This is a genomic window from Acidisoma sp. L85 (assembly GCF_009765865.1).
In the GTDB taxonomy this organism is placed as follows: domain Bacteria; phylum Pseudomonadota; class Alphaproteobacteria; order Acetobacterales; family Acetobacteraceae; genus Acidisoma.
In genome coordinates, this window is record NZ_LMUQ01000037.1 from 31,759 (window position 1) to 74,602 (window position 42,844).

Below are 42,844 nucleotides of genomic sequence, written 5' to 3' on the forward strand. Positions count from 1 at the left end.
GTGCAGCCAGGAGCGCGGCAGATACAGCATGCTATAGGCGAAGCCGCTGCCATTGCCGGCCTGCCCGTCATGAGCCTCCTGCGGCTCGATCAGGATGACACGGCCGGCGGTGCTGCGGCGACGGCTGCCACGGCAGAAAAAATCCTGCTGTCCGCATTCGGTGACGCCGACGAGCCAATCGTCGTGGCGATGCAAGTCGCAGGCGTGGCCGGAGAAGCACGCCCGGATTGCCTCGATTCCGCTCGCGCCATCGCGGACGAGCTGCATGTGGTCGGGCGGCGCCGCAACCGCTTTGGGCGGCACGCGCGTCATGCGAATGGATGTCGTCACTACCTCGTCAGGATAGCAGACTCCTGCTCATGCGTTGATCCTTTGGCGTGCGAGGATCCGCAAGCGGATTCAGCGGCCGAGCTAACTGCAAAGCAGGTTAACGCGGTTCTGATGGACTATGTTCCGGCATGCCCCCGCTGTCGGTCCCTGATGCGAGCGGTACGAAGGCGCGATCTTGGCGCGCGAGCTTCCCTGGCCGGGGCAGTTGCAGCGTCTAAATCAGGATGTTGGCAGCTTGAATATTAGAGTACGGCAAATCCTTCAGCCTGAATCTTCGCACGAAAACCGTCACAAATATCAGGCTCATAGCTTGCGGCTACGCCCACCATTAAGCTGATAGAGTTCGCAAAAAGAGTGGGACCAAGTTGACTCAGGATTGAGCGGGTATGGCGGCATACTGTTGACGAGGGCTTTCGTGTTGACGGCGGCTGCCCCATTTCTCCAACGTGTCTTCACGAACGTCGGTTTACTCATTCAAAGCTCCAACATATTGACACATTGGAGAGAAGAACCGCGAGCTATCACGCATACACCTCTCGTCGCACCGCATAGGCAACGATATAGGCGCGCCCCGTGCTTCACCCTCTTTGCGATGCCATCGTGAGCGCAGGAAACCTCTTGAGGTAGAATCACCAGCACTGCCCTCATGCCGGCAGCGGCCAGTCCGTGGCTTGGCCGTCGTCCTCGAGTTCGATTGTCAGGGCGATCCTAAGAGCGTCCCACGCCGCGCGTTTCGCCGCCTCCGCCGAGGCTGCGCTTCCGCCCGAAATCGGCGCGATGCGGCTGCCGTCGGCGACATAGAGGCGCCAGTAGCTGCCACCGAATTCGGCGCGCTCCACCTTAACGAGAGCCGTTGCGCCATTTTGCAGCGGCGCCTCGCATAACTCCGCGCGACGCCAATCCGGGAACACGGCCATCACAGCCTCCAGCATGACGCGTTACGGGAGTGGAAACGCCGCAGCAGCCCACGGCCTCCCCGCCGCAATCAATATACGAGGGCCGATCTTTCCGAGATACGAATGAAATGCTGCTTGTCGCTTAGCAGCGCGAAATCGCTTGCCGCCGGGATCTAACCGATGACGTCGGCGTCCGGCCGGTCATCGCCCGCTGAGATCTCCTCATGCCATTTGCCAGCTTCGTCCTGGAATTCGATATGCGTCGTGTTTCCTGGGATATGCTGCTCGATCGCCACGCGTTTGGCCGCGGCCAAGGCGGCCTGCCGGCTGGCAAACGGCTCCGAGAAGACATCGCCCAGCTTGTAAGCCCAGCCGCCATCATGCTCGACGACGCGATAATGTATTTTGGCCATGCCGCTTCCTTCGCTGCCGTCGGTTGATGTCTCAGACGACCGTATCATCCTTTGGGAACCGGCGCTTGTGGCGCGCCCCCGATCAAGGCTTGGGCTTCGGCGGGACCGGAGGAACATGGCCGGTGGCGATCGGGTCGCTCGCGGGAAAGGATTCTTCCAGGGCTTCCTCGAGGAAGCTTTCCTGCTCCTGCCACTGCTTCTCGGCGGCGGCCGCGTCCCGGTCCTTCTTCGGAGCAGGGGCGGCTGGGGGGTTCTTGTCGGACGGAGTATCGACGGTCATGCTTTCCTCACTGTTGGCGGGGTGCGGAGCGGGTCATCTCGTGTCTAGATGTCACCCGGAACCCGCCTCGCACAAACCAAGAATAGGGCCGCAAGCCATGTGTCGCTATCGCCGGGGATCAGAAGGAGGCAGCCATGCCGCGCTCCGCTAGAGACGTCATGTGGTCGGAGGCCCTGGCGATGCTGGCGCGGACCGATCGCTTGCACCGCGACGCCTTCCGGCCGACCGCGAGCGGCTGGGAACCTCCGGTCGATGTGTTGGAGACCGAGGCAGGGCTGCTCGTCGTCGTGGCACTACCCGGCGTCAAGGCTGACGATATCGAGGTCGTCATCGGCAGCGGCGAGGTGCTGGTGCGCGGAACCCGGCGCTGGCCGACGCTGCAGCGCCCGGCCCGCGTTCACCGCATCGAGCTGCCTCATGGCCGATTCGAACGGCGATTGCCGCTGCCGCCGGGGACATTCCAGCTCTCCGGCCAGGACCTTACGGATGGCTGCCTGCTTCTGACCCTGCGAAGGCTCGATTGATGGATTCGACCAGCGACGCCCCCGACGAGACGATCGTCCCCGCCGATACGCTGATCCTGGTGCCGATCACGGATACGGTTCTGCTGCCCGGCATGGTGATGCCCCTCGCGATCGGCCGCCCCACCGCGGCGGCCGCCCTGCAGGAAGCCGCGCGCACGGAGCAGCATCTCGCTGTCGTGCTTCAGCGCGAACCTTTCGCCGAGAATCCCAAGCTGGACGAGTTGCAATCCGTCGGCACGGAGGCCCGCCTGCTGCGCTATTTCACCGGGCGCGACGGATCGCATAACGCCATCGTGCAGGGTATCGGGCGGGTCCGCCTGCAAGCGGTGCTCAGCAATGCCACGCCGCAGCCGGTAGTGGCCGTCAGCCGTATCGACGAACCGACTGAGCGGAGTCCGGAGATCGATGCGCGATTCCATCAGCTACGCGAACGGGCCCTGGAGATACTGGGGCTGATCGAACAGGCGCCGCCCGAACTCGCGGCTACCGTGCGTTCGATCGAGCAGCCCGGCGCGCTCGCCGATTTCGTGACCGGCCTGCTGGATATGACTCCGGCCGAGAAGCAGGAGCTCCTCGAAACTGTCGAGCTGCTACCGCGCCTGGACCTTGTGATCACGCGGCTCGCCTATCGCCATGAGGTGCTCAAGCTCTCGCATGACATCGGGCAGCAAACCCGCACGGCGATGGAGGGGCGGCAGCGCGAATTCCTGCTGCGCGAGCAGCTCAAGGCGATCCAGAAGGAGCTCGGCGAATCCGATGACATCGCGCCCGAGCTTGAGGAGCTGAAGCGGAAACTAGACCAGATCGAGATGCCGGCAGATGTCGCGACCCAGGCGAAGCGGGAGCTACGGCGCCTCGAGAAGATGCCGGAAGGTGCCGCGGAAGCCGGGATGGTGCGGTCCTATCTGGAATGGCTGACGGAGCTGCCCTGGAGCATCGAGGCCGAGGCGCCGATCGACATCGCCGAGGCGCGGCGCGTGCTCGACGAGGACCATTTCGATCTGGAGAAGATCAAGCGGCGAATCCTCGAATTCCTGGCAGTGCGCAAGCTGAACCCGAACGGCAAGGGACCGCTGCTGTGCTTCGTGGGGCCACCGGGCGTGGGAAAGACCTCCCTCGGGCAGTCAATCGCCCGGGCGGTCGGGCGCAAGTTCATCCGGGTGAGCCTCGGCGGCGTGCATGACGAGGCGGAGATCCGGGGACACCGGCGCACTTATGTCGGTGCGATGCCCGGCAATATCATCCAGGCGATCCGCCGCGCGGGCGAGCGCAACTGCGTCGTGATGCTGGATGAAATCGACAAGCTAGGCGCGGGCGGTTTTCAGGGCGACCCGGCCTCCGCTTTGCTCGAAGTACTGGACCCCGAGCAGAACGGCACCTTTCGGGATGCGTATCTCGGCGTGCCCTTCGATCTAAGCCGGGTGCTGTTCATCGCGACCGCCAATGTGCTGGACACGATCCCCGGCCCGCTGCGCGACCGCATGGAGGTGGTGCGGCTCTCCGGCTATACCGCCGAGGAGAAGGTGGCCATCGCGCGCGGCCATCTGATCCCTCGGCAGCTCAAGCAAAACGGACTCTCGGAGAGCAAGGTCGGGCTGGACGATGCGGCCCTCAACCTCATCATCGACGGCTATACGCGGGAAGCCGGGGTGCGCAACCTGGAGCGCGAGATCGGCGCGGTCTTCCGCAACGTCGCGGTTCGGGTGGCCGAGGGCAGCGAGGCGCATGTGCTGATCGATACGGACGAGGTCTCCGGCATTCTCGGAGCGCGTCACTTCGACGCGGATGTGGCGCAGCATGCGTCCATCCCAGGCGTCGCCACGGGCCTGGCCTGGACCCCGGTCGGCGGCGATATCCTGTTCATCGAGGCGAGCCGCAATGCCGGCGGCGGCAGGCTGATCCTGACGGGGCAGCTTGGCGACGTGATGAAGGAGAGCGCTCAGGCTGCGCTTAGCCTGCTCCGGGCGCGGGCGCCGAGCATGGGAATCGATTCCGATCTCTTCACCAGCAACGACGTGCACGTCCATGTGCCTGCCGGGGCGACGCCGAAGGATGGACCATCGGCGGGCGTCGCGATGTTCGTGTCGCTCTCCTCGCTGATGACGGGCCGCCCAGTGCCGCCGACGATCGCGATGACGGGCGAGATCAGCCTGCGTGGCCTGGTGCTGCCGGTCGGCGGCATCCGCGAGAAGGTCATCGCGGCGGCGCGGGCCGGGATCGAAACCGTGATGCTGCCGGCCCGCAACCGGCGCGACTACGACGACATTCCGGTCAGTGCGCGCGAGCGGCTGCGATTCATCTGGCTGGAAACAGTGGATGACGCCGTGGCGGCGACGATCGGGGCGGCGTCGTTGCCGCTGGCGGTGCCGGTCTGACGTAGATGCTCGGCGAAGTCGGCGGCTCAAAGCCTTCTCGCGGGCTGAAGGCAAGCGGTGACTCGGTCCCTAGAGCGCGATGTCGTTGATCTGAACCCTGCCCATTCCACCACGTCATGCTCGGCGAAGGCCGAGCATCCACGCCTTCGCTTGCGTGACTAAGGCAAGGCGTGGATGGCACGCCTTCGCGTGCCATGACGAGTCTTTTGGTCGCAGATCGATGTTAGATCAGGTGTGACAACGTCATCCTCGGCAAAGAACGCCTCGACTGGGGCGGAGGATGGCGAGAGCAATTTCGTTTCGGGAAACACTTAGATCGAACTGACCCTGGCATCCCTCGGCCAACGGCGGTGCAGCCATAGCCAGCTCTCCGGCCTCTGGCGCACCCAGCGCTCCAGCGTCAGGTTGACGGCGCGGGTTAGCGCCAGAATGTCGGCGGCGCGGTCGCCACTGTCGGGCAGGGTCATCGGCGGCTCGACGATCAGCCGCAGCCGCGCCGGGCCCAGCCGCTGGATATAGCCGGGCACCACCGGACAGCGAAACCGCAGCGCGAGCGAGGCGAGTGCCGGCGCCGTCATCGCCGGGCGGCCGAAGAAATCCACCGGAATGCCATCGTTGAGCTTCTGGTCGATGAGGATGCCAAGGAAGCCGCCGCGTGCCAGGTGGAACGCGGCACTCCGCGCGCCATCGGCGCCTTTAGGAAACACCGGAACCGGCACGCCCATGGCGCGGGCCCGCATATCAACGAGAAGCTTCGCCGTCTGCTGGTTGTTCGGCGGGCGGTAGAAGCTCGCCATCGGGATGCCATGGGCGGCGACAATGCGCGGCAGCATCTCCCAGTTGCCGATATGGCCGGAAAACAGAATCGCCGGGCCGCCGCCCTCGGCGAGAACGCGCAGGTGTTCCGCGCCCTCGATCTCCCAGCCTGGGCCGGACAGCGTCCGTTCGAGTTTCGGCAGATGGGGCATTTCGGCAGCGGTGCGTCCGAGATTTTCCCAGACGCCCCGCACCACGGACTCGCGTTCCGCACCAAGTTCGGGGAGCGCCATCTCGAGATTGCGTCGGGCCACACGCGAGGGGGGGAGGAGCGGGCCGAGGCCGCGGAAGAGTTTGCCGCCGGCGTTAGAGGCCACGTCGGGGGGCAGGCTGCCTGCCAGGCCGAGAAGCCCACGCAGACCCGAATACTCCAAATGATGTGCAATGCTCATTCGTCGTTAGGTAAGTGGCTAACCGTGGAATTTTCAATAACCCAGCGGGCATCACGACCTCTACAAATCAAGAAGTGATGGCTGGAGTGCTTCAGCCGCCGCGCTTGATCTAATCCAGCGAGGCCTCGCCGGTCAGAACGGGCACGCATTCGCCACCTACGGTCGCGCGGATGCCGTCCGCCGTGCGACGGGCCGTCAGGCGGAGCAGGCTTGGCCGGCTGATCTCGACGCCCTGGGTAACCTCATAGCCTGCCTCGGCGTCTTCGGTAACAGAGAGCAGGAGTGCGGCGAGCGCGGCATTGGCGCTGCCCGTCGCGGGGTCCTCCATGATGCCGCCGAGCGGCGCGAACATGCGCGCACGCAACCGATCCCCGTCCCTAGCGTAGAGATGCAGGGCAAGGCGGCCCTCAAGAGCTGGGAAATCCGCTACGGCACGGCGGAAACCGGCGAGGTCTGGTGAGGCCCGGGTCAATGCCTCGGGCGTGACCTGCGCCATGAGGAAGCCGAGGCCGACAGAGGCCATGACCGGCTGATGGGCGTCGGTGATGACCTCGGATGCGGCGATGCCCGCACAGCCAGCGATCGCCTCGGGCGATAGCGTCGCGCCCAGGGATAGCGGCTGGGGTGCCGCGATTTCGGCGCCAGTCACCTCGCCTGCCCCGTCATACTGGATGCGCACCTCGACGAGACCCGCAAGTTCCTCGAAGCGCAGTGTGGCCGGACGGTTACCCGCCTGCCGTGCCAGCACGTAGCCGGTGCCGACATTGGGGTGGCCGGCGAAGGGGAGCTCGTATTGAGGGGTGAAGATGCGGACCCTCGCGGTATTGGCTGGGTTCTGGGGCGGCAGGACGAAGGTGGTTTCGCTGTAGCCGAATTCAGTGGCGAGGGACTGCATCTCCGCTGATGACAGACCCTGGGCGGCGGTGAAAACGGCGAGCTGGTTGCCGCCGAAACGGCGGGCGGTGAAGACATCGATAGTGACGAAGGGATAGGTCGGCATTGCGCCAGCCTCCGCGATTATCGGAGCGGAGACCAGTGAGGTTGAAGCGGGGCGCGCAAGCGGAACCGTCATGGCGCAACGCACCCTGCGCCATGAGGGAGTAGAAGGTTATGCCGCGACCGTGACGGAGTTTGCGTAGACCGGCCTGCCGTCGCCAGGGAGCCGGCGGGAGATGAACCAGGTCGGGTCGCGCCGCTGGCGGATGATGGCGGGGACGATCTCGCAATAGGCCGCGAAGAGGCCGCGATAGGGCGCCGGGCATTGGTCCTTGATCAGGGCGTGAAGTTTCGGCAGCGCGTAGAAGGGCACCATCGGAAACATGTGGTGCTCGATGTGGTAGTTCATGTTCGCGTACAGGAAGGCGAAGACCGGGTTCAGCAGCACCGTGCGGGTGTTGAGGCGATGGTCGTAAACATCCTCGTCCAGACCCGCATGCTGGGTGAAGTTGAAGACCTGCGATAGCGGGCCGCCATAAAAGCGCGGCAAGAGGATGAACATGGCCGGCAGAATGCTGTGCGCCGCGATACAGGCCGCGATGGTCGCCACGATGATCGCCAGATAGAGCCGGGACGACCAGATGACCTTGCCGCGCTCCATCTCGGGCACGAAATGCTGGCCGTTTTCCGTCAGGCTACCGGTGGCATTCCGCGTGATGCGGGAGATCTGCGTGAGGCCATCCTTCAGGAAGAAAATGTCGAGAACCGGACCCAGGACATCCGTTGGACGCGGCGCGCCGATCTCGGGGTCGCGCCCGACGATGATGGTATGCGTGTGGTGGCGGGAATGGCTCCAGCGATAGAAATAGGCCTCCCGCAGCGTCATGAAGGAGCAGAGCTGGAAGAAGGCGGTGTTCAGCCAGCGGGTCTTGAATGGCGTGCCATGGGAAAGCTCATGCGCGCGGTGGTCGGCGGCCGAGTAGAGGACGCCATAAACCGCGAAAGGCAGCACGCACCACCATGTGCCCCAGGTCAGAAAGCCGAGAACGCCGGAGACGACCAGAAGCCCGAGCCATAGGCCGAAAATCCGCAGCGGCTCGGCATCTGAGCGCTTGGTGAGTTGTTTCAGCGTTTTCCGGTCGAGCTTGCAGGAGAACCACTCCTCCTCCACCCGATGCTCGAAAGCCTCGGTGTCCATTTCCGAGGCACCCTCAGCGGTGCCGATGAGCGAGTAATTCTTCCAATTGGACTTCGCCATCGTTTCCCCCGTCGCGCGGGCGCTTAACGGCAGTCCGCCCTCATGGCGCTGTTGCCGACTGTCGCCTGCTTGCTGTGATCCTGGTGTGAAAGCACTATACATCGAGGCCACAACCTTTCAAATATCTGAGGTAATTATCTCTCAGCCCGTCAAAAGCCTTGGGGAATGAATGAAAGAATCTCTCAGGACTGGGCCATGAAGCGTCCGACCATCGTCGATCTTGCCAGTGCGGCCGGTGTCAGTGTTTCGACGGTCGACCGGGTGCTGAATGGGCGCGATCCTGTCACTCGCGCCAAGGCCGAGAAGGTCCTGGCGGCGGCGCAGGGGATTGGCTTCCACGCCACTGGCGCCATCCGGCGGCGCCTCGTCGAGGACCGGCCTGAGCGCGTTCTCGGCTTCGTCCTCCAACAGGGGAAAGGCACCTTCTATCGCATGGTCGCCGAGGCGCTGAAGATCGAGACCGAGCGTGCGCCATCCATCCGTGGCCGCTTCAAGGTCGATTTCCTCGAGGACCTCTCGCCCGCTTCCGTGGCCGAGCATATCGCCAGTCTCGCGAAGGTGGCCGACGCGGTGGCCGTGGTGGCGGCGGATCATCCGCGCGTCTCCCAGGTCATCGAGCAGGCGAGCGGGCGCGGTGTGCCGGTCTTCGCGCTGATCACGGATCTGACGGCTCAGGCGCGGGCCGGCTATGTCGGTTGCGACAACTGGAAGCTGGGGCGCACGGCGGGCTGGGCGATCTCGAATATGTGCCAGGGCGAGGCCAAGGTCGGCATCGCGGTCGGCAGCCATCGCTATCTTTGCCAGGACGTCTCGGAGATGAGCTTCCGCTCCTACCTGCGGGAGCATTCGCCGCAGTTCAATCTGCTCGAACCGCTGACGACGCTCGAGGATGTCGGCTTCGCCTACGAGAATGCGCTCGAACTGCTGAAGCGGCACCCGGACCTCACGGCGCTATTCGTCGCGGGCGGCGGGATCGAGGGGGTGATGCAGGCCATCGCCGATACCGGAGCGGCCGATCGCGTGGTGGTGGTCGGGCGAGACCTGACGGAGGACAACCGCACGGCGCTGATCGAGGGCAACCTCAAGCTGGTGCTGTCGCATCCGATCCAGGCCATGGCGGCGGCCGTGGTGAATGCGATGGTGGTGGCGCTGGGCGAGTCGCCGCCGGCCTTCCAGCAGGTGTTGCTGCCGTTCGATCTCTGGACGGCGGAGAATGTGTGAGGCGGCGCCGGCGCGACTTTGAGCCATATCCCTTGACGCCCCCGACACGGCGGGTGAAGTGGGCCGCCGCCTTGGCCTAAGGATCAGCTGCCGCATGGCTCTTCTCCGCCGCGTCGCGACTGTCGGCGGCTATACGATGATCAGCCGGGTGCTCGGCTTCGTGCGGGAGATCCTGACCGCCTCCGCGCTGGGTGCCGGCGCCACCTCGGACGCCTTCTTCGTGGCGCTCCGCCTCCCCAACCTGTTCCGCACCCTCTTCGCGGAAGGCGCCTTCAGCGCCGCCTTCGTGCCGCTGTTTTCCGGCATGGTGGCCAAGGAAGGCCATGGCCCGGCGATGCGCTTCGCCCAGGATACTTTCTCCTTCCTGCTGGTGGCGCTGACAGGTTTCCTGATCCTTGGTGAAATCTTTACCCCGGCGATCCTGCACGTGGTGGCGCCGGGCTTCGACGCCGATCCCGCGCATTTCCAACTGACGGTCGAACTGACGCGCATCACCTTCCCCTATCTCGCCTTCATTTCCCTCGCCTCCTTCCAGGGCGGCATGCTGAACGCGGTGGACCGCTTCGCGGCGACGGCGGCGACCTCGATCCTGCTCAACCTCTTTCTCATCGCCGCGCTGCTGCACCACCCGGTGACCGGGGAGACGCTGTCCTGGGCCGTCACCGTCTCGGGTGTCGCGCAATGCCTGTGGCTGGCCTTCTCCTGCCGCTGGGCGGGGATGAAGCTGGGGCTGCCGAGGCCCCGGATGACGCCGGAGCTGCGCCGGCTGCTGCGGATCATGCTGCCGGGCGTCTTCGGCGCGGGCGCGACACAGATCAACCTCATGGTCTCGACCGCCGTCGCCTCCTTCGCGCCGGTGGGATCTGTCTCCTACCTCGCCTATGCCGACCGGCTGAACCAGCTGCCACTGGGCGTGGTGGGTGTCGCGGTGGCGACCGCGATCCTGCCGACGCTCTCCCGCCATATCCGCAAACAGGAGGATAGCGCCGCGCTGCATATCCAGAATCGCGGTCTGGAGCTGGCGCTGCTGCTGACCCTGCCGGCGGCGGTGGCGCTGCTGCTCGAGAGCCATCCGCTCCTCGCCGTGTTGTTCGAGCGCGGGAAATTCGGCCCGCATCAGGTGGCCGAGGTGGCGCCGACCCTGGCCGCCTATGCGCTGGGCCTGCCGGCCTTCGTGCTGATCAAGGTGGTGGTGACGGGCTTCCTCGCGCGGCAGGACACGCTGACGCCGGTCAAGGTCGCGCTGGTGGCAATGGCGGTGAATATCGTGCTGACGGTATCGCTCGGCCTCTATTCGGGTCTGGCGCATGTGGGGATCGCGCTGGCGACCTCGATCGCCGGCTGGGTGAATGCTCTGGGTCTCATCGCGATCTCGCGCCACCGGCGGCAATTCGCGCTCGATGCGCGGGGGCGGCGCAGCCTGCCGCGCATCCTGGCCGCCGCCGTCGGCATGGGCGCCGTGTTGATCGGGCTGCACCAGTTGCTGCGGCCGGTCCTCGAAGCGCCGCATCTCAGCGAGCGCCTCGCGGCACTCACCTTGCTGGTCGGCGGAGGGATGGTGGCTTTCGCCATCCTCTGCCTCCTTCTGGGGGTGGCCCATCCTCGCGAGTTACGGCGTCTTAGGGTCGCTTAGGACCCTCCATCTCGGTGGGGCCGGGCCTCAGGCGCGCCCCGCATCACTGATACCGGGATCGTGCGCAATGCGAGGGTTGCGCCTTATGCTGCAACGCACCATTTTCCGTTGTAGCGAACAGCAAGCCCCATGGCGGGACGAGCGCGCCCACACCCGAAGGCAAGCCGATGACGATGACCGAGGCGAACGAAGCCCTCATGAGCCAGCTCATGAAACATCTCCCGACGATGGAGAGTTTCGGCCTGCATGCCGGTGGAGCGGCCAACGCGACCCAGCTTCGCGAGACCGCGCAATTCGGCGACGATCCCGGCCAGCTTCGCATGCTGAGCTTCGTGCCCGAGAATCTCGGACGCGGCGCCCCTCTGGTCGTGGCGCTGCATGGCTGCACCCAGACGGCGGCGGAGTATGATCGCGGCACGGGCTGGTCGAACCTCGCCGATCGCTACGGCTTCGCGGTGCTGCTGCCCGAGCAGCGGCGCGGCAATAACCCGAATGTCTGTTTCGACTGGTTCCAGCCGGAGGACATCAAGCGCGGCGAGGGCGAGGTCGCTTCCATCGCCGCCATGGTGCGGAACATGGTGGCCGAGCACGGGCTCGACCCGAAGCGGATTTTCGTCACGGGCCTCTCGGCCGGCGGCGCGATGACGGCGGCGCTGCTCGCCACCTACCCCGAGCTTTTCGCCGGCGGCGCGATCATCGCCGGCCTGCCCTATGGCAGCGCGCATAACGTGAAGGAGGCGCTGGGCACGATGTCCCATGCGCGCCTGCGCCAGCCGCGCGAATGGGGCGACCTGGTCCGCGCCGCCGCTCCCCGGCCACCCGGCGGGCGGTATCCGCGCGTCGCGATCTGGCAGGGCACGGCGGATCACACGGTGAGCCCGGCCAATGCGGGCCAGTTGCAGCGCCAATGGGGCGATGTGCACGGCATAGAGGGTCTCCCGGGCGTCGCCGACACGGTGGACGGCGTGCCGCACCACGCCTGGCGGGATGCCGAGGGGCGTGTGGTGCTGGAAACCTATTCGGTGCCCGGCCTCGGCCACGCGGTGCCGGTCAACCCCTCAGCCGCCGACCCCGACGCGCGCTGCGGCCAGGCGGGCGGCTATTTCTCGGCAAGCGGCATTTCCTCGTCCTGGCAGATCGCGAGTAGCTGGGGCCTGACCTCACAGCGGCGCGCGACCACGCAAGGCGCTCGCCCTGCGGCGGACACGGCCAGAGCGGAAGCTCCGCGTGGCGGAGCTGGCCAGTGGCAGGGAATGACGGCGAAGATCACCGACCCCGCCAGCGTCATCGGCCGCAGCCTGCGTGCGGCGGGGCTGCTCGGGGAGCGCTAACTCACAGGCGCCCGCTGATACGACACCGCAACGTCAATCGGAGTTTAATCATTTCGACCTAAGCAGGCTGCGAGGAATCCGCGCGGAACCCCGGCGTCTTCCTCCATCCGAACGGCCTCGCCTTCTCGGTTTCGGAGAACACGCGACGGACAGCGCGAGGCGACACCACCGACCTCCAATTGACCTTCGCCGGCACCACGGCCGGCCTCAATCCAGCGACGAGTAGCGCCGAACGTGCGCTGGGCAACCTCGGCGCATTCTTCCAGCAATGGCGGCACAACATCCCCGCGCACCTTGGCAAGGAAACCGCGGTCCACGAGGCCGCGGAAGACCTGTTGGGCGCGACGCAGGAGCAGATACGGCTTCAAGGAATGGCATTGCGACCACGCTACGGCAAAGTCACGCTGGTCGGCCATTCGCTAGGCGCCAACGCCGCCCTTCACGCCTCCGCGGTACGCGCCAGCCGTGATGGCATCACGCCCGTGATCGCCATCGATTCACCAGGGGTGCGATATTCGCCGCAGACTTTGGCGCATCTGACTACACTCGGACGAAAAACCGGCAGGACGGCCGAGCAGTTATTAACGGACGCCCATGTCCATATCTATGGCGAGGGTGACCCGGTCGTCGATACCGCCCATCTACCGCTGAGCGGCGCTGACGTGCACAAACCTATTGCCACGACCTTCGAATTGCCCGACACAGAGAACCGCAGCGCACTCGATAACCTTCACCAGCACAATATTTTCGACGACACGGTTTTCGACGCACCGTTTAATCCGGTCATTTCTTTGGCCATCGGCCGAACCCTGCAACCGAGACGCTTTCGCTAGACAAATCTTCGTAAATCAAGGCGCGCTGCGCGTTCTAGACGACACCCGAGCACGCTACTCCGTCTTCACCACCTTCGGCGGCAGCGCAATCGCCAGCGACAGCTCGCGCAGGCGCGCGGGCGTGACCTCGGCGGGGGCGCCCATCATCAGGTCCTCGCCGCCCTGGCTGAGGGGGAACAGAATAACCTCGCGGATATTCGGCTCGTCGGCCAGCAGCATGACCATGCGGTCGATGCCCGGCGCCGAACCGCCATGCGGCGGCGCGCCGTAGCGGAATGCCTGCAACATGCCGCCGAATCGCGCCTCGACCTCGGAGGCCGGGTAGCCCGCGATCTCGAAGGCGCGCAGCATGATGTCGGCGCGATGGTTGCGGATGGCGCCGGATGACAGCTCGATGCCGTTGCAGACGATGTCGTATTGGAAGGCGTTGATGGTCAGCGGATCCTGGCTGTTCAGCGCCTCCATCCCGCCCTGCGGCATCGAGAATGGGTTGTGGCTGAAATCGACCAGCCCGGTTTCCTCATTCAGTTCATACATCGGGAAATCGACGATCCAGCAGAAACGGAACGCATTCTCCTCGATCAGGCCAAGCTCCGTGCCGAGTTTCGTGCGCACGCTGCCGGCGAATTTCGGCGTGGTGTCCTTCGCCCCGGCGGCGAAGAAGACCGCATCGCCCGGCTTCAGCCCACAGGCGGCGGCGATGGCGGCGGCGCGGTCGGGCTCCAGGTTGCGGGCAATGGGACCCTTCGGCCCCTCCGCATCCCAGGTGATATAGCCGAGGCCGCCGGCGCCCTCGGCCCTCGCCCATTCGTTGAGCTTGTCGAAGAAGGAGCGCGGATTACCGCCCGCCCCCGGTGCCGGCACGGCGCGCACCACGCCGCCACCGGCCGCGATCTTGGCAAACAGGCCGAAGCCGGAACCGGCGAAATACTCCGTGACGTCGGTCACCTTGAGCGGGTTGCGGAGGTCCGGCTTGTCCGAGCCGTAATCCAGCAGCGCCTGGGCATAGGGAATGCGCGGGAAGGGCAAGGGCGTCACGGCGCGGCCATTGCCGAACTCCTCGAACAATCCAGCCATCACCGGCTCCAAGGTCGCGAAAACGTCTTCCTGGGTGACGAAGCTCATCTCGAAATCGAGCTGGTAGAACTCGCCGGGCGACCGGTCAGCGCGGGCGGCCTCGTCGCGGAAACAGGGCGCGATCTGGAAATAGCGGTCGAAGCCCGCGACCATGGCGAGCTGCTTGAACTGCTGCGGCGCCTGCGGCAGGGCGTAGAATTTGCCCGGATGGTTGCGCGCGGGCACCAGGAAGTCCCGCGCCCCCTCGGGGCTGGAAGCGGTCAGGATCGGCGTCTGGAACTCAGTGAAGCCCTGGCCGATCATGCGGTGGCGGATGGAGGCGATGACGGCCGCGCGCAGCATCATGTTGCGATGAACGCGATCCCGCCGCAGGTCGAGGAAGCGGTATTTGAGCCGCAGCTCATCCGGATAGGTCTGATCGCCCGCGACCTGGATGGGCAGCACCTCGGCGGCCGATTGCAGCTCCAGCTCGCGCACCTTGAGCTCGACCTCGCCGGTCGGTAGGCGGGGATTGATGGTCACACCCTCCCGCAGCACGACCTCGCCGGTGACCGTGATGACGCTTTCGACGCGATGCGCCTCGGCCGCCGCGAAGGCCGCGGAGCCGGCGGGGAAGACGCATTGCGTAAGGCCGAAATGGTCCCGCAGATCGATGAAGAGCAGGCCGCCATGGTCGCGCTTGCTGTGAACCCAACCCGAAAGCCGGACGGTCTTGCCGGCATCACTGGCGCGAAGCGCGCCGCAGGTATGGGAGCGGTAGGTGTGCATGGGGGTCGGTCCTGGCTCGGTCGCGGAGGGGCGGCACACAATGCCGGAGGTCCATGGATGTCAAGCGGCGGCCATGGGGGCGCCCTCTCACGGCGAACAAAAACTGGAACGTGACTGAGACGTGGAGGCGCGATACTTTTATTTGGCCTGCGTCTCAGGGGGGAAATCGATGCTTGTCCGGCGTGATTGGTGGGGATTTCGTACTGAGGCGATCGCGATTGCGGCGCTCTGCCTCCTCCTGGCGGGGTGCACCAACTGGGTGAAGCCGGGGGCGAACCCGGCCATGCTGGATACCGCCACGACGCGGTGCAAGGCGGCGTCCTTCGCGCAGCTTCCGAGCAACCCGGTCACGCAGAAGATGACGGGCTCGACCTATTCATCGCGCAAGAAATGCGAAAAGAACGAGACCAACTGCAAGAAGATCGACGGGCGCTATACCTCGGTGACCCATGTCACCTCGGACGCCAATGAGGACGGCCGCGACGCGATCTTCCGCGACTGCATGTACAGCGACGGCTGGCGGCCTGAGCAGTAGGTTTTAACCGGCTGACGCGGCCTCGGTGAGAGCGTCGCTGAACTCTACGCCCTCGTAGAACTCGGCGACCGGGACCTCGATGCCGATCTCCGGCATCTGCAGGATGTCCTCGCCGGTCATCAGGGAGGTTGCCCGCCAGGTCTCTTCGGCGGCCTGCCGTTCCATGACGGTGAGGCCGATGCTCATGGATTCGAGGATCACGTAGCGCCGGATCATCGGCACAGCGGCATATTCACGGAGCTTGACGATGCGGTCGGTGCGACCGGTGGTTGGGCTCAGCACCTCGAACACCACGACAACGCCAGGCACGGTGTTCGCGGTCCCGATGACCTTGGAGCAGGGTCACCAGAGCATCCGGATACCGGATGGCCCTGCCGGTCGTCGCCAGACCCGCGTCCGGACCGAGGGGACGGCACTCACTCCCCCGCAGACGGCCACGAAGGGAGCGAGAAGGTTTACCGTGATGGCGCTGTGGTTGACGCTATCGCCGGTCATGGCGACCGGCCGCTCGCCGTCGAACTCGTAACGCGCCTTGCCATGGCCGCTCCAAGCGAAGAAGCGTTCCTGCGTCCATGTCCCAGGAGGAGCGGCGTTCATGGCCTCATGATTAGCGCAACAGGCCGACCGTTTTCTCCTGTGTCGAACCCGGCGTGCAGAGCGACCCAAGGCAAGCGCCGCTGAACGCGGCCACACGACGCTCCTGGATCACAACCCGTGGGCGCGGAGCTTGCCGTCCAGGAACTTCTTCGCCCGGGGCACGTCCGACTCATCGAGATGCTCGATGATGATGGGGATGTTCGAGTGCTTTTCGGAAAGCCGCTTGAGATAGTAGTCGTAGTTCAGCGCCCCCAGGCCCGGGGCCGGCAGCTCAATGGAGCCGACGCCGCGGAAGGAATGGGCCTCCGAGGCGTCGATATCGGCGTGCTTCTCGCTCGCTTCCTCCGAGCGTTTCACATCCTTGGCATGGGCGATGCAGATGCGGTCCGACAGGGTGTCGAAGATCTGCTTCAGCACCTTGTCCATGTGATCGATGTTGTGGTCCTCGAAATAATTTGTCGGATCCATCAGCAGGCCGAGGCCGGGGTGGTTCACTTCCGCGAAGACCCGCACGGTTTCCTCGACTGAACCGACCACGTTGTTGACATAGGTTTCCAGCAGAAAAACGGCGCCGTGGTCATAGGCGACCTGGGCGAGTTCGGTGATGACCTTGCGGCAATCCTCGAAGCCTTCCTCGGTCTTGTTCTTCGGGTGGCTGACCCAATCCGAGTCCTCGTTGAAGGTGCCGGTTTCGGAAATCACGAAAGGCGAGCCGAAATTCCGCGCATTGCGGATGATCGCCTTGAGATAATCGAGCCGCCGCTTGCGCTCGGCCGGGTCGGGGTGGACGATGTTGGTGTAGCCGGAGATCGTGCTGATCGGCAGGTTATGGTCGCGAAAGGTTTCGCGAATCTTCTTGGCCTTCTCGGCGGTAATCGATTCGGGGGTCGAGAGGTCGATGTCCTTGAACGCGAGATCGAGCTGCACGGTGTTGAAGCCGATGGCCCTGATGCGCTTAGCCTGTTCGGCGAGATCGTAGGGGAAATATCCGGTGAAGATGCCGACTTGGAGCATGATGTTTCCTCTGGCGTTTATTGTGGTGATGTGGACGAATTGGCGCCGGTGGTCCGATTGCCTAAAACTCGACAACCTAATATCGAACCGCGACCAAAGTGCCCGTCATGGCACGCGAAGGCGTGCCATCCACGCCATGCCTTTGTCACGCTCGCAAAGGCATGGATGCCCGGCCTTCGCCGAGCATGACGTGGGGGCAACCGGAAACCTCCCGCCCTAATAGCCGAACTCGGCGAGCTTCACCGCGCGATGTTCCTCGACCGAGCGATAGGCCGCCTCGACCAAAGCCATGGTGCGGAGATTGTCGGTGCCGCTGAGCAAAGGCGCCGTGCCGCTTTCCAGCGCGTACTGCACTTGTTCCATGACCCCCGCAAAAGCATCCGGAAACCACGTCGTTGACCACCGAGGCTGCACCCAGTCACCGCCTGTCGCGATGGTGGAGGAATAGCGCAGGGTCGATGGCGAACCGTCCGGATAATCGGGCCAGCCGATGGTGCCCTGGGCGACGCCCTCGGTGCCTTCCACACGCCATTTGATGTAGATGTCGCCGGTATATCCGGGCGCGCGCGGGCCGCTCCACACATCCTCCAGCGACACCGCCATAACGCCGGAGCGGAAGGTCAGCGTGGAGGCGCAGATGCCGTCCTTATGCGCAAAGTCGGTGCGCGGATCAGCGTGGACGCCGGTGTAGATCTCCTCCACCTCACCGAACAGGAAGCGCAGGACATCGAGGTGGTGGATCGACATATTGAGCAGCGTCAGCCGACCGTAGTCGCGGAGGAACGGCTGCCAATGCGGAATGGCGCGCATCTCGATCGTCGCCAGGACCGGCGTGCCCAGCGAACCGCGATCCAGGATTTCCTTCAGCACGCGCATCGACTGGTCGAAGCGCATGTTCTGGTTGACCGACAGGATCTTGCCGGCGGCACGGCATTCCGCCTCCAGCGCCTCGGCGGTGGCGAGGTCGAGCGCCAGTGGCTTCTGCGCCAGGATCGCGCGAATATGCGGCTGACGCAACGCGAGGTGGATCAGCGCGGGCTGCTGGTCGGGCGGATAGGCGATGTCGAGGATCTGCACCCGCTCGTCCGCGATGAGCTGTTCCGGCGTGTCATGCACAACCGGGATGCCCCAGCGTTCCGCAACCGCGGCGGCCTTGTCGCGGCTGCGGGAGGCGATGGCGGCGACGGGGAATCCGGCCGAGTGATAGGCCGCGAGATGCACGTCGGCCATGATGAAGCCCGAGCCGACGCAGCCGATGCGAAAGGCGCGGCTGCGGATGGGCGCGTCGGGGGTGAAGTCCAGCGCTTCTGGCAGGTTAGCCTCCTGATCGGACGAGCGCGCGCTTACACCTCGGATGTGGCGCGTTTGCCGACGACGGTCTCGTCCTCTTCGTGGTTGAGAAAATCCAGATGCGCGACAACGCCGCTGCGTCCGACCTCGCGGATCCGCGCGTCCGGCACGATGTCGAGCTTAGTGTAACCCGGGTGATGGTGCTTCTTCACCGGATCGTTCGAGGCGGCGTTGTAGCAGCACAGCAGAACATTGCGCGATTTGTCGGAAGTGTTCGCAGCCGAGGCATGCAGCGTATTGGCGTGGAAGAACACCGCGTCGCCGGCCTGCATCTCGGCATAGACATGATCGAGCTTGGTCATTAGCGCATTGACGCGATCGATATCGGCGCCGGTCTGGCCACCGACGCGGCCATGCTCGATCCGCCCAGCCTTGTGGCTGCCACGAAGGAATTGCAGGCAGCCGTTTTGCTTCGTCGCGGGATCGACGGCGATGGCGACGCTCAGCATGTCCGGAAACAGGCAGCCGTTCATATACCAATAGCCGTAATCCTGGTGCCAGTCCCAGGCACCACCCTTGCGTGGCCGCTTCATCGTGAGCTTGGAATGGTAGTGGTAGACCTCGGCATCGAGCAGCTTCGCCGCACCACCCGCCACGCGCTCGCTGCGCGAGATCACGCCGAGCAGGTCGTCGCCGGGATGGTTCCACACCGCGAGTTCGGTCGAACCGCCCGCACTGTCGTCGAGCAGGACGGAATTCTTGCTGATCGAGGTGTCGCTGCGAATGAGGGTATCGACCATGGCGACCTCATCGCTCGCCAACAGGCCGCGCTTGAAGACGTAGCCGTCATTCCAGAACGTCTCGATGTCTTTCTGAGTCAGCTGCGCTGCGCTCATTTCCGTCTCCCTCCGCCAAGCGTCACCGGCTATTTGGTGCCGGCTTGATGTACGTTACCGTAGGGTGGCTGAAGTGCGACATCAAGGGAACGCGGGTACAGCGCGGTCGCCCTTATATTTGGGCTTGGTTCTGCAATCAGACGCGTCCCGCCGGCGCGGTAGAGCGACCCCGAATCGCGCGCGACAACGCGAGAACGATCCGGGACAGCTCCGCGCCATCACCAGCCGTGATGGGGATAGCCGTAACCACCATAGCCGTGGTGATAGCCCCAGCCCGGTGGCGGGTAGAAGCAGCCGCCCAAGGTTAGGGCCAGGCCGACCGCCACCAATAGGCGGAGCATCGCGGGCCTCGCGCGGTGTGGGGACGACCGGGCGGAATCGCGCGCCTCGGCGGGCAGGATAGTCTGGTGTTGGGAGAAGAACATTTGGAACTCCTTTCGCACGCTAGGCTGCACGCCTGATGTAACGGCGAGGCTTCGCAGCCATGGCGAAAGCAAGGTTTCATCGGGGAGAATAAGGCAACCGGACTTGGCCTTGAGCACGACTCGCCCTAGGAGCGACGCAACTTTATGCTCGGGGCGTCGACTACCCGCCGTGCCATCTGCGCCGGCGGCACCAAATAGCCTGGGTCAGCGGGAGTGCATGCCATGCCGAGCGTCGGAAGTCGTCTTCGGGAAGGTCTTCCCTATCCTCTTGGCGCCACCTGGACTGGTCTTGGCGTCAACTTCGCGCTGTTCTCGGCCAATGCCACGAAGGTCGAGCTCTGCCTGTTCGATGATTCCGGGGAGCGGGAAATCGAGCGCATTGCGCTGCCGGAATATACTGATGAGATCTTCCACGGCTTCCTGCCCTATGCGCGGCCCGGCACCGTCTATGGCTACAGGGTCCACGGCCCCTTCGCGCCGGAGGGCGGGCATCGCTTCAACCCCAACAAGCTGGTGCTGGACCCCTATGCGCGCTCGGTGGTGGGGCCGCTCACCTGGAACCCGGCGCTGTTCGGCTACACCCTGGGGCATCGCGACGCCGACCTCTCCTATGACGAGCGTGACAGCGCTCCCTTCATGCCGCGCTGCCGGGTCATCGACCCCGCCTTCACCTGGGGCCGAGACCGTCCGCCCGCGGTGCCGTGGGAGCGCACAGTCCTCTACGAGGCGCATGTCCGGGGACTGACCAAGCTCCATCCCGAATTGCTGCCCGAGGAGCGCGGAACCTATCGCGGCCTCGCCTCCGTCCCGATGATCCGGCACCTCAAGCGCATGGGCGTCACCACGGTCGAGGTACTGCCGATCCATCGTTTCGTGGATGATTCTTACCTCGTCGAGCAAGGGCTTGAGAATTACTGGGGCTACAGCACGCTCTGCTTCTTCGCCCCCGCCCGGCGCTACGCGCAATCCCAGGACGCCGCCTTCTTCGAGTTCAAGGAGATGGTGGCGCGGTTTCACGATGCGGGGATCGAGCTGGTGCTCGACGTCGTCTACAATCACACCGCCGAGGGGAATGAGCTGGGGCCGACCCTATCCTTCAAGGGCATCGACAACGCCAGCTACTACCGGCTGCTGCCCGACAAGCCGCGCTACTACATCAATGACACGGGCACGGGGAACACCGTCAACCTCAGCCATGCGCGTGTCATCCGCATGGTGATGGACAGCCTCCGCTATTGGACGACCGAGATGCATGTCGATGGTTTCCGTTTCGACCTCGGCACCATCCTGGCGCGTGAACCGCATGGCTTCGACGAGCAAAGCGGCTTCCTCAAGGCGGTCGAGCAGGACCCTGTTCTGGCCTCGGTCAAACTCATCGCCGAGCCTTGGGATTGCGGCCCCGGCGGCTACCAGGTCGGTGGCTTTCCGCCGGGCTGGGCCGAGTGGAACGATAAGTTCCGCGACACCACGCGCGGCTATTGGAAAGGCGACGAGGGCATGATGGCGGAGTTTGCCTCGCGCATCGTCGGTTCGGCCGATGTCTTCGACCGGCGGGGGCGCAAAAGCTGGGCCTCGGTCAACTTCATCACCGCGCATGACGGTTTCACGCTCAATGATCTCGTCACCTATAACGACAAGCACAACGAGGCGAATGGCGAGGACAACCGCGACGGCCACGACCACAATCTGAGCTGGAACTGCGGCGTCGAGGGACCGACCGACGATCCTGAGATCAACGCGCTGCGCGACCGCCAGATCCGCAACATGCTGGCGACGCTGCTACTGTCGAAAGGCACGCCGATGCTGCTGGGAGGCGACGAACTCGGCCGCACACAGCAGGGCAACAACAACGCCTATTGCCAGGATAATCCGATCAGCTGGGTCGATTGGGAAGGCGGCCAGAGATCCGAGTTCCTGACGCGTTTCGTGAGCGGGCTGCTGGCGGTGCGTCGCCGCTTTCCGCTGTTGCAGCGCGGGCGTTTTCTGAACGGCGAATGGGATGAGGAGCTGGGCCTCAAGGACGTGACCTGGCTCACGCCCGATAACGACGAGATGTTGGAGGATCATTGGACCGAGGGACATGCGCGCTGCATGGGCATGCTCCTCGACGGCCGGGCGCAGGCCACCGGCATCCAGCAACGCGGCACGGATGCGACGCTGCTGCTGATCTTCAATGCACATCATGACGTGGTGACCTTCCTGCTTCCAGAGGTCGTCGGCGGCCGGGAGTGGCGGCTATTGATCGACACCAGACTGGCGGATGGCGGCTTCGACAGCGAAGTCGAGGGCGAGGAATCGCCATTTCCGTTCGAGCATCCCTATGCCGTCACCGGCCGGTCGTTTCTGCTGTTCGAGCTGGTGCTCGACCCGAGCTACGCCAGCGCGCGGACGCGCCGCCGGGAGCGGCTGGCCCGCGCCCCGGTTCCGGTGGATGCCGACCAGAGTTTCGCGACCACGATCGAGATCGCGGAGGAGGAATTGGCGGCGGAGGAGGCCTGAGCCGAAGCGGCGCTTAGGCGTCGCTCGGGCCCGTCGCCTTAACCTGAAACTCGGACTCCGAAGTCTTTTCCAGTTGCGAAGGGTCCGGCCTTTCACCGCTTGTCAAACGCATCGGTTCCGGGCGCGAAAATCTTGAGGCCAAGACAGCCGTATGCGTAGGAGTAGCGTTGCAATAGGAGAACGTTTGTGCCCCCCTCAGTCGGCCGCGAAGCATCGCACCGCCCTCCCGAGACGAAGTCCGCCAACGCGACATCATCTGCGTCCGTTTGCACCAGCGGGACGGAGAGCGGCCCCTCTTTCCAGACAGAACTGGACCGGGAAATGACTCAACTGGAGACAGAGCAGCCGCCAGGCAGCGGCCAGCCCCCCACCGACGACGCAACGGAGAGGTTACTGTTGCTGCAGCAGATGGCTGCGAACGGCGGCTTACCCGCTGGTAGCACCGTTACACGCGGATTTCAGGCAGCCTAGGTTTACCCCCGAGGGCTTGCCGCAACGCAGTCCGCCTGCGCGGCTTTCGCTCAGGCCATTTGGCCCGATCAACAGCCGCGCTGCCGGTGCGCCCCAGGCCGCCTTTTCCGCCTCGACTTCATTGCGACCTCGAGGATCTCGCCGCGCCGCACGGCCGGTTGAAGAGCGAGCCTTTGTCACTATTCGCACCGAATTCACCCGCCCCGCGCCACGCCGCCGCTGAATGCGGACGCGCCTTTCGCGACCACCATCGAGATCTTGGCGGAGGAATTGCCGGGGGAAAGGCCTGAGCCGGAGCATGTCTTGCGCTTCACTTGAGCGCGTCGCCTTAACCTCAGGCCCGCTGTCTAAAGTCTTTTCCGGCTGCGAAGGGTGAGGCCTTTCGCCGCTCGCCGGACACAGTGATTTCAGGCGCGAAAATCTTGAGGCCGATACAGCGGCGTGTCTAGTTGCAGCGTTGCAACAGGAGAACGACTATGCCCGCCCCAATCGGCCACGAAGCATCCCACTGTGCCGAGAAGCACCCCGCCGACTCAACTTCGGCTTCGTCCGGCAGCGCCGGCGGGACGGATAGCGATGCCTCTTTCCAAGCAGAACTGGAGGAATTAGAGGAGAAACTGGCGGCACAGTCGAGTAACGACGAGGCAACGACTCCAGACTCGTCCACGGCGGTGGAGCAGCAAATAGCAGCACTACTGGCGCAGATGGGTGTCGGCGCCAGCGCGGCCAGCGCCCCAAGCACTACTCCGCCCGCGGCATAACCTCCAATCCGCGCCGGAGGCTGCCCGCGAGGCTCATCCACCGGCGCGGCTTTCGCCAGGGCCATGCGGCCTATACAACAGCCACATGGCCCGTCCGCCCCAGATCGCCTTCCCCGCCCCCGACTTCATTGCGACCTCCGAGGATCTCGCCGCGCTCTGCGCCCGGTTGAAGAGCGAGCCCTTCGTCACCATCGACACCGAATTCATCCGCGAGCGCACCTATTGGCCCGAACTTTGTGTCGTGCAGCTCGGCGGCGCCAGCGAGGTCGCGGTTATCGACGCGCAGGTGCCAGGCATCGACATGGCGCCGCTCGGCGAATTACTTGCCGATCCCGCGGTGGTGAAGGTCTTCCATGCCGCGCGGCAGGATGTGGAAATCTTCCTGCTGATGTTCGGCGCGCCGCCGACGCCGATCTTCGATACCCAGATCGCCGCGATGGTCGCGGGCTTCGGCGACCAGGTTGGCTATGATGCACTGGTATCCGCCTTGACCGGCACGCAGATCGACAAATCCCATCGCTTCAGTGACTGGTCGGCGCGCCCGCTCTCGGCCTCCCAGCTAACCTACGCCGCGGCCGACGTGACCCACCTGCGGACGGTCTACGAGAAGCTGCTCGTGAAACTGGAGCAGGAGGAGCGGACGGATTGGGTGGCAGAGGAGATGGCGGCGCTCGCCGACCCCGCGCTCTATCGCGCCGATCCCGAAACGCAGTGGCTTAGGCTCAAGCTGCGGCCGAATGGCCGGCGGCAGGCTGGCCTGCTACGCGCGATCGCCGCCTGGCGCGAGCGCGAGGCCCAGCGAGTCAATATCCCACGCGGCCGGCTGGTGAAGGACGAGGCGATCGCGGAGATCGCGGCTCTCGCACCCGAAACGCCGGATGCCTTGTCCCGCGCCCGGGGCGTCACGCGCGGCTTCGCCGAGGGCAAAAGCGGGCTTTCGTTGCTCGCAGCCATCGCCGCCGCCAAGGCGCTGCCCGAGGACGCTTTGCCCGAACTGGGCGTTGGACGGGAGCGGGACGGGCCACGGCCCTCGCCGGCCCTGCTGGCGCTGCTGCGCGTCTTGCTGGCGGCCAAGAGTGAGGAACATCGCGTGGCTCCTCGCCTGCTGGCGTCATCGGAGGATCTCGACCGGCTGGCGACCGAGGAAAGCCCCGAGGTGCCAGCCATGCGCGGCTGGCGTCACCGCATGTTCGGCGCCGACGCCATGGCACTCAAGGAGGGCCGGATCGCGCTCGCCACGCGCGGCAAGCGCATTCGGCTGGTGAGCCTGGTGACGGAGGGCGCGCCTGCCTGAACGACTATTCGAATGCGCGCCGCACTCTCGAAGCCTGCGCCGGCTCTATTGGCCGCTGCCTGTCCTGCGCGATGACGTCGCACCCGGTCCTTTGCCCGGAACGGAGCGCTGACGAGCGCGCTGCAATTCACGTTGCAACCGCTCGACCTCAAGCTGCAGCGCCTCCAGACGATCCGCTGTTTCCTCGGCGGCCAGGCGGGCGTCCCGGTTTTTCCGGCGCAGCGTGCTATTGGCGCGGCACAGCTTGTCGATGCGGGCGAGCAATGCAGGCTTGCTTGGAGCCTCGGCTGCCCGTGGCGCAGCACGTGTAGGGCGCGCAACCGTCATTGCGGAGACCCGCGCACCGTTCTGAAATCCCCCAGCTTCGTGAGCCCGCACACCTACCGTCCCTGCCTTTTGGCGCCTGTTGCGAGACGGCACACCGTGCCGCCAGGCATGCCTGACCGGTCCGGGAACCGCCGTCGTTACATTACGACACAAACGGCAGAAAAAGCTCGCTCACTCTAACGCGAGCGGGCAGATGACAGTGCAGCGCCCGTCGCCTTACCGCGTCGCGGGGCGCGGCGGCCCGAGCCGCCGATATCCGGCAAGAAGACGCCGAGGAGCCCGATCAGCGGCAGAAGCGAGCAGATCTGGTAGGTAACGACGATTCCCGCATGATCCGCGAGCAGACCAATCAGCGCGGCACCAAGGCCACCCATCCCGAAAGCCAGACCGAGGAACAGGCCAGAGACAGTGCCAACCTTCCCCGGCATCAACTCCTGCGCGTAGACGACAATCGCAGGCATCGCGGAAGCCAGGATGACGCCGATGATGACGGACAGCACGGCGGTCCAGAACAGACCCACGAAGGGCAGAGCCAAGGTGAAGGGCAGGATGCCGAGGATCGAAACCCAGATCACCGGCTTACGTCCGATGCGGTCCCCGATCGGGCCACCGACAAGCGTGCCCAGGGCCACCGCGCCGAGGAAGACGAATAGATAGATCTGCGCCGCCTGCACCCCGAGGTGGAAGCGGTGGATGAGGTAGAAAGTGTAGTAGCTGGTAAGGCTCGTCAGATAAAAATACTTCGAGAAGACGAGCAGCGTCAGCACCACCATGGCCCAGGCGACGCGGCGCCCTGGCAGCCTCTCCACATCGGCGACGGCGCGCGGCGGACGCCGGGCGGTTTCGAGCAAGCGTCCATGATACCAGCGCCCAACCCCCGCCAGCACCAGGATCGCGATGAGCGCCAGCGACGCCGACCAGATGATGCTGTGCTGGCCGAAAGGCACCACCAGGAAGGCGGCGAGCAACGGTCCCATCGCGGTGCCGGCATTGCCGCCGACCTGGAAAACCGACTGCGCGAAGCCGTGACGGCCGCCCGAGGACATCCGCGCGACGCGCGAGGATTCCGGGTGAAATACCGAGGAGCCCAGCCCGATCAGCGCCGCCGCCACCAGGAGGATGACGAAACTCCAGGCGAAGCCGAGCAGGACCAGACCGACGAAAGTGAAGACCATGCCGGAGGCCAGCGAGAAAGGCTGCGGCTTGCGGTCGGTATAGAGCCCGATGAGCGGCTGCAGCAGTGACGCCGTGACCTGAAAGGTGAAGGTCAGGAAGCCGATCTGTACGAAGTTCAGATTGAACTCGTGCTTGAGCAGCGGATAGATCGCCGGCAGCAGCGACTGCATGCTGTCGTTGAGAAAATGCGAAAAACTAATGGCCAGCAGAATGATCATCACCGTGCCCTCGGCGGCAACGCCGTAGCGCGGAACAGTCTGGGAATTGGTCTGAGGGTCAGCCCCTGGCCCCTGGCCGGGGCGCTCAATCACACGATCGCTCATGAACCCCCCTTACTCCCCTAGGGCATTCGGCAGTATTGCCCGTCTCGCATGGAAACCCCGCTCGTCGTAATCGCTGGCCGACCCAATGTCGGCAAGAGCAGCCTCTTCAACCGACTCGTCGGCCGCCGCCAGGCGCTGGTCGCCGATCAGCCGGGCCTTACCCGTGACCGCCAGGATGCCACGTGCATGCTGGGCGGCCGGGAAGTCCGCATCGTCGATACGGCGGGGCTGGAGGAAGCGCCGCCGGAAAGCCTGTCCGGCCGGATGAGAGCTGGTGCGGCGAGCGTGCTGGAACAAGCCGATCTCATCCTGTTTGTGGTCGATGCCCGCGCCGGCATCCTGCCGCCGGACGCCCATTTCGGCACCTGGCTGCGCCGTCTCGGCCGGCCGGTGATGCTGGTCGCCAATAAGGCCGAGGGCCGCGCCGGCACCGCGAACGCTTTCGACGCCTATACGCTAGGCCTCGGCGACCCGATCGCGGTCTCGGCCGAGCATGGCGAAGGCATGAGCCATCTCATGAGCGAGATCGCCGAGCGCCTGCCTCCAGCCGCCGAGGAAATCGGCGAGGAAGCGGAACCCAGCGAGGGACGGCCGCTGCGCCTTGTCATCCTCGGGCGACCGAATGCGGGGAAATCGACCCTGGTCAATCGCCTGCTCGGCCAGGACCGCATGCTGACCGGACCGGAACCTGGGATCACCCGCGACGCGATCACCTTGCCGCTGCACGACACGGAGGGCGGCGTCTACGAACTTGTCGATACCGCCGGGCTGCGCCGCCGCGCGCGGGTGCAGGACGATGTGGAGAAGCTCTCCACCGCCGCCACCATCAACGCCATGCGCTTCGCCGAGGTGGTGGTTCTGACCGTCGATGCGAATGACGGGCTGCACGATCAGGACCTTCAGATCGCCCGGCTGGTCGAGCGCGAGGGGCGCGCGATGGTGGTCGCGCTCAACAAGTGGGATGCCGTACCAGACCGGGAAGCCGTGCGGCGCGCCGTGTCGGATCGGCTGGAGCGCAGCTTGGCGCAGCTCAAAGGCGTCCCTGTCGTGACCATCAGCGCTCTGACGGGCTCGGGGATGCAGCGGCTATTGCCGGCGGTGCGGGCGGTTCACGCCACCTGGAACAAGCGCGTGCCAACATCGGCGCTCAACCGCTGGTTCGCCGATGCGCTGAGCCGCCATCCGCCGCCGGCGGTGCAGGGCCGCCGGCTAAAGCTGCGCTACATCACCCAGGCCAATGCTCGGCCGCCGACATTCGTGGTGTTTGGCACCCGTGCGGAGGCGACGCCCGAGGATTACCGGCGATACCTGGTCAATACTTTGCGCGAGGTCTTCGAACTGCCGGGCGTTCCGCTGCGGATCGACTTCCGTGGTTCGGTCAATCCGTATGCAGATGGCGACAGGGACTAGGGCAAAGCAAGAACCCACCTTCACCCCTCGCTTGCTGCGAGGGATGAAGGTGGGTGGAAGCGAGACAGGAACTCCCTTCCCTGCAAGGAGAGGGTCGGGGGTGGGTTGTCTCAAACACCGCCTTCCAAGACTTCCACGCCACTTCGTCTCGTTTGATTGACGAACTGCCCACAGTGTTCTCTGCCAAAAGACTAGACTCGAAACGTTCCTCTCGCTTGACGCGGCTCGGCGCGACCACATAGAAGTCGCATTGTTGCCGATTTGTTCCGCTCTTTCAGCGGCAAGGTGACCGTCTTTCGGGGTGCAGGACCATGTTGACGCGTAAGCAGCATGAATTACTGGTCTTCATCGACCGCCATCTCAAATCCGCCGGCTATTCGCCGAGCTTTGACGAGATGAAGGAGGCATTAAACCTCAAGTCTAAATCGGGCATCCATCGCCTGATCTCGGCGCTTGAGGAACGCGGCTTCCTCAGCCGGCGCCACCATCAGGCGCGGGCGCTGGAAGTGCTGCGGATGCCAGCCGATTCGCTCAATCCGATTGCGCGGGACATCAGACCGGCCGCGAAAGCGGTCGCGGGCCGGGAGGCTGGTTTCGCGCCGACCGTTATTCGCGGTGATTTCTCCGGGCGCCTGCCGGGTGTTCGCGCGGCGCATGAAGCGGGCGCGGTGCAACTCCCCCTCTATGGCCGCATCGCCGCCGGCCTCCCGCGCGAGGCGCTGCGCGATACCTCCGAACACATCGAAGTGCCAGTCGCGCTGCTCGGCTCCGGCGAGCATTACGCGCTGGAGGTTGCCGGCGATTCCATGATCGAAGCCGGGATCCTGGACGGGGACACGGTCATCATCCGCCGCGTCGAGACCGCCGAAACCGGACAGATCGTCGTCGCATTGGTTGATGACAATGAAGTCACGCTCAAGCGGCTGCGCAAGCGCGGCAATTCGATCGCGCTCGAACCCGCCAATCCACGTTACGAGAGCCGGATATTTCCCGCTGAACGCGTGCGCGTGCAGGGCCGTCTGGTGGCGCTGCTCCGCCGCTACTGATCCAAAGCCAGACCGGGTTGCGGGGCTGAGCCTCGAGCGCCCGCAGCCGGAGAAATCAGGCCCGGCACTGAAGGACGCCGCGACTGATCCCGGCTTGACGGGGCGGGGCGGGTTGGCGGAGACCAAGGCTTTCCTCAGACCCGCCTTCCGGAGCCTTCCCCATGGCCGGCCATAGCCAGTTCAAGAATATCATGCACCGCAAGGGCGCGCAGGATGCGCGGCGCGCCCGCCAGTTCGCGAAGCTCATTCGCGAGATCACGGTATCGGCCCGCCAAGGGCTGCCCGACCCGGCCTCCAATCCGCGCCTCCGCTCCGCCGTGCTCGCGGCGCGGAAGGAGAATATGCCCAAGGATACGGTCGACCGCGCCATCAAGAAGGCCGGGTCCGGCGCTGGCCCCGGCGAGGAATATGCCGAGGTCCGCTACGAGGGCTACGGCCCCTCAGGCGTCGCCGTCATCGTCGAGGCGCTGACCGACAACCGCAACCGCACCGCGTCGGACATCCGCGCCGCCTTCAGCAAGCATGGCGGCGCACTGGGCGAAACCAACGCGGTCAGTTTCATGTTCGAGCGGCTGGCCGTGATCCGCTATCCCGCCGCCGCCGCCAGCGCAGATGCCATGCTCGAAGCCGCCATCGAGGCAGGTGCCGACAATGTCGAGAGCAGCGACGAGGCACATGAGATCACCGGCACGATCGAGAGCTTCTTCGCGATGCAGGAGTCTTTGGAGGCACGCTTCGGTCCGCCCGAAAGCGCCAAGCTCGACTGGCGGCCGCGCACCACGGTTCCGCTCGATGAGGAGGCCGCGACCTCCGTGCTCAAGCTGCTCGATATCCTCGACGAGTCGGACGACGTGCAGAACGTCTATGCAAATTTCGACCTGCCCGAGGCGGTGCTGCAGAAGCTGTCCGGATGAGGGTTGAGAGTGCCCGCCTGCCGGGGCTTCACGCCTCAGGCTTCGACGGGCGTAGGATCGCCCCATGACCGTCATCCGCATCCTTGGCATCGATCCCGGCCTCCGCATTACCGGCTGGGGCGTTGTGGAATCGGAGGGCAACCGCCTGCGGCATATCGCGGATGGCATCGTGCTGACCGACAGCGACGCCGGTGTTCCGGAGCGGCTCCGCGCGCTGCACGAGGCGCTGAGCGCCCTCATCGAGACCTACCGGCCGCAGGAAGCGGCGGTCGAGGAGACCTACGTCAACATGAACGCCACCGCGACACTCAAGCTCGGCTATGCCCGAGGCGTGGCGCTGCTGGCGCCCGCGCTGGCCGGGATCATCGTCGCCGAATATGGCGCGAAAACCGTGAAACTGTCGGTGGTCGGCACGGGTGGCGCGGACAAGAACCAGGTCGGCCTCATGGTCCGCCGGTTGCTGCCTGGCGCCACGCTCAAGCGCGCGGATGCGGCGGATGCGCTGGCCGTCGCCATCTGCCACGCGCACCACCGCTCCAGCCGCAATGCCTGGGGCCAGCCGGCGCGCGAAAGGAGCCTCACGCCATGATCGGCAGCCTACGCGGCACCGTCGATGGCCATGAGGATGGACGCTGTATCATCGACGTCGGCGGCGTGGGCTATCTCGTCCATGCCTCATCCCGCACGCTGTCCAACCTGCCCGCCCCTCCGGCGGAAGCGAGGCTGCTCATCGAGACCTTCGTGCGGGAGGATGCGATCACCCTCTACGGCTTCGCCACCTCCGCCGAGCGCGCCTGGTTCCGGCTGCTGACAACGGTGCAGAGTGTGGGGCCGCGCGTGGCGCTGGCTATCCTCTCCACCCTCTCGGCGGACGAGCTGTCCTTCGCCATCGCCAGCGGCGACCGCGCGTCGCTCGGCCGGGCGCCCGGCGTCGGGCCGAAGCTCGCGGCGCGGCTGGCCTTGGAGTTGCGGGAGAAAGCCGGCGCCCTTTCGCAGCCGGTCAGCTTGGCCGAGGGCCTCCAGGCACCGGGCGGCATGCCGAGCGGCACCGCCGGGGACGCGCTTTCGGCGCTTCTCAACCTCGGCTATCGGCGGCCGGAAGCGCAGGCGGCGCTCAATCGCGCGCAATCCCGGCTCGGCGATAATGCCGATCTCGACAGCCTGATCCGCGCCTGTCTGCGAGAACTCGCGCAATGAGCGGGCGGAAAAGCCGGGGCAGTCCGGCCGCCGAGCCCGAAAGCGAGGACCGCACAGTCTCCTCGACGCGTGCGCCGGAGGACTCTGGAGAGGGGAACCTGCGGCCGCAAACCCTGGCGGATTTCGTCGGGCAGGAAGGCAGCCGGCGCAACCTCGCGATCTTCGTCGAGGCAGCTCGGCAGCGGGGCGAGGCGCTGGACCACGTGTTGCTGCACGGTCCACCGGGCCTCGGTAAGACCACGCTGGCGCAGATCGTGGCGCGGGAACTGGGCGTGGGCTTCCGCGCGACCTCGGGCCCCGTGATCCAGAAGGCGGGCGACCTCGCCGCGATCCTGACCAACCTGCAGCCGCGCGACGTGTTGTTCATCGACGAGATCCACCGCCTGCAGCCGGCCATCGAGGAGGTGCTTTATCCCGCGATGGAGGATTTCCAGCTCGACTTGGTGATCGGCGAGGGTCCGGCGGCGCGCACGCTGCGCATTGACCTGCAGCCCTTCACGCTGGTCGGCGCCACGACACGCTCCGGGCTTCTGGCGACGCCGCTGCGCGACCGTTTCGGCATTCCGTTGCGGCTGGTGCTCTATACGCCGGAGGAGCTGAAGCTGATCGTGGCGCGCGGCGCCCGGCTGCTCGGTTTCGACCTCTCCTCCGAGGGTGCGGAGGAAATCGCGCGCCGGTCGCGCGGGACACCGCGCGTTGCTGGGCGTCTGCTGCGGCGGGTGCGGGATTTCGCCTTGGTGGAAGGCCAGTCGCGGGTGGATCGGGATACGGCGGATGCCGCGCTGATCCGGCTGGAGGTCGATGCGCGCGGGCTGGATGCGATGGATCGCCGCTATCTGCGCCGGATCGCAGAGCACCATGCCGGCGGGCCGGTCGGAGTCGAGACGCTGGCGGCGGCCCTGGCGGAAGCGCGCGACACGCTGGAGGATGTCATCGAGCCCTATCTCATCCAGGAGGGATTTGTCCTGCGAACCAGCCGTGGGCGAATGCTGGGCACCCCGGGCTGGCGGCATCTGGACTTAGCACCACCGCCGCTCTCGCCTGAGCAGCGCGACCTGCTCTCGGATCTGCCGTCCTCGCCATAGAGCCTGATGATCCAGTATTGAACGGGGACCCGCAGATCCGTCATGGCACGCGAAGGCGTGCCATCCACGCCTTGCCTTCGTCGAGCAAGGAAGGCGTGGATGCCCGGCCTTCGCTGAGCATGACCTGGTAGAACGAGCATGGTCAAAACCAGAGACGTCCTGCTGTAGCCAAACCGCGCACGACATAAGGAAGTCTTTATGACCTCGCCCCTGCCGCCTGAGATGGCGGATGGGCTGCACCGTTACGATGTCCGCGTCTATTACGAGGACACCGATGCGGGCGGCATCGTCTATCACGCCAACTATTTGCGCTTCGCCGAGCGCGCCCGCACCGAGTCACTGCGAGCCATGGGCCTGCCGCATAACATTATGATGCTGCAATACGGCATGATCTTCGTGGTGCGGCGCGTTGAAGTGGATTATCAGCGCCCAGCCCGGCTGGACGAGTGGCTGACCGTGGTCACCGCCGCCGTGGAAGTGGGCGCCGCATCACTGATTTTGCGGCAGAGCATTCTGCGCGACAGCGAAACGATCGCTGTCTTGGGCTTGACCTTGGTCAGCATTCGCGCCGAGACGGGGCGCGCGGAGCGGATGCCCGCGCCGTGGCGACTCGCGTTGACGGCGATGAAGACAGCGGCTGGGTCATCACAAGGCTCGGCCGGATAGGAAAAGGGGTTTCGGGAATTGGATCAGGCGGTCAATGCCACCTCGCTGGCGGCGCCCGGTAGCAGCCTCTCGCTCTGGGGGCTGTTCCTCGAGGCGGATATCGTCGTCAAGCTCGTCATCCTCTGCCTTCTCGTGGCAAGCGTGTGGGTCTGGGCGATCATCTTCGAGAAGGTCACCTCCATCCGCCGCGCGAACCGGGAGGCGCTGGCTTTCGAGGATCGTTTCTGGTCCGGCGGCAGCCTGGACGACCTCTATGAGCAGGACGGTCAGAAGCCGACCAATCCTATGGCCGCCGTTTTCGGCGCCGCCATGGGCGAATGGCGCCGCACCAGCCGCATCGCCGGTGCCGATATCAGCCATACGGCGGTCAAGGAACGCGTCGATCGCGCCATGAACGTGACAATCCAGCGCGAGCTGGAGCGGATGGAACGCTGGATGATCTTCCTCGCCTCGATCGGCTCGACCGCACCCTTCATCGGGCTGTTCGGCACCGTCTGGGGCATCATGCACAGCTTCTCGGCCATCGCCGCCATGCACAACACGAACCTCGCCGTGGTCGCGCCAGGCATCGCGGAAGCGCTGTTCGCCACCGCCATCGGCCTCGTCGCCGCCATTCCCTCCGTGCTCGCCTATAACAAGATCGGCACGGACCTGGCGCGTTTCGCGTCCCGGCTCGAGGGTTTCGGCACCGAGTTCAGCGCCATCCTGTCCCGCCAGACCGAAGAGAGGGTCTAGGCGATGGCGATCGGAGGCATGGGCGGCCCGAGAGCCCGCGGACGTTACAAGCCGTTAGCGGAGATTAACGTCACGCCGCTGGTGGACGTCATGCTGGTGCTGCTCATCATCTTCATGGTGACGGCGCCGCTGATGACTTCAGGCGTCACCGTCGATCTGCCGAAGACTGCTGCCAAGCCCGTTAATGCCGATAGCACCCCGATCACCCTCTCGATCAATGCCGAGGGCAAGGTTTTCGTGCAGAACGACCAAGTTCAGATCGGCGAGCTTGTCGGTAAGCTGGAATCGCTCAGCAATGGGCAGACTGATCGCCGCATCTTCGTGCGCGGCGACCAGACCGTGTCCTACGGCCAGATCATGCAGGTGATGGGCACCATCGTCGCCGGCGGGTTCACCAAGGTCGCCTTGCTGGCCCAGCAGCCGAACGGCGCGCCCATGCCTACAGGTGCGGCGCCCGCCACCACGGCTCCCACAAACGCGGCACCGGCTCCGGCCGCCAGCGCTCCGTGAGGGGCGCGGACTTCGGGACGCACGGCTAGGATGGAAACCGACTTGTCCAGCCTTCGCAGAGTTGCACCATGACCCCGGAGATGCGCCGCGGCGCAATCGCCTCCGGCGTGCTGCATGTAGTGCTGCTGGTGGCGCTGCTGATCTCACTGCCGTCCAAGAAGCCGGACGACACGCAGGAACTGGCGGCTGTCTCGGTCGATTTCGTGGGACCCGTGGCACCGGCGCAACAGGCTGATAAGACCGGCAAGGTCGCGGCCCCCGCCGATACCGCCACTACCGTGCAAGCACCGAAGGCGACGCAGGCGCCAACGCCGCAGCCGCTGGAGGATGCGCCACCCCCGCCGCCTCCGCCGCCACCTCCGCCGCAAAGCGACACACCGCCGACGCCGCCGGTGCCGACACCACCTCCGCCTGCCCCTTCGCCGCCACAGCCGCAGCCGCCACCACCGCAGCCGCCGACACCCACGCCGCCGCTGCCGCAGCCACCCGTGCCGCAGCCGCCGCCAACACCGTCTCCAGACGCGACGCCTTTGCCGCCGCCGCCACCCCCGGCGCCGCAGCCGCCGCAGCCCGAGACGCCGCCGAAACCCACACCGCCGGTCGCCAAGCCGACGCCGCCGACGCCGCCCTCACCGCAGCAGACGGCCGAGGCACAGCCGGCGCTGCCGATGCCGCCACCGCCCGCGCCACCGGCTCCGCCGGCGCCGCCGAGCCCGACCAACCAGCCGCATCCCACGGCAAATCCGGCGCCGATGAGCCAGACCGTGCTCAACACGCTCGATAAGCTGCGATCAATGAACCTCAACCAGAAGGCGCCGACCGCGCGCTACAACCCGCTACAGGGTGGCGCGCCGAATGGCGGCGGCAATCCGAACAACTCCGACGCGACGGCCGCGCTGACCTCGGCACAGCGCGGCGCTATTGGTGACCAGGTCCGCCGGTGCTGGACGATCGACTCTGCCGCCGAGAACGTGCAGCAGATGCGGGTCATGCTGAAGGTGACGACGGATGCCTCCGGCACCGCCCGTCTCGCCCAGGTGGCGCCGTCGGACCAAGGCCGTGCGGCGGGTGACCCGGTGTTCCGCGCCTTCGCCGAACGCGCGGTGCGCGCCGTGCTCGATCCCGCCTGCTCGAATTTACCGCTACCCAAGAGCATGATGGGCGCCAACCAAACCTTCACCTTCCGCTTCAGCCCGTGAAGCTAAAAGCAGGGGATGTCATGACCGACACCAATGAGACCGCCTTCGCCGAAGAGACCGCTCGCGGACTGGTGCTGCCCGGTACCATTCGCCGAGTAACCCGGCGGGGCATGATCGGCACGACCATGGCAGCGACCCTTGCCTTGCCCGCCCTCGCCCAGAATGCCGCCCCTGCCGCGGGCGGCCCGACGGCCGTCATCGACGTCAGCCGCGCGCGCACCGCGCCGATCCCGATCGCCATCCCGGCTTTCGGCGGCGGCACCGATGCCGGCGACCTCGTGGGGGTCATTTCCAACGACCTCAACCGCTCCGGACTGTTCCGCATCGTGGACGGCTCGGGCGTCGCCAATGCCAGCGGCGGCACGCCAGATTTCGGCGTCTGGAAGGGCACCGGGGCGCAGGCGCTCGTCACCGGCACCGTGACCCAGTCCGGCAGCCAGCTGCGCGTCGAGTTCAGGCTATGGGATGTGCTGCCCGGCACCCAGTTGCAGGGCACCGCCTATACGACAACGACCAGCAACTGGCGGCGCATCGCCCATATCATCGCCGATGTGATCTATCAGCGGCTGCTCGGCGAGAAGGGCTATTTCGATACCCGCATCGCCTATATCTCGACCACCGGCCCGCGCAACAACCCGACCAAGCGCCTCGCCATCATGGACCAGGACGGCGCCAATAACCGCTTCCTGACGGATGGCAGCTGGACCGCGCTTGGCCCGCGCTTCAGCCCGACGCGCGATCAGCTCGCCTTCATCAGCTACATCGGGCATGCCGTGCGGGTATATGTGTTCGACCTCGGCTCTGGCACGCGGCGGCTGGTGGGCAACTTCCGCACCATGACCTTCGCGCCTCGTTTCAGCCCGGACGGCAACAGTATCATCATGTCGCTGTATCAGAATGGCGGGTCCAGCATCGTCACTTGCTCATTGAGCGGCGGCAATGTGCAGCAACTCACCAGCTCCGGCGCCATCGACAGCTCGCCCTGCTACAGTCCGGACGGAAGCCAGATCGTCTTCGAATCGGATCGCGGCGGCGACCAGCAACTCTATGTGATGAGCGCCAGCGGTGGCGGCGCGCGGCGCATCAGCTTCGGCTCGGGGCGCTATGGCGACCCGGTGTGGTCGCCCCGCGGCGACCTCATCGCCTTCACCCGCCTCGGCAGCACATTCGGCATCGGCGTCATGGCACCGGATGGCTCGGGCGAGCGGATCCTGTCGGAGAGCTTCGACGTGGAATCGCCCACCTTCTGCCCGAACGGCCGCGTGCTGATGTTCCAGCGCGGCGGCGGCGGCGGCTCCCAGCTCGTCACCATCGACATTACCGGCTTCAACGAGCAGGTGCTGCGGACCTCCACCAGCGCCTCCGATCCAGCCTGGTCACCGCTGCTATCCTGAATTCGGGCCATATCGTTACCTAGACCGGGAAACCCTGCCAAAAGCGGGGTTTTTCTGTGCCCTAGCCTCTGTTAGCTTGACCCGCTCAAGCCGGCGCGGTAATGCGCGCCTAAGGCGAAACTTTCGCTTTTTTGGTGAAGTCTTTCTTCTTGTCGTCAACGACTGTATCCACACTTCGATAGTAGCGTAACCAACCACCCACATTAGGGACCTGGATCGACATGAACATTAAGTTGCTGGGCGCATTTGCCGCCGTCGCGCTATTGGCCGCGTGCGCAAAGCCCGCCGCAACAGGCGTGTCCACCGGCGCAGGCGCCACCGCCATGACCTCCGGCCCCGCCCCGGGCAGCGAAGAGGACCTGGTCGCCAATGTCGGCGATCGCGTGTTCTACGGCTACAACCAGTCCTCCATCAGCGGCGAGTCTTCCACGACGCTCGATCACCAGGGCGCCTGGCTGGGCAAGTATCCGCAAATCGCAGTTCTGGTCGCCGGCAACTGTGACCAGCGCGGTACCGAGCAGTATAACCTCGGTCTCGGCCAGCGCCGCGCCGATGCCGCCCGCGACTACCTTGTCTCCAAGGGCGTAGACGGCTCGCGCATCCAGACCATCAGCTATGGCAAGGACCGCCCGGTCGCCCAGGGCGACGACGAGCAGTCCTATCAACAGAACCGCAACGCGATCACCTCCGTGCAGGGCCACAATCCGCAGGAAGGCACCGGCGCCTCTTCCTAAGGCAGCCGAGGCTCCCGGCGGGAGCGATCACGATCTGGTTTCGGGAGGGGCGGGCAGCGCAGGTTGCCCGCCTTTTCTTTTGAGGGCTTGGCGGAATCCGATTTGATGCGAGGTTCATGCCTCAGCAACGGGCTCGAAAACCTTGACAGCCAATGATAGTCTCGACAGATCGCGGGCGGGGTGCACCCGTCTATCCCGCTGGCCAAAGGATAAGCTCCCGATGAAGACGACGCTGCTCGCTGGCCTTTCCGCGCTTGCGCTTTGCTGCACGGCCCTTGCCCCGGGTGCGGCGCAGGCCCAGAGCGCGGTACAGAGCCAGGAGGGCCTGACGCTGCAGAACGAAATCCTGGCGCTGCAGAACCAGATGCAGCAACTTCAGGGCCAGGTGCAGCAAGGCGGCCAGTCGGCGCCCGCACCCTCCTCGGGAGGCGGCTCCGATTCCGGGCCTTTGACCACACAGTTGCTGCAGCGGGTTGGCACGCTTGAGGACCAGGTACGCACGCTCAACGGCCAGGTTCAGCAGTTGCAGAATCAACTACAGACGCAGAATGCACAGCTTACCAAGCAGATGGGCGACCTCAGCTTCCAGGTTCAGAATGGGCAGAGCGGTGGCGGAGCAGCCGCGGCAGCCGCGGCGGGCGGTGCGGCGGCTGCAGCCTCGGCCCCGGCCGTGCCGAGCGCGCCACCAGCCGGGCCAGGGGCCGCCGCGACGCCCGAATTGTTGCTGCAACAGGGCAATACCGCCCTGCACAACGCGCAGTTCCAGACCTCCGAGGGCATCGCACGCGAAATTCTCGCGAAGCACCGCAAGTCGCCGCGCGCCTATGACGCGCAATTCCTGCTCGCCCAGTCCCTGCAGGGCCAGAAGCGCTACCAGGAAGCGGCGATCGCCTTCGACGATACCTACAACATGAATCACGCGGGGAAGCGGGCACCGAGCGCTCTGTTGGGGCTTTCCGCGACCCTGGCCGCGATCAACCAGAAGGCCGCCGCCTGCGACACTCTGAAGACGCTTAAGACGCAGTTCCCCAATCCGCCGGGCTATCTGGCTTCGCCCATCGCCGCGCAGCACCGCAAACTCGGCTGCTGATATCGTTGGGAGCCAAGCACCACGAGGGCTGGCGTCGGTCGCTGGGGCCGAATTCGCGGCATCGCTGGCGCCACTCGGACCCTTCGGCCGGGCGCCACGCCTCGGGCTTGCGGTGTCGGGTGGGGCGGATAGCCTTGCTCTGGCCGTCCTAACCGCGGAGTGGATGGCGCCGCAGGGTGGGACGCTCTCCGCTTTTGTCGTCGATCATGGCTTGCGGCCGGAGGCTGGCGCTGAGGCTGAGGCTACCACCGCGACGCTTTCGCGTCTCAGCATCCCGGCGCGGATTCTGAAGCTCAAAGGGCTCGAACCTGGTCCCGGTTTGCCCGCACGGGCGCGCGCCGCGCGCTACGCCGCGCTCCAGGCGGCTTGCCGAGCCGATGGTATCCTCGACCTGCTGCTCGGCCACCACGCGGGGGATCAGGCCGAGACGGTGCTCATGAGGCGCGCCTCGGGCAGCGGACCAGCGGGTTTGGCGGCGATGGCCGCCTCTGTTCAGCTAGGCAATGTCAGACTCCTCCGCCCGCTGCTGACGGTGCCGCCGGGGCGACTGCGCGCGACCTTGCGCGAACGCGGCATCGGCTGGGCGGAGGACCCCACCAACAGCGATCGGCACTATCTGCGGCCCAGGCTGCGCGCGATGCGGTCGGATCCGGAGGGCGTAGGTGCCGAGACACTCAAGCTTTGTGAGGGCGCTTTCGCAGGTGGCCGAGAGAGGCGCACGGAGGAAACGCACACGGCACAGTGGCTCGCCAGCCATGCCACGATCCGGCCCGAGGGATTCGCGATCCTGCCCGCCGGTCCCTGGCCCGCCAACGCCCTGGCCGCGGTGTTGCGGATCTGCGTCGGAGGGCTCTACGCACCCGCAACTCAGCCCGTCGCGGCCCTGGCTGCCGCGCCCCAGGCCGCTTGTCTGGGCGGCGCGCGACTTGTGCCGGCGGGGCGCATGGGACCCGGCTTCCTCGTGCTGCGGGAGGCCGCCGCCATGGCGCCACCGGTTCCCGCCACCGCTGGCGCTGCCTGGGACGACAGGTTCCGGCGGATCGCCGAGGATGCCGCACTGCCGATGGAGACGATCGGCGCGCTCGGAAAGGATGCCGTGCGTTTCCGGCGTTTGAGCGAACTCCCCGCCGTTTTGCTTGCAACTCTGCCCGCTTTCCGTCACGACGGGGTCGTGGTCGCGGTCCCCGCGCTCGGCTGGTCCGCTGCGCCAGCGCCACAGGGAAGGCGGCTGGTCTTCGCGCCGGCCCAGCCAGTGGCGGGAGCAGCCTTTAGCCATGCCATGATGTAGACGCATGGTCTAAGAAGATTCGTGCTGTGCTTCCGGGGATGCAGCGAAGTCCAAGACGTCCTATGTTAGGATGACGATGTGCAAAACCATGCGATTTGCCCTTGCATTAGGGCAGCGGAAACCCGGACCATCGGGAGGATACCCTCCTGAGGGAGGCCTGGACGGCGGCGGCCAACGCCCGATCCTTGCACTAGCGGCCAGGAACTGGATGTCGTGATGAGCAATTTCGGTCGAAACCTCGCCCTTTGGGTGGTCATCGCCTTGCTTCTGGTGGTGCTGTTCAACCTGTTCCAGCCTGGGACGACGCATAGCAATGCGACCCAGATGGCCTATTCCGATTTCCTCAGCCAGGTGAAGCAGGGCAACGTCAAGGACGTCGTGATCCAGGACCGCAATGTCTCGGGCGACCTCAAGGACGGCCGCAACTTCGAGACCTATACGCCGAACGACCCCAGCCTGGTCGAGACGCTGACGGCCAAGGACGTGCACGTCGTCGCCAAGCCGCCAGATGCCGATAGCAACCCGCTGCTGCATTATCTGCTGTCGTGGTTCCCGATGCTGCTGCTCGTCGGCGTGTGGGTCTTCTTCATGCGCCAGATGCAGTCCGGCGGCGGACGCGCCATGGGCTTCGGCAAGTCCCGCGCCAGGTTGCTGACCGAGAAGCAGGGCCGCGTCACCTTCGAGGATGTCGCCGGCATCGAGGAGGCCAAGACCGAACTCGGAGAGATCGTCGAGTTCCTGAAGGACCCCCAGAAATTCCAGCGCCTCGGCGGCAAAATCCCCAAGGGCGTGCTGCTGGTCGGCCCGCCCGGCACCGGCAAGACGCTTCTGGCCCGCGCCATCGCGGGTGAGGCGAACGTGCCATTCTTCACCATTTCCGGCTCCGACTTCGTCGAGATGTTCGTCGGCGTCGGCGCCAGCCGCGTGCGTGACATGTTCGAGCAGGGCAAGAAGAGCGCGCCCTGCATCATCTTCATCGACGAAATCGACGCTGTCGGCCGCCATCGCGGCGCCGGTCTCGGCGGCGGCAATGACGAGCGTGAGCAGACCCTCAACCAGCTTTTGGTCGAGATGGACGGGTTCGAGAGCAACGAGGGCGTGATCCTCATCGCCGCCACCAACCGGCCTGACGTGCTGGATACGGCGCTGCTGCGCCCCGGCCGCTTCGACCGCCAGGTGGTGGTGCCAAACCCCGACGTGAATGGCCGCGAGCGGATCCTGCGCGTGCATATGCGCAAGGTGCCGCTGGCCGCCGATGTCGATCCGAAGGTGATTGCCCGTGGCACGCCTGGCTTCTCGGGCGCCGATCTCGCCAACCTGGTCAACGAGGGCGCGCTGCTGGCCGCCCGCCGCTCCAAGCGCGTCGTCGCGATGGCCGAGTTCGAGGACGCCAAGGACAAGGTCATGATGGGCGCCGAGCGCCGCAGCCTGGTCATGAGCGAGGCCGAGAAGCGTATGACGGCCTATCACGAGGCAGGCCATGCCCTCTGCGCCATGCACGAGCCGGAATGCGACCCGGTCCATAAGGCCACCATCATCCCGCGCGGCCGTGCGCTTGGCCTGGTGATGAGCCTGCCGGAAGGCGACCGCTATTCGAAGAGCAAGTCCAAGCTGCTCGGCGAGCTGACCATGGCGATGGGCGGCCGCGCGGCCGAGGAGATCGTGTTCGGCGCGGACAAGGTGTCCAACGGCGCTTCGGGCGATATCAAGATGGCGACCGACCAGTCCCGCCGGATGATCACCGAATGGGGCATGAGCGATAAGCTCGGCATGATCGCTTACGGCGATAACGGGCAGGAGCTGTTTTTGGGTCACTCCGTGACGCAGCACAAGAACGTCTCGGAAGTGACGGCACGCGAGATCGACAGCGAGATCAAGAGCATCATCGACGCGGCGTACGGCAAGGCGAAGACGATCCTCACCGTCCATCTCGACGAGCTCCATGCGATCGCGCGCGCCTTGCTGGAATTCGAGACGCTCTCGGGCGAGGAAATTCGCGGCATCATGCGGGGTGACCCAGTGATCCGCACGCCGGTAGACGAGCTGCCACCGCCGGAAAGCCGCCGCAGTTCGGTGCCATCCTCGGGCCGCGCGGCGCCGCCGGTTTCCCCTGGTCAGGCACCGCAGCCAGCTTGAATCAGTAGCCCCGGGGCTGGCCAGGCGTTAGCCCCGTCTTCCTATTCCGCCGGGGCGAGTTCTGTCGCGAAGTTGGCCCTGGGCGCGGCGCAACAGGGAACTGAGGACGGCGTGGCGGCCCGGCGGAGTTTGGATCCGCCGCAGTATCGTCATCTTCCCGATTCAAAGCCCTAGTCGCAGCGAAGAAAGTTGCGGCCAAGCTCGCGACGATGGCGACCCCGGTGAGCACCGACCCAACGATAGCGGCCGTCGCGATCACGCCGTCTTTCTGTTCAGGCGGGGTCACGGTGCTGTCCTTCGCGCTGCGAGGAGGATAGGGCCGACGCCCGCTGGAGGGCGACGTCGCGCCAGCTCCGAGGCTGGGCACGAGTTCGAATGGTGGAGGCGAGGGATCCGACAATCGTTGCCCAGCTTGCGAACCCCAGCGATTGGTTTGATCGATTCTTTGCATGTGCTTCTCCATGATTGCGCGGCCGACCTACAGCAGCAGGATGAAGGGTCTATGATGGGACCGCGCTCGATGGTCGGCGCCTCTGCCTGGTCTCTCCGATCGCAATGATACGCTGGGCCGGGTTCGACCTCAGTGCTCCGCGCGTGATGGGCATTCTCAACGTCACGCCCGACAGCTTTAGCGATGGTGGCCGCCGGGCGACCGCCGAAACCGCCGTTGCCGCCGGACGTGCGATGCTGAATGCCGGCGCGGATATCCTCGACATCGGCGGGGGGAGGACGCGGCCGGGGGGGGGGGC

Annotated in this window: 41 protein-coding genes and 1 pseudogene; 26 read left to right on the forward strand and 16 right to left on the reverse strand. The window is 65.6% G+C overall.

Annotated features, from left to right (window positions below):
• The 4 genes from GSQ83_RS09340 to GSQ83_RS09355 form a co-directional block, all read right to left on the reverse strand.
• Positions 1 to 330 (reverse strand): AraC family ligand binding domain-containing protein (locus GSQ83_RS09340; protein WP_216850019.1); only part of this gene is annotated, 330 nt, incomplete at its 3' end.
• A 644-nt stretch (positions 331 to 974) separates the two neighbouring features.
• Positions 975 to 1,247, reverse strand: a complete 273-nt coding sequence (locus GSQ83_RS09345) for a hypothetical protein (RefSeq protein WP_158802612.1) — start codon at positions 1,245 to 1,247, stop codon at positions 975 to 977.
• 152 nt (positions 1,248 to 1,399) lie between these two features.
• The gene (locus GSQ83_RS09350) at positions 1,400 to 1,639 is read right to left on the reverse strand and encodes a DUF2188 domain-containing protein (protein ID WP_158802613.1); all 240 of its coding nucleotides are present in this window, start codon (positions 1,637 to 1,639) and stop codon (positions 1,400 to 1,402) included.
• Positions 1,640 to 1,721: 82 nt separating this feature from the next.
• Positions 1,722 to 1,919, reverse strand: a complete 198-nt coding sequence (locus tag GSQ83_RS09355) for a hypothetical protein (protein WP_158802614.1) — start codon at positions 1,917 to 1,919, stop codon at positions 1,722 to 1,724.
• A 134-nt stretch (positions 1,920 to 2,053) separates the two neighbouring features.
• Here GSQ83_RS09355 and GSQ83_RS09360 point away from each other — a divergent pair, with 134 nt between their 5' ends.
• Both GSQ83_RS09360 and lon read left to right on the forward strand, forming a co-directional pair.
• Positions 2,054 to 2,443, forward strand: a complete 390-nt coding sequence (locus tag GSQ83_RS09360) for an Hsp20/alpha crystallin family protein (RefSeq protein WP_216850020.1) — start codon at positions 2,054 to 2,056, stop codon at positions 2,441 to 2,443.
• Positions 2,443 to 4,818 carry an endopeptidase La gene (gene lon, locus GSQ83_RS09365; protein ID WP_158802615.1) on the forward strand — a complete coding sequence of 792 codons (2,376 nt, stop codon included), beginning with the start codon at positions 2,443 to 2,445 and terminating at the stop codon, positions 4,816 to 4,818. Before GSQ83_RS09360 ends, lon begins: the two co-directional genes overlap by 1 nt.
• Positions 4,819 to 5,129: 311 nt before the next feature.
• On the opposite strand, the gene GSQ83_RS09370 is transcribed toward lon, so the two are convergent.
• The 3 genes from GSQ83_RS09370 to GSQ83_RS09380 all read right to left on the reverse strand — a co-directional run bounded on the left by GSQ83_RS09370 (position 5,130) and on the right by GSQ83_RS09380 (position 8,220).
• Positions 5,130 to 6,026 (reverse strand): lysophospholipid acyltransferase family protein, encoded by an 897-nt coding sequence (locus tag GSQ83_RS09370; protein ID WP_158802616.1) that lies wholly within the window; start codon positions 6,024 to 6,026, stop codon positions 5,130 to 5,132.
• Between the two features lie 109 nt (positions 6,027 to 6,135).
• Positions 6,136 to 7,098: a PhzF family phenazine biosynthesis protein gene (locus GSQ83_RS09375; protein ID WP_254065585.1), complete on the reverse strand. Its 963-nt coding sequence runs from the start codon at positions 7,096 to 7,098 to the stop codon at positions 6,136 to 6,138.
• A gap of 36 nt (positions 7,099 to 7,134) precedes the next feature.
• On the reverse strand, positions 7,135 to 8,220 hold the full coding sequence (locus GSQ83_RS09380; RefSeq protein WP_216850021.1) for a fatty acid desaturase family protein: 1,086 nt from the start codon (positions 8,218 to 8,220) through the stop codon (positions 7,135 to 7,137).
• Between the two features lie 195 nt (positions 8,221 to 8,415).
• Here GSQ83_RS09380 and GSQ83_RS09385 point away from each other — a divergent pair, with 195 nt between their 5' ends.
• The 4 genes from GSQ83_RS09385 (at position 8,416) to GSQ83_RS09400 (ending at position 13,238) form a co-directional block, all read left to right on the forward strand.
• Positions 8,416 to 9,441 (forward strand): LacI family DNA-binding transcriptional regulator, encoded by a 1,026-nt coding sequence (locus tag GSQ83_RS09385; RefSeq protein WP_216850022.1) that lies wholly within the window; start codon positions 8,416 to 8,418, stop codon positions 9,439 to 9,441.
• A gap of 94 nt (positions 9,442 to 9,535) precedes the next feature.
• On the forward strand, positions 9,536 to 11,074 hold the full coding sequence (gene murJ, locus GSQ83_RS09390; RefSeq protein ID WP_158802618.1) for a murein biosynthesis integral membrane protein MurJ: 1,539 nt from the start codon (positions 9,536 to 9,538) through the stop codon (positions 11,072 to 11,074).
• Positions 11,075 to 11,241: 167 nt separating this feature from the next.
• Positions 11,242 to 12,405, forward strand: a complete 1,164-nt coding sequence (locus GSQ83_RS09395) for a PHB depolymerase family esterase (RefSeq protein WP_158802619.1) — start codon at positions 11,242 to 11,244, stop codon at positions 12,403 to 12,405.
• Between the two features lie 179 nt (positions 12,406 to 12,584).
• A complete protein-coding gene (locus GSQ83_RS09400; protein WP_158802620.1) occupies positions 12,585 to 13,238 on the forward strand; it encodes an Mbeg1-like protein in 654 nt (217 codons plus the stop codon).
• Positions 13,239 to 13,292: 54 nt separating this feature from the next.
• Here the strand turns inward: GSQ83_RS09400 and aspS are convergent, their stop codons facing one another.
• The gene (gene aspS, locus GSQ83_RS09405; RefSeq protein WP_158802621.1) at positions 13,293 to 15,083 is read right to left on the reverse strand and encodes an aspartate--tRNA ligase; all 1,791 of its coding nucleotides are present in this window, start codon (positions 15,081 to 15,083) and stop codon (positions 13,293 to 13,295) included.
• Between the two features lie 169 nt (positions 15,084 to 15,252).
• On the opposite strand from aspS, the gene GSQ83_RS09410 reads away from it, so the two are divergent.
• The gene (locus tag GSQ83_RS09410; protein WP_158802622.1) at positions 15,253 to 15,618 is read left to right on the forward strand and encodes a hypothetical protein; all 366 of its coding nucleotides are present in this window, start codon (positions 15,253 to 15,255) and stop codon (positions 15,616 to 15,618) included.
• Between the two features lie 3 nt (positions 15,619 to 15,621).
• Here GSQ83_RS09410 and GSQ83_RS09415 read toward each other — a convergent pair whose 3' ends face one another.
• The 6 genes from GSQ83_RS09415 to GSQ83_RS09440 form a co-directional block, all read right to left on the reverse strand.
• Positions 15,622 to 15,909, reverse strand: coding sequence for a Uma2 family endonuclease (locus tag GSQ83_RS09415; RefSeq protein ID WP_158802623.1), 288 nt, complete (start codon positions 15,907 to 15,909; stop codon positions 15,622 to 15,624).
• Positions 15,910 to 15,960: 51 nt separating this feature from the next.
• Positions 15,961 to 16,215 (reverse strand): hypothetical protein, encoded by a 255-nt coding sequence (locus tag GSQ83_RS09420; protein WP_158802624.1) that lies wholly within the window; start codon positions 16,213 to 16,215, stop codon positions 15,961 to 15,963.
• A gap of 108 nt (positions 16,216 to 16,323) precedes the next feature.
• Positions 16,324 to 17,229 (reverse strand): sugar phosphate isomerase/epimerase, encoded by a 906-nt coding sequence (locus GSQ83_RS09425; protein WP_158802625.1) that lies wholly within the window; start codon positions 17,227 to 17,229, stop codon positions 16,324 to 16,326.
• A gap of 216 nt (positions 17,230 to 17,445) precedes the next feature.
• Positions 17,446 to 18,585 carry a Gfo/Idh/MocA family protein gene (locus GSQ83_RS09430; protein ID WP_371417988.1) on the reverse strand — a complete coding sequence of 380 codons (1,140 nt, stop codon included), beginning with the start codon at positions 18,583 to 18,585 and terminating at the stop codon, positions 17,446 to 17,448.
• Complete coding sequence (locus GSQ83_RS09435) at positions 18,573 to 19,415, reverse strand: phytanoyl-CoA dioxygenase family protein (RefSeq protein ID WP_158802626.1); 843 nt, start codon at positions 19,413 to 19,415, stop codon at positions 18,573 to 18,575. Before GSQ83_RS09435 ends, GSQ83_RS09430 begins: the two co-directional genes overlap by 13 nt.
• A gap of 218 nt (positions 19,416 to 19,633) precedes the next feature.
• Positions 19,634 to 19,840 (reverse strand): hypothetical protein, encoded by a 207-nt coding sequence (locus GSQ83_RS09440; protein ID WP_158802627.1) that lies wholly within the window; start codon positions 19,838 to 19,840, stop codon positions 19,634 to 19,636.
• A 222-nt stretch (positions 19,841 to 20,062) separates the two neighbouring features.
• Between GSQ83_RS09440 and glgX the strand changes: the two genes are divergently transcribed.
• The 3 genes from glgX to rnd all read left to right on the forward strand — a co-directional run bounded on the left by glgX (position 20,063) and on the right by rnd (position 24,865).
• A complete protein-coding gene (gene glgX, locus GSQ83_RS09445) occupies positions 20,063 to 22,339 on the forward strand; it encodes a glycogen debranching protein GlgX (RefSeq protein WP_158802628.1) in 2,277 nt (758 codons plus the stop codon).
• Between the two features lie 947 nt (positions 22,340 to 23,286).
• Entirely contained in the window at positions 23,287 to 23,571 is a 285-nt protein-coding gene (locus GSQ83_RS09450) for a hypothetical protein (protein ID WP_158802629.1), read from the forward strand.
• Between the two features lie 85 nt (positions 23,572 to 23,656).
• A complete protein-coding gene (gene rnd, locus GSQ83_RS09455; RefSeq protein WP_158802630.1) occupies positions 23,657 to 24,865 on the forward strand; it encodes a ribonuclease D in 1,209 nt (402 codons plus the stop codon).
• 45 nt (positions 24,866 to 24,910) lie between these two features.
• On the opposite strand, the gene GSQ83_RS09460 is transcribed toward rnd, so the two are convergent.
• Positions 24,911 to 25,129, reverse strand: a complete 219-nt coding sequence (locus GSQ83_RS09460) for a hypothetical protein (RefSeq protein WP_158802631.1) — start codon at positions 25,127 to 25,129, stop codon at positions 24,911 to 24,913.
• A gap of 239 nt (positions 25,130 to 25,368) precedes the next feature.
• On the reverse strand, positions 25,369 to 26,691 hold the full coding sequence (locus tag GSQ83_RS09465) for an MFS transporter (RefSeq protein ID WP_158802632.1): 1,323 nt from the start codon (positions 26,689 to 26,691) through the stop codon (positions 25,369 to 25,371).
• 48 nt (positions 26,692 to 26,739) lie between these two features.
• Here GSQ83_RS09465 and der point away from each other — a divergent pair, with 48 nt between their 5' ends.
• From der to GSQ83_RS09545, 16 genes and pseudogenes are all read left to right on the forward strand, one after another.
• The gene (gene der / locus GSQ83_RS09470) at positions 26,740 to 28,101 is read left to right on the forward strand and encodes a ribosome biogenesis GTPase Der (protein ID WP_158802633.1); all 1,362 of its coding nucleotides are present in this window, start codon (positions 26,740 to 26,742) and stop codon (positions 28,099 to 28,101) included.
• Between the two features lie 311 nt (positions 28,102 to 28,412).
• A complete protein-coding gene (lexA, locus tag GSQ83_RS09475; protein ID WP_158802634.1) occupies positions 28,413 to 29,147 on the forward strand; it encodes a transcriptional repressor LexA in 735 nt (244 codons plus the stop codon).
• A gap of 161 nt (positions 29,148 to 29,308) precedes the next feature.
• Positions 29,309 to 30,061, forward strand: a complete 753-nt coding sequence (locus tag GSQ83_RS09480; RefSeq protein WP_158802635.1) for a YebC/PmpR family DNA-binding transcriptional regulator — start codon at positions 29,309 to 29,311, stop codon at positions 30,059 to 30,061.
• Between the two features lie 64 nt (positions 30,062 to 30,125).
• Entirely contained in the window at positions 30,126 to 30,650 is a 525-nt protein-coding gene (gene ruvC, locus GSQ83_RS09485; RefSeq protein WP_158802636.1) for a crossover junction endodeoxyribonuclease RuvC, read from the forward strand.
• Positions 30,647 to 31,258, forward strand: a complete 612-nt coding sequence (ruvA, locus tag GSQ83_RS09490; protein WP_158802637.1) for a Holliday junction branch migration protein RuvA — start codon at positions 30,647 to 30,649, stop codon at positions 31,256 to 31,258. The genes ruvC and ruvA overlap by 4 nt, the downstream gene beginning before the upstream one ends.
• Positions 31,255 to 32,343 (forward strand): Holliday junction branch migration DNA helicase RuvB, encoded by a 1,089-nt coding sequence (ruvB, locus tag GSQ83_RS09495; protein WP_158802638.1) that lies wholly within the window; start codon positions 31,255 to 31,257, stop codon positions 32,341 to 32,343. The genes ruvA and ruvB overlap by 4 nt, the downstream gene beginning before the upstream one ends.
• A 198-nt stretch (positions 32,344 to 32,541) precedes the next feature.
• Positions 32,542 to 33,009 carry a tol-pal system-associated acyl-CoA thioesterase gene (gene ybgC, locus GSQ83_RS09500; protein WP_305782227.1) on the forward strand — a complete coding sequence of 156 codons (468 nt, stop codon included), beginning with the start codon at positions 32,542 to 32,544 and terminating at the stop codon, positions 33,007 to 33,009.
• Between the two features lie 18 nt (positions 33,010 to 33,027).
• Positions 33,028 to 33,744, forward strand: coding sequence for a protein TolQ (gene tolQ / locus GSQ83_RS09505; protein ID WP_158802639.1), 717 nt, complete (start codon positions 33,028 to 33,030; stop codon positions 33,742 to 33,744).
• 3 nt (positions 33,745 to 33,747) lie between these two features.
• Entirely contained in the window at positions 33,748 to 34,254 is a 507-nt protein-coding gene (gene tolR / locus GSQ83_RS09510) for a protein TolR (RefSeq protein WP_158802640.1), read from the forward strand.
• 68 nt (positions 34,255 to 34,322) lie between these two features.
• Positions 34,323 to 35,453: a hypothetical protein gene (locus GSQ83_RS09515; RefSeq protein WP_158802641.1), complete on the forward strand. Its 1,131-nt coding sequence runs from the start codon at positions 34,323 to 34,325 to the stop codon at positions 35,451 to 35,453.
• Positions 35,454 to 35,563: 110 nt separating this feature from the next.
• Entirely contained in the window at positions 35,564 to 36,847 is a 1,284-nt protein-coding gene (gene tolB, locus GSQ83_RS09520) for a Tol-Pal system beta propeller repeat protein TolB (RefSeq protein ID WP_371417989.1), read from the forward strand.
• 221 nt (positions 36,848 to 37,068) lie between these two features.
• Complete coding sequence (locus GSQ83_RS09525) at positions 37,069 to 37,581, forward strand: OmpA family protein (RefSeq protein ID WP_158802643.1); 513 nt, start codon at positions 37,069 to 37,071, stop codon at positions 37,579 to 37,581.
• A 220-nt stretch (positions 37,582 to 37,801) separates the two neighbouring features.
• A complete protein-coding gene (locus GSQ83_RS09530; RefSeq protein ID WP_158802644.1) occupies positions 37,802 to 38,671 on the forward strand; it encodes a tol-pal system YbgF family protein in 870 nt (289 codons plus the stop codon).
• Between the two features lie 112 nt (positions 38,672 to 38,783).
• Complete coding sequence (gene tilS, locus GSQ83_RS09535; RefSeq protein WP_158802645.1) at positions 38,784 to 39,959, forward strand: tRNA lysidine(34) synthetase TilS; 1,176 nt, start codon at positions 38,784 to 38,786, stop codon at positions 39,957 to 39,959.
• A gap of 216 nt (positions 39,960 to 40,175) precedes the next feature.
• Positions 40,176 to 42,095, forward strand: coding sequence for an ATP-dependent zinc metalloprotease FtsH (gene ftsH / locus GSQ83_RS09540; RefSeq protein WP_158802646.1), 1,920 nt, complete (start codon positions 40,176 to 40,178; stop codon positions 42,093 to 42,095).
• A gap of 555 nt (positions 42,096 to 42,650) precedes the next feature.
• Positions 42,651 to 42,844 (forward strand): annotated as a pseudogene (locus GSQ83_RS09545) (dihydropteroate synthase); the annotation flags it as partial.

What these genes read in the sequence shown, in the direction of transcription:
- GSQ83_RS09440 (WP_158802627.1), bottom strand. Translation starts at nt 19,840, where the DNA reads ATGTTCTTCTCCCAACACCAGACTATCCTGCCCGCCGAGGCGCGCGAT.
- GSQ83_RS09435 (WP_158802626.1), bottom strand. Translation starts at nt 19,415, where the DNA reads ATGAGCGCAGCGCAGCTGACTCAGAAAGACATCGAGACGTTCTGGAAT.
- GSQ83_RS09375 (WP_254065585.1), bottom strand. Translation starts at nt 7,098, where the DNA reads ATGACGGTTCCGCTTGCGCGCCCCGCTTCAACCTCACTGGTCTCCGCT.
- GSQ83_RS09425 (WP_158802625.1), bottom strand. Translation starts at nt 17,229, where the DNA reads ATGCTCCAAGTCGGCATCTTCACCGGATATTTCCCCTACGATCTCGCC.
- GSQ83_RS09355 (WP_158802614.1), bottom strand. Translation starts at nt 1,919, where the DNA reads ATGACCGTCGATACTCCGTCCGACAAGAACCCCCCAGCCGCCCCTGCT.
- murJ (WP_158802618.1), top strand. Translation starts at nt 9,536, where the DNA reads ATGGCTCTTCTCCGCCGCGTCGCGACTGTCGGCGGCTATACGATGATC.
- GSQ83_RS09370 (WP_158802616.1), bottom strand. Translation starts at nt 6,026, where the DNA reads ATGAGCATTGCACATCATTTGGAGTATTCGGGTCTGCGTGGGCTTCTC.
- GSQ83_RS09360 (WP_216850020.1), top strand. Translation starts at nt 2,054, where the DNA reads ATGCCGCGCTCCGCTAGAGACGTCATGTGGTCGGAGGCCCTGGCGATG.
- tolB (WP_371417989.1), top strand. Translation starts at nt 35,564, where the DNA reads ATGATCGGCACGACCATGGCAGCGACCCTTGCCTTGCCCGCCCTCGCC.
- der (WP_158802633.1), top strand. Translation starts at nt 26,740, where the DNA reads ATGGAAACCCCGCTCGTCGTAATCGCTGGCCGACCCAATGTCGGCAAG.
- GSQ83_RS09530 (WP_158802644.1), top strand. Translation starts at nt 37,802, where the DNA reads ATGAAGACGACGCTGCTCGCTGGCCTTTCCGCGCTTGCGCTTTGCTGC.
- GSQ83_RS09450 (WP_158802629.1), top strand. Translation starts at nt 23,287, where the DNA reads ATGCCCGCCCCAATCGGCCACGAAGCATCCCACTGTGCCGAGAAGCAC.
- lon (WP_158802615.1), top strand. Translation starts at nt 2,443, where the DNA reads ATGGATTCGACCAGCGACGCCCCCGACGAGACGATCGTCCCCGCCGAT.
- lexA (WP_158802634.1), top strand. Translation starts at nt 28,413, where the DNA reads ATGTTGACGCGTAAGCAGCATGAATTACTGGTCTTCATCGACCGCCAT.
- ftsH (WP_158802646.1), top strand. Translation starts at nt 40,176, where the DNA reads ATGAGCAATTTCGGTCGAAACCTCGCCCTTTGGGTGGTCATCGCCTTG.
- GSQ83_RS09395 (WP_158802619.1), top strand. Translation starts at nt 11,242, where the DNA reads ATGACGATGACCGAGGCGAACGAAGCCCTCATGAGCCAGCTCATGAAA.
- ruvB (WP_158802638.1), top strand. Translation starts at nt 31,255, where the DNA reads ATGAGCGGGCGGAAAAGCCGGGGCAGTCCGGCCGCCGAGCCCGAAAGC.
- ybgC (WP_305782227.1), top strand. Translation starts at nt 32,542, where the DNA reads ATGACCTCGCCCCTGCCGCCTGAGATGGCGGATGGGCTGCACCGTTAC.
- ruvC (WP_158802636.1), top strand. Translation starts at nt 30,126, where the DNA reads ATGACCGTCATCCGCATCCTTGGCATCGATCCCGGCCTCCGCATTACC.
- glgX (WP_158802628.1), top strand. Translation starts at nt 20,063, where the DNA reads ATGCCGAGCGTCGGAAGTCGTCTTCGGGAAGGTCTTCCCTATCCTCTT.
- aspS (WP_158802621.1), bottom strand. Translation starts at nt 15,083, where the DNA reads ATGCACACCTACCGCTCCCATACCTGCGGCGCGCTTCGCGCCAGTGAT.
- tolR (WP_158802640.1), top strand. Translation starts at nt 33,748, where the DNA reads ATGGCGATCGGAGGCATGGGCGGCCCGAGAGCCCGCGGACGTTACAAG.
- GSQ83_RS09345 (WP_158802612.1), bottom strand. Translation starts at nt 1,247, where the DNA reads ATGGCCGTGTTCCCGGATTGGCGTCGCGCGGAGTTATGCGAGGCGCCG.
- ruvA (WP_158802637.1), top strand. Translation starts at nt 30,647, where the DNA reads ATGATCGGCAGCCTACGCGGCACCGTCGATGGCCATGAGGATGGACGC.
- GSQ83_RS09380 (WP_216850021.1), bottom strand. Translation starts at nt 8,220, where the DNA reads ATGGCGAAGTCCAATTGGAAGAATTACTCGCTCATCGGCACCGCTGAG.
- GSQ83_RS09525 (WP_158802643.1), top strand. Translation starts at nt 37,069, where the DNA reads ATGAACATTAAGTTGCTGGGCGCATTTGCCGCCGTCGCGCTATTGGCC.
- GSQ83_RS09465 (WP_158802632.1), bottom strand. Translation starts at nt 26,691, where the DNA reads ATGAGCGATCGTGTGATTGAGCGCCCCGGCCAGGGGCCAGGGGCTGAC.
- GSQ83_RS09385 (WP_216850022.1), top strand. Translation starts at nt 8,416, where the DNA reads ATGAAGCGTCCGACCATCGTCGATCTTGCCAGTGCGGCCGGTGTCAGT.
- GSQ83_RS09350 (WP_158802613.1), bottom strand. Translation starts at nt 1,639, where the DNA reads ATGGCCAAAATACATTATCGCGTCGTCGAGCATGATGGCGGCTGGGCT.
- GSQ83_RS09420 (WP_158802624.1), bottom strand. Translation starts at nt 16,215, where the DNA reads ATGAACGCCGCTCCTCCTGGGACATGGACGCAGGAACGCTTCTTCGCT.
- rnd (WP_158802630.1), top strand. Translation starts at nt 23,657, where the DNA reads ATGGCCCGTCCGCCCCAGATCGCCTTCCCCGCCCCCGACTTCATTGCG.
- GSQ83_RS09480 (WP_158802635.1), top strand. Translation starts at nt 29,309, where the DNA reads ATGGCCGGCCATAGCCAGTTCAAGAATATCATGCACCGCAAGGGCGCG.
- GSQ83_RS09515 (WP_158802641.1), top strand. Translation starts at nt 34,323, where the DNA reads ATGACCCCGGAGATGCGCCGCGGCGCAATCGCCTCCGGCGTGCTGCAT.
- GSQ83_RS09410 (WP_158802622.1), top strand. Translation starts at nt 15,253, where the DNA reads ATGCTTGTCCGGCGTGATTGGTGGGGATTTCGTACTGAGGCGATCGCG.